This window comes from Embleya sp. NPDC059237, assembly GCF_042754105.1.
GTDB lineage: Bacteria > Actinomycetota > Actinomycetes > Streptomycetales > Streptomycetaceae > Embleya.
The window spans coordinates 115344-165116 of record NZ_JBHZAE010000016.1; the positions used below are offsets into that span (position 1 = coordinate 115344).

Sequence of the window (49773 nt, forward strand, 5' to 3'; positions counted from 1 at the left end):
CACCATCGTGCCCACGCGATGTCCGGACTCGCCCGCTCCGGCTTGGCGGACGCGCTGGTCGTGGTGCTCGACGGCATGGGCGAGGACTGTTCCGGAACGATCTTCGGTGCGGTGGACGGCCGACTGGAAACCCTGGCCGAGCTGCCGATGCACAACTCGCTGGGCCTGCTCTACCTGGGCGCCACCCGACACCTCGGATTCCGCTTCGGTGACGAGTACAAGGTGATGGGCCTGGCGCCGTACGGGGATCCCGCCGTGCACCGCGCGGTGTTCGAGTCGATGTACACGCTGAACGCGGACGGGGACTACGACTTCGACCGGCACGCACTGTCCCTCGACTACGTCGGCGGCGTATTCCTCGCCCACGGACTGCCGCCCCGGCGCTCGACGGACCCGGTGGAACAGCGGCACAAGGACTTCGCCGCCGGACTGCAGGAGATGTTGGAACGCATCGTGCTGCACCTGATGGGGCACTGGAGCCGGTCCACGCGGCACACCGCGTTGGTATTCGGCGGCGGCGTCGCGCACAACTGCACTCTCAACGGCGCCATTCTCCGCTCGGGGCTCTTCGACGAGATGTTCGTACACCCCGCCTCCCACGACGCGGGCACGGCGGAGGGCGCGGCGCTGCTGGCGCAGGAGGCGTTGGCCGGCCCGGTGCGGCTCAAGGAGCGGTTGCGCAGCGCGAGCGTGGGTCCCGCCCTCGGCGACACGCATACGATCGAACGGCAACTCGCCTCCTGGGGCGCTCTGATCGAGTACGAGCGGCCCGCCGACCTCGTCGACACGACGGCCCGACTGCTCGCCGACGGCGCCGTGCTCGGCTGGGCGCAGGGCCGATCCGAGTTCGGCCCGCGCGCGCTGGGCCACCGCAGCATCCTCGCCGATCCCCGACCGGCGGAGAACCGGACCCGGATCAACGCGATGATCAAAAAGCGGGAGAGTTTCCGGCCCTTCGCGCCGACGGTCGTGTCCGAGGCGGCCCACACCTACTTCGAACTGCCCGAGACGGCCGCCGACTACGACTTCATGTCGTTCGTGGTGCGGGTGCGCCCCGAGCATCGGCGAACGCTCGCCGCGGTCACCCACGTCGACGGCACGGCCCGGATCCAGGTCGTCGAGCCGGAGGTGAACGAGCGGGTCCACCGCCTCGTCACCCGCTTCGGCGAACTCACCGGCACTCCGGTCCTGCTGAACACGTCGATGAACAACAACGCGGAACCCATCGTGCAGAGCGTCGAGGACGCGTTGACCTGTCTGCTGACCACCGAACTCGACGGTCTGGTCGTCGACGAGTTCGTGGTCCGGCGCCGCCCCGGATTCCTGCCCGCCCTCGACGACCTCGTCCCGCGGCTTCGCCCGGTCACGAGACTGATCAGGACCACCAGGGCCACGGGCTCCGGGGGGAGCGTCGTCTCCCACGAGATCGTGCTCGACTACGCCACCGGTCCACGAGCCCCGGTGTCGCCGGAGATGTTCACGCTCCTGGAACGGGCCGACGGCACCCGGACGTTCGCCGCCCTCGCGGTCGGCGCCCCGACCGCGCCGATCAGGACCGAACTGCACGCCCTGTGGCAGCAGCGCTTCTTCTCGCTGACACCGGCGCCCGTGTCCGCGGCGGAGCATGGTCGGTCCCCCCGACGCGCGTCGGCCGAATAGTCCTCGGGTCGACCATCAGGTGAGAAGACGTGAGGTACGCATGCCCATTCCCGTCGCCTACCCCTTCAACGAGGCCGCCGGCCTGGAGTTGTCCGCCCGGTACGCCAAGGCGCAGCAGGCCGACGGACTGGAGCGGGTGCGGCTGCCCTATGGGGAACCCGCCTGGCTCGTCACACGCTACGCGGACGCCAGGCTGGTCCTGGGCGATTCGAGGTTCAGCCGCGCCGCGTGCACCGCGCACGACGAGCCGCGCGAGCAACCGGGCCGGGTCACCGCGGGCATCGGTGCCACGGACCCACCCGACCACACCCGGTTGCGCAAGCTGGTCGCCAAGGCGTTCACCGTGCAGCGGATCGAGCGGCTACGCCCGGGCATTCGTGCCCTGGCCGAGCGTTTGGCGCAGGACATGGCGGACTCGGGCCCGCCCGCCGACCTCGTGGAGTCCTTCGCGCTCCCGCTCCCCGTCGCCGTGATCTGCCGGGTGCTCGGGGTGCCCGAGGCGGACCGTCCGCTCTTCCGGAAATGGAGCGACGACGCGGTGTCCAGCAACGCCGCAGAGCAAGTCGCGGGCAGCATGCGAGAGTTGAGCGTCTACATGGTCGAGCTGATCGCCGAACACCGCATCCGACCCGCGGACGACCTGATCACCGAGCTGATCGAGGCCCGCGACGTCGGGGAGCGGCTCTCCGAGGCCGAGTTGGTCGAGCAGTGCATGGGGCTGCTGATCGCGGGCCACGAGGCCACCGCGATGCTGATTCCGAACTTCGTCCACCTGCTGCTCGGCCGGCACGACGGGCTCGGGTGGTTGCGCGACGAGCCCGATCGTATTCCGGCGGCGGTCGAGGAGTTGTTGCGCTTCGTACCGCTGCGCACCGGGGCGCTCGCGGCCCGCTGGGCCACCGAGGACGTCGAGGTCGGCGGGACGCTCGTGCGCGAGGGAGAGCCCGTCATGGTCTCGGTGGGCGCCGCCAACCACGATGCGCGGCGATTCACCGCCCCCGACGCGCTCGACCTGGGCCGCGAGGGAAATCGACACGTGGCGTTCGGCCACGGTGTGCATCACTGCGTCGGCGCGCCGCTGGCCCGCCTGGAGTTGCAGGAGGCGCTGCGCGCTCTGGCCCTGCGGATGCCGAGCCTGCGCCCGGCCGGTGACGTCGTCTGGAAGAGTCGTTCGCTCGTCCGCGGTCCGCACACCATGCCGGTGGGGTGGTGAGGCGGTGTCGGTCTGGCGGATGACGGTGGATCGCGACCGCTGCATGGGCTCGGGCGTGTGTGTGGCCCTGGCAGGCTCGCTGTTCGTCCTGGACGACGAACGCGCCCGGCCGCCGACCGAAGACGTCGCCCCGGACGAGACGGTGCTCGACGCGGCCGACTCCTGCCCGGCGCGGGCCATCACCGTGACGGAGAACGGACGGGTGATCGGCCCGCGCGACTGAGCAGTTCCCGTCGATCGTCATCCCCGTTGCCGAAAGGGGCATCGTATGCAGAACACCGAATATCTCGAGTTGGTGGAGACGGCCGGCGGCCGGGAGAACCATTACGCGCGCGTCGTCGATCGGTACTACGAACTCGTGACGCCGATGTGCCGTGACGTGTGGTCGGACTCCTTCCACCTCGCGTGGTTCGCCGAGGGGCAACAACTGCACGAGGCGCAGCGCACGATGCAGCGGTGGCTCGCGGATCGGGGCGGGTTCACGGCGGGCGACGAACTCCTCGATGTCGGCTGCGGCATCGGCGGCCCGGCCGCGAACGTGGCCGAGTACACCGGTGCCATGGTGACGGGCGTGAACATCTGCGGCCACCAGGTCCGGGTCGCTCGATCCCTGCACACCGGCGACGTGGGCACGCAGCTGACCTTCGTCGAAGCCGATGCGATGCAACTCCCGTTCAGGTCGGCAAGGTTCGATGGCGTCTACGCGATCGAGGCGCTGTGCTACACGCCCGACAAACCCCGCGCCTACGCGGAGGTGGCCCGGGTCGTCAAGCCGGGCGGCGCGTTCGTCGGCGCCGACTGGTTCTGTGCGGACGACCTCTCGGAGGCGGACTACGCGCGGTGGGTGGAGCCGATGTGCCGGGCGTTCGCCATCCCGCGGGTGATCCCGTTCGGCGCGATCCGGGAACACTTGGAGACCGCCGGGTTCGAGGTCGAGTCGGTGTCCCGGTACGACGACCACGGTGACGTCGCCCCGAACTGGCGGCTGTGCGCGGAGAACTCGGCGAACGCGGCCGGCGGCGCGGGTGCTGGGGTTGCGGCCGGCGCCGTCGACGTCTCGGACTCGCGGCCGGAGAGCTTCGAGTCCCTGCTTGAGGCGTCGGTGCCCGCGCTCCGCGACGCATGTCGGGCGGGCAAAGTGATCATGGGCTGCTGGGTCGCCCGCAGGCGCGGGTGACGACGCCGCGAACCGTCCTTCCGAACGAAAGAGCGAACATGACGGACCACGCGAAGTTCGGCTCGGTTCCGGGAGCACTGCCCCTGCTCGGTCACGCGGTGCAACTCGGCAGGCGACCGCTCGACTTCCTCGCCTCGCTGCCGGCGCACGGCGACCTGGTCGAGATCAGGCTCGGACCCGTGCCGTTCCATGTGCTCTGCGACCCGGATCTGGTGCACCGGGTCCTCCTGGACGACCGCACCTACGACAAGGGCGGGGCGATCTTCGACCTCGTGCGCACCATCGCCGGCAACGGCCTGGCGACCTGCCCACACCACGAGCACCGCCAACAACGTCGGCTCTTGCAACCGGCGTTCCATCGCAACCGGCTACCCGGCTACGCCAAGGTGATGTCCGCCGAGATCGCCACGATGCTCGACGGTTGGTCGGCCAACCGCGAACTCGACGTGCTGGTCGCCGTGAACGAATTCGCCGCGAGTCTGGCCACCCGCACCCTGTTCGCCGCCGAACTCGACGACGCCACGTTCGAGGAGTTGCGGCTGTGCATGCACACCGTGATGACCGGCATGATGCGCCGGATGCTCCTGCCCTGGTCCTTCCCGAACCGGCTGCCGACACCGGCCAATCGCCGCTTCGAGCAGGCCCGCGCCCGGCTCAGGCGCTACGTGGTCCGGCTCACCGCCGACTACCGGCGCGCGGGCGTGGACCACGGGGACCTGCTGTCGATCCTGCTGGCCGTCCGCGACGAGGACGGCCGGGGGCTGACCGACGCCGAAATCCACGACCAGGTCTTCACGTTCTACCTCGGCGGCAGTGAGACCACGGCCCCCTCGCTGGCGTGGTCGTTGTACCTGCTGGGCCGCAACCCCGACATCCGCGGGCGACTGCACGACGAGGTCGACGCCGTGCTCTCCGGGCGGGTCGCCGAGTTCGACGACATCCCGAAACTGGACCTGACCCGGAGGGTGATCATGGAGTCGCTGCGCCTGTACCCGCCGGGCTGGCTGTTCACCCGGGTAACCACGAGGGACACCGAACTGGCGGGCCGCCGGCTGCCGGCGGGTTCGGTCGTGCTGTACAGCCCGCACATCGTGCAGCACCGCGCCGACCTGTTCCCCGAGCCCGAACGTTTCGACCCGGACCGGTGGCTCGACGACGGCCCCCGTCCGCCCCGGGGAGTGTTCACCCCCTTCGGCGCCGGCGCCCGCAAGTGCATCGGGGAGGTCTTCGCCCTGACCGAGGCCACCCTCGCACTGGCCTCCATCGCGGCCCGTTGGGAACTCGACCCGCTGCCCGGCGCCCGCGAACGCCTCACGCCACGACTGTCGTCCACACCCCGCTCGCTCCCGATGTCCCTGCGCGAGCGCACGCCGGGCGCGAGCCGGACGGACCCGATGGTGTCCCGCGACACCATCCCGCACCCGCGTCACCGGGGCATCCGCCACCCCTGAGGAGGACCAACGATGGAAGAACGGATCGCGGCACCGGCCGCCCCCGTGGCCGAGGAGGTCGGGCAGCTGTACGACCGCATGACCGGCATCGCCGCCGACTTCCTCGGCGACGACGCACAGCTGGGCTACAACGCGCATCTGGGCTATTGGGACACCCCCGACAGCGAACTCACCTACGACGAGGCCACCGATCGGCTCACCGACGTCATGCTGGAACGCCTGCGGATCGGCGCCGGCGGCCGGCTGCTCGACGTCGGCTGCGGCGTCGGCGCGCCGGCGGTGCGGATCGCTCGCCTCACCGGAGCGAGTGTGACGGGCATTTCGGTCAGCGGGGAGCAGATCGCCCGCGCCGAGGCGCTGGCCCGGGAGACGCCGTTTCCGGACCGCCTCGACTTCCGCCTCGCCGACGCCATGGAACTGCCGTTTCCCGACGCCTCGTTCGATGCCGTGATGGCGCTCGAATCGATGTGCCACATGCCCGACCGGATGCAGGTCTACCGCGAGATGCGGCGGGTGCTCCGCCCCGGGGGCAGGATCGTGGCCACCGACTTCCACGGCCGCAGCGCGTCGCCCTGCCCCGACCGATTGGCCCTGCAGCAGACCATGGGCTCGACGACCGTGCGGATCGACGACTATCCGCAGCTGATCCGCACATCGGGCCTACGGTTTTTGGAACTGCGGGACATCACCGACGAGACCCTGCCCAGGTCGTTCGCCTTCCTGGCCGAGCGTGCGGAGCAGCTCCGCTTCGAGTTCGACGACACCGAAGCGGCCTGCTTCTACAACCCGCAGTCCGTGATCGACGTGCCCGCGCTCGGATATCTCCTCGTCGTCGCACAGCGGCCACTCGTCGGCGCACCGCGACCCCTCGACGACTGAACCGCTCCCGTGAATCGAACACCCGGAGGTGGCATGGAGGTCGCAGCGCAATTACCTTTCCGACAGGCGCCGTTGCGGACCGCTCCCCGGCTGCGCGAGTTGCGGTCCCGGGGCCCGGTGCACCGCGTACGCACCGCCATGGGCGACGAGGCGTGGCTGGTCACCGGTCACGCACAGGTTCGCCGGCTGCTGGACGACGACCGGCTCGGCCGTACCCATCCGACCCCGGAGACCGCGGCCCGCACCGGGGAGACGTTGTTCGACGCGGTGCTCGGCGACTTCGCCACGGAGGCGGCCGATCACGCTCGCACCCGGGCACTCCTGCGACCGCACTTCTCGCCCGGGCGCATGCGACCGCTGCGCCCGCGCGTGGAGGCCCTGACCACACGACTGTTGGACGCGTTGATCGCCCACGGGCCGCCGGCGGACCTGCATGCCATGGTCGCGGTGCCGCTGCCGATCCTGGTCATCTGTGCACTGCTCGGCGTTCCGTACCGGGACTGCGAGCGGTTCCGCGCCTGGACCGCCGATGCCGCCGACGTCGGTGATCCCGCGCGGTCGCAGCGCGGGCTGGCCGAACTGTACGGGTACGGCCATGAGTTGGTCGCGCGCAAGCGGGTCGAGCCGGGCGACGACGTGATCTCGCGGCTGTGCGCGGCCGAGGATGTCTCCGACGACGAGATCGCCGGGTTGTCGATGGCGCTGCTGTTCGCCGGGCAGGAGACCACCGTGGTCCAGATCGGGATGGGTGTGCTGCTGTTGCTGGGCAACCCGGACCAGTGGCGGGCGCTGGTGCACGACCCCGGACTGGTCGCCGGCGCGGTCGAGGAGATCCTGCGCGCCTCGAACACGGGCGGCGGCGGAATCCCCCGCTATGCGCGCCGGGACCTGGACATCGACGGTGTCGCCGTCCGGGCGGGCGATCTGGTGTTGCTGGACAACGGCTCCGCCAACCACGACCCCGCCGCCTTCCCGGACCCGGATCGCATGGACATCACCCGCGCGGCATCGGCGCACGTCACCTTCGGGCACGGCCTGCGCTACTGCCTCGGCGCGCCACTGGCCCGCATCGAACTGCACGCGGTGTTCGGCCAACTGGTCGCCCGTCTGCCGACGTTGCAATTGGCGGTGGACCCGGACGCGGTGCGGATGCGTCCGGACGCGGTCACCGGCGGGCCGGCCGAACTTCCGGTGCGGTGGTGACATCGAGCGCGGGCCGGCACGCCGCGCCCCGGGGCGCGGCGTCCGCCCGCACCGATACCCAAGAGAACGGAGTGGGTCATGTCCTGGAGGACTCCGGGCCGGCGCAGGTCCCTGCGGCTGTTCCGGGAGGGGGCGGGCGCCACGCCGGCACATGTGGCGTTCCCGTCGGCGGCGCTGCCCCACCCGGACGGGTGGTTCTGCGTCGGGTACGGCCACGAGGTCGCCGCGGGTGAGGTGATCACCAGGCGGTCCACGGGCGAGGACGTCGTCCTGGCCCGCGGGGCGAGCGGCCGACTCCGCGCGCTGCGCCCGCACTGTCCGCACCTCGGGGCGCACCTGGGCGTGCTGGGCACCGTCTCCGGCGACGACATCGTCTGCGGGTTCCACCGGTTCGTGTTCAGCCTGGACGGGCCCTGCCGGCGCACCGCCTACGGCGGGCCGGCGCCCAGGGCGACGCTCGACACGCTGCCCGTGCGCGAGACCGGCGGCCTGATCCTCGTCTGGCGGGCCCGCGACGGCTCGCCCCCGACGTGGGAGCCGCCGGCCATCTCGACCTCGGGCTGGCAAACCCCTCGCGGGACGATGTACGAGGTCGCCGGACACCCGCAGCAGATCACGGAGAACGTCGTCGACTTCGGGCACCTGGAACACCTGCACGGAGCAACACTCGCCGCCGCCCCCGATGTGTCCTTCGACGGCCGGGAGTGCGGCGGGCGATTCCGGGTCGTGCAAAGACTCTCGCGTATGGGACAGATCTCGGCGCAGTACACCTTCCGGGTGTACGGCCTCGGCCTGACCGTCATCGAATGCGCCCTGTCGGACCACGTCGCGACCAGGTTCTTCGCCCTCCCCAATCCCGTCGAACCCTGGCGGGTCCAGTTCCGGTTCGCGGCCACGGCGAAGGTCGCACCGAGCGGGCGACTGCCGAGGATGTGGTCGAAACCGGCAAGCACCGTGGCCGCGCGCCTGGTTCGAGACGCCTTCCATCTCATCCACGCCCACGGCGGTGCCATGGACCTGCCGGTGTGGCACTACCAGAAATATCGCGAGACCCCACGCCTGGCACCCGGCGACGGGCCCATCGGCCGCTATCGCAAGTGGGCCGAACAGTTCTACTCCACCCCACCCGCGACCACCACGGGAGATTGCCATGCCGTTTGCGACGTGCATCAGCGTCAAGGACACAGCGGCCAGCATTGAGTTCTACGAGACGCTCGGGTTCGACGTGGACTCGGCCGTCTCGCGCCCCGGCGACGACATCCACATGCTGCTCTACCAGGGTGATTTCTGCGGGCTGTTGTACAGCAACGCCGACCTGAAGAACTGGCTGCCCGAACTCGCGGACACCCCGATCGGCCTGGCCGGCATGCTGTACATGGGTGTCGAGGACTTCGACGGATTCCACGACCGCGTCGCCCGGAACACCACGGTGATCAAGGGCCCGCTCAGCGACGATGTCGGGCAACGCGTGTTCTACTTCCGCGACATCGACGGCTACGTCATCGGCATCCACGACAACGCGGCCCTGCGCGCGAGCGAGTTGGGGAAGTACACGACGGCGCAGCGCCAGGTCGGGGAACCGCGAGGATGACGGCCGGGCACGTGGCCTCGGGTCAGAGGAGGCAGGCCATCAGGCTGCGCGCCTCGACGTTGACGTAGTAGCCGAGGCGCATGAGTCGGTTGAGCAACCCCAGGGTCATCCAACGGTAGTTCGCCGGTGCCTCGATCACCTGGTCGTCCGGGACCCGGATCACCAGGTGCCTGGTGTCGGCGTGCCTGAAGCGTCCGCCGTCCTCGGACTGTACGGCGTCCACGACCACCCACGACCGGTCGCAGTGCACCACCGAGGCCAGCGGAGGCAGATCCCGCGAACCGCGGTAGTTGCCCGGGGTCAGCTGCACCGTCGCGGCGAGTTCGACCCGGTCGGTGGCGCCCGGTTGGGCCATCGCCTGGACGAGGAACATCAGGGTGCCCCGATGGCGCCGGCAGACGAAGCAGACGACGTTGCCCGGGTTGGGCCGCAACATCGGCTGTGTCCAGGTGCCCACTTCCCGGCTGGTGGCGCCGACCGACAGGCCGACGATGCGGAAGTGGCGTCCCTCGTGGTGCCGGATGCCCTGTTCGTCGCAGATCCATCCGGCCATCCGGGGCAGGTCGATGCGCTTGACGTCGAGGCTGAAGGTGGCCTTTTGGTCGATGAGCCAGGTCATCGCCGAGGCGAGCGCTTCGTCCGAGGCCCCGCTGCGGTGTGATCGCACGACCTCCCCCTGCAATCCGATGGGTTCGTGCTCGATGACCGCCGGCGGTTCCGGGGTCGCGTAGGAGATGGAGGACAACACGGTCCGGGCATTCATGTTCACCCGGTTGCCCTGGGCGAGCAGGGCGCGGAGCTGGCCCAGGGTGAGCCAGGTGAAGTCGGCGACGACCGGCACCTCTTCGTGTTCGGGCACCTCGACGATCATGTTGCGGTTTCGTTTGTAGAGGTACCACGAGGAGTGTTCGGAAAGGAGTTGGTCGAAGACGACGGTGCGCGCGCCGGGGTCGAGGAAGTAGTCGAGGTAGGGGGTCGACCGACCCCCGTGCACCCGCTGGTAGTTGCTGGGTGTGGCCTGCACGGTGGCGCAGTACTGGACCAGCGCACTGTTTCCCGGCTCCATTTTCGCCTGCATCAGGAAGTGGTGGACGCCGTTGATGCGCTTGACCACAATGCCCAGAACGCCGATCTCCGGCTGCACGATGATCGGCTGGTACCACTGGGGTGTCGGGCCGAAGTTCGTCCGGACGGAAAGCCCCTCGATGGCGAAGAAGCGGCCCGAGGAATGGCTGATCCGGTCGCCGAGATGCCAGTTCGTGAGCGAGCCGAGCGGGACCTCGTCCGTGCGGAACGTGGCCGCGGCCTCGCGCTCCTTGAGAAACGCCTCCGGGTCCGGGGTCAGCGATGACTCGAGGGTTTGCGCCGAGGAGAGGAAGTCCTCGGCGCCGCGGATCAGCATCGACATCCCACTCGCCCTTCGCGCGGCGTGCCCACCCGGATCGTGCTCACCACAACTCCTGACCGGCGTCGGCCCGTAGCCGGCGCGCCATCTTCTCGATGCCGGTGTCCGGGTCCAGCGGCACGAAATCGACGAGCGATCGCAGCAGGGAGGTGTCCACCACCAGGCTGCCGAGGTCGGTGGCGCAGCTCGGTCCCTGCGCGATCGTGATGTCCTTCTTCAGCACGGTGGCGACCCGGTCGAGGACCTGCACCACCGAATAGCTGACCCCGGAGCCGATGTTGACCGTCGCGGGCGGGCCCGTCGGCAACGAGAGCAGATCGAGGGTCGCGCGCACGAAGTCGTCCACGTGCACGAAGTCCCGCCGCTGTGCGCCGCTTCCGTGCAGCCAAAACGGCTCACCCGACAGCGCGCAGCGGAACGCCGCCGACACCACGCCCTGCCCGCGTGCGGCGGGCAGGAGTCGGCCGTAGACGTTGGAGCAGCGCAGGGCGGTACCGGCCAGTGCGTGCACCCTTCGGTAGAACTCCAGGTAGTGCTCACCCGTCAGTCGCGACATGCCGTACGGGGAGGTGGGCTCCGCGGGATGGGTCTCGGCGCGCAGTCCCGGCTCGGGTCCCGGCGCGTAGACGCCGCCGGCAGAGGAGAGGAACACGATCCGGGTGTCGGGGTTGTGGGTGCGCACCGCCTCGCAGACGTTGATCAGCAGCGACAGCGTGTCCACGGCGTCGGCGGCCGGCGCGTGCGCCGACGGCACCGGGAATCGGCCGCCGGCGGCGATCACGACGACGTCGGTGTCCGGGCCCAGCACGGACGGTAGTTCGCGGGCTCCGTCGCCGGGGACGAGGCGCAGCCTTCCGGTGGATGTGGCCTGCTCGCGCAGCGCGTACGGATCGGAGCGGCCGATGACGGTCACGTCCCAGCCGCGGCGTTCGGCGCCGATGGCGAGGGCGGTGCCCAGAAATCCGGCTCCGACGACGGCGGCTCTCGTCATGGATGTCCTCCGCATCTCGGGACAACTCCCCTGGGCGGTGAGCCCGTACGGTCTGTGGGCGGGGCAACTCGCAACGACGGGAGGGTCATAACCACTGTGCCGACCGCAACTCGGCTTACCGGCACCATCCTTGCCGGCCTTGAGGGGTGCCGGGGCCCGGACCGCGGCTGCATAACCCATACGGAGTAGTCGCGGCGTGGATTTGAACTCGTTCGGCCCAACGATGCGTGCAATCGCCGACGAACCCCGTGAGGCTGGACTCCGGTTCGGGGGACGGCTGCTCACAATACGGAGATCCGCATGCGCGTCGTGTTCGCGACTCTGCCCGTGAAAGCCCATCTGAATACGGTGATTCCGCTCGCGTGGGCCCTGCAGAGCGCCGGCCACGAGGTGGTGCTGACCGGCGACTGGGGCCCGGAGCGGGACTCGACGCGGTACATCGAGGCGGCCGGCCTGAACGCCGTGCCCCTGGGCGGCGAAGGCGACGTGTCCCCGGTCCGCCCGGGCGAGCACAACCAGTCCGATTTCCTGGCCATGGACCCGGACGAGCGGGACGAGGGTCGGTGGAACGGCTTCCGTGCGGCCGTGCGCTTCATGTACCGGCAGGTGTACGCGCCGGATTCCGAAGTGGGCGGACGGAGCGGCCTGCTGCGGCACCTGGTCGCGTTCACCGACTCCTGGCGGCCGGATCTCCTGCTCTGGGACGCGCTCGTGTTCCCCGCTCCGGTGGCCGCGCGGCTCTGCGGCGCCGCACATGCCCGGATCGTCTGGGGCATGGACACGATCGGCATGCTCCGGGACCGGATCCGCACTGACCTGGACGAGCGACGCGCCGCCTCGGCGCAGGACCTCGAGGATCCGTGCGCCGAGTGGTTGCGGCCGCTGCTCGATCCGTACGGCCTGGACTTCACCGAGGATTCCCTGCTGGGCCAGTGGTCCGTCGATCTGTGCCGCCCCCACCCGTACCGCGCCCGCGGCACGACCGTGCCGATGCGTCGGATCCCCTTCGGCGGAGCGGCCGAACTCTCCCCGTGGCTGCGGGAGAAGCCGTCGCGGCCCAGGGTGGTGCTCACGCTCGGGATGACCAGGGAGGAGATCCACCGGCGCACACTGGCCTTTCCGCTGCGGGACTTCCTCGACGCGGCGGCGGAACTGGACGCGGATCTGCTGACCACGATGACGGCCGACCGGATGTCCGCCCTCGGCCGGCTTCCGGAGAATGTGCGGCCCATCGGCTATGTGCCGTTCGGCCTGCTCCTGCCGAGTTGTTCGGCGATCGTGCACAACGGCGGCCGGGGGACCTTCTCCGCGGCCGCCGGTTTCCGGGTGCCGCAGGTGATCGTTCCACAGCCGATGTGGGACGAGATGGTCACCGCGCGCCAGGTGGCCGGCTACGGGGCGGGGCTCGCGCTGGACCCGGTGGAGCCGGCGGGGGCGACCGTGTGCAAGGCGCTGGTTCGGGTGCTCGACGATCCGGGCTTCCGAGCCGGTGCCCATCGGCTGTACGTCGACACGATGTCCGACCCCGCCCCGACGGACTGCGTTTCCCGACTGGAGCATCTGACCGCACTCCATCGCACCTGAGGAATCGGCCTTTTCATGCCTTTCACAAGCGACGACGAGCACCGCCCGTACTACCTCGTCTGCCCGGCGGGAATTCCCAACTACGGCGACGAACTCATCGCGAGCACCTGGCTGCGGCATCTGGCCCGGGTGGCCCCCGATGTCGACGTGGTCGTGGACTGCCTCTATCCCGAGGTGGCCGTCGGGCACCTGGGCGGCGTGCATCCGCGAGCACGTTTCACGAGCGTGCTGTGGCGGTTGTGCCTGCGCCACTGGCCCGGCGACGACCCGGCGGTGACCTGCGCGGGTGTGGCGGGTGCGGTGCGCCATCCGGCCTCCGTGCCCGAACTGGCCGACGAGATCGCGGTGTTACGCGGCGCGCTTGTGGTGCACCTGGTCGGCGGCGGCTTCCTCAACGGCATCTGGCCGGTGTTCGTCGGGCTGTTGGCGGGCATCACCGTCGCCGCCGAGACGGGCGGCGCGCGGACGGCGATGACCGGGCAGGGGTTGTGGCCGCCGGTCGACGCCGCCGGGCCGACCCGGTCGCTGATCGCACGGTTCGACATGGTCGACGTACGGGACGCGGCCTCCGCGGAGTTCGCCGGGCTCGCCGCGTCCGTCGACCACTGCGACGACATGTTCCTCGGATTCGGCCCGCACCTGCTGCGTGCGGACGAGGAGGTGCCGGAGGTCATGGTGAGCGTGCAGTCGCTGCCGGCCGAGAACGAGGGCGCGGCCGAGGCGACGGTCCGTTTCGTGGCCGAGGTCCTGCGCGCGTGGCGGGTGACGGACGTGGGCCTGCTGGAGTGCTCTCCCGACAAGGATCGGGACGTACTGGCCGTCGCCGAGACGCTGCTGCCCGGTGCCCGCCGATACTCGCTCGGCGACGTCCTGGCCCGCGGCCTGCCCGCGCGCGCCGGCCAGTGCTGGATCAGTACCCGCTTCCATCCGCACCTGGTGGCCGGCGCGGCCGGCGCACACGGCGTGGCCCTGGTGGTGCGGGACGACTATTACGACATCAAGCATCGTTCGCTGATCGACTCCGGCTCCGGCTGGCGGCTGCTCCGACCGTCGGAGATCCCCGAACGCCCCACCATCGGCGGGTACAGTGCCGAGCGGTTGTCCGAGCTGCGCACCGCCAAACTGGCCGTGGCCGAGCGCATCTACGGGCGTGGTTCCGGGTGAGGGCCACGGAACTGCTGTTGATCGGCCTGTCGAGGTTCGCCCGGCGTCGGGTGCTGCCCGCCGCCGCGTCGATGCCCGAGATCACCACGGTCGATATCGCCGGCCGGCACGCCACGCCGGACGACGTGGCCGGGATCGCGAAGCTGGGCCGGCTCCACGGCGACTGGCGCGGCGCGTTGGCCACGCGCGCACCGGGCCTGGCGTATGTGTCACTGGTCAACAGCGAACACGCCGTCGCGGTCCGGGAGGCGCTGGGGCTGGGGTGGCATGTGGTGGTCGACAAGCCGGCCCTGTCCGACGCGCGGGTGGCGGCCGAGATGGTGGAACTGGCGAGGTCGTCGTCCCTCGTGCTCGCCGAGGCGACGTGTTATTCGTTCCACCCGATGTTCTCCGTCGTCCGGAAGTCGGCCGCCGATGCCACCAAGGTGGTGGCCGTCTTCACCCCGCCGGTGCCGGCGGGGGACTTCCGCCATGATCGGGGGCGCGGCGGCGGTGCGCTCCTCGACACCGGGCCGTATCTCGCGTCGTTGGGCCGGGTGTTGTGGGATCTGGAGCCGGAGGAGGTCAGCGTGATGGTGGCCGACCGCACGGCGGACGGCCTCGACCTCTCATACAGCGCACTGGCCCGGTATGCCGAAGGAAGGACCGTCGTCGGCCACTTCGGCTTCACCAACACCTACCGCAATGCGCTGCAACTGCTGGGCAGACACGAAGTCGTCGACATCGAGCGTCCGTTCTCCATGCCACCGGAGAACGAGGCGAGGGTGACGATCCGCAAGGACAACGAGGAACGTATTCACCGAATCGCCCCCGCCGACAGCATGAGGCTCTTCCTGGACCGGGTGATCGATGCCACGTACACCGGCTCCCGGGAATTCGACGAGCCACTGCTCGGCGATGCTCGGACGCTCGACCGCCTGATCCGATCCGCGAACGACAACTGAGTCGCGGCGGCTCCGTGCCGCGCCCACGTCGGGTTTCGCCCGGTTCCGGCGCCGAACCGGAAGAGGCCCTGCGACTTGTCCCCGTCGGGAACCGTCCCTCGGGCGCCGACGTCACATCACCATGGCCGAGTCGAATGCACGACCACCCGCCACCATCCGGACGATCCTCATCATCGCCGCCGGACTGTTCGCCGTCGCCTGCATCGGAGTCGCCCTGTGGCTCATGTACGCGGATGACGGCGAGGAAAAGAACGCGATGGGAAAGCCGATCCGCTCCGTGTCCGACACACCGGTCGGCGCACCGGGCACCGCCCCCGTCACCTCGCCCGCCGCCTCCCCTGCCGTGTCCCCCGCCGAGACGGCGATCCCGCCGAACACGACGCCACCGCGGGCAACGCCCACGAGCACCCGAACCCCCGCCGTCCCCGCCGACGGACGCGTCGACACGCGCACCATCTCCTTCGCCGAGGCACGCGGCCTGCCCAAGGTGTTCGCCATCGCCGAATCGGCGGCACAGGACGCGGACATCCTGGCGGGCGTATTCGCCGGCAGCCCGAACAAGCGCCCGGCGGAACCCACCCCCGCAACGGACTTCGCCCGCAACGTCGTGGTCACCGTGACCGTCGACGCGGGCTGCCTCGACCCCGAGGGCGCCCGGCTGTTCGCGACCGGGAACCTGCTCCGGCTCGACGTACGCCTCCCCGATCGCAGCCCGCCGCCGGAATGCCTCGCCCCGTACATCCGGCTGGCCCGCTTCGAGGTGCCGCGCGCGTCGCTGCCGCAGCGTCCGGTCCTGGACGGCAAGTCGCCGGCGACACCGAACGCGGACTCCCGTCCCTGACCCTGATATCGCGCCCGGGCGCGGCGACGGCCGACGTGCCGCTCGTCGTGCCGTGCCCGGGTTACGAACGTGTCAGACCGCAGTTCCCGGCCACCCACTCGAGAACCGACTGGTAGGCCACGGCGAAGCCGCCGATGTCGTCCATCGTGCCGTGCTCGACCCGCTGGTGGAATTGGCGGTCGACGTTGTCGACGCTGCTCTTGATCGCCGCGGGTGCCTCGTTGTTCATGCGGTCCCACACCACGATCGTCTGCGCGTCGGGCAGGCCGTTGTGGAGCTTGTCGTCGGTCGCCATGGTCTTGACCGCGTCGGCGCAGAACGCCGCGTTGCCGCCCGAGCCGCCTCCTGCCGACGTCGAGGCGGAGGGCGGTCGCGCCGTCGGCACACCCGTACCCTCGCCGGAGCCGCCGGTGGTCGTGCCGCCCGAGGTGCCCGCGGACGTCGCGATGGGGACGGTGGCGCGCGGTTGCGGCGGTGTCGCCGTGGCGCCCGCGGTCTTGTGGTCCGAGGAGGACCCGCCGCACCCGGCGAGCGTCGCGACCATCAGCACACCGCTCGCCACCACGATCACCCTGGACATCCGACCGGTCGACACCGGCCCACCCCCTGTTCCGGTTCACGAACTCCCGCGCTGTCGGCGGGAATACGAAGTGCGTAGTTCACGCTAGCCGCGCGTGTTCCGCGCACACGCGCGCTTGGCGAAACCGTGGGAAAACCCGGGGCTTGCCTGCTCCCGGGCGCCGGGTCGCGGGTCGCGGGTCGCTCTCAGCGGGCCGGGTCGATCGCCCGCCGCAGGTCGCCGACGTACGTTTCGGGCTGTTCCCAGGCTGCGAAGTGGCCGCCGGCCGGGTGCGCCACGTATTCGCGGATGTTCAGGAACACCTCGGCATAGCTGCGGGGTTCCGGTTTGAGGTCGTGCGCGAACACGGACAGCACGGTCGGTGTGTCGATGCGGCCGGGCAGGGTGACCGGTTCGGCATAGGTGGCGAAAGAGGTGCCTATCGTGCCGGTGGCCCAGTAGGCGGTGACCCAGGTGAGCAATTCGTCCGGGGTGAACGCCCCCTCGTCGGAGCAGGATTCCAGTTTTTCGACGATCCACGCGGCGAGGCCGCCGGTCGAGCACTCGGTCGAGGGCGACCTCGCCACGCTCGGTTCGCGCCTCGCCGCGAGCATCGTGCAACGGTGGTTCGGTACATCCGGGGAGGATCCGCTGCTCGTCCTGCACCGCGCGTCCGGCGAACGCCCGGAGGCGGCGGAGGCGTTGGCCGCGTTCCTGGACAGGAACTTCCTGGAACCCCTGCACCGCTACCTGCGCGGCACCGGTCTGCCCGACGCGGAGGCCCACGGCCGGGCCGCGGCCATCGATGCCTTCGTCCTGGGCGTCTCCGCCCGCCGACGCATCCTGCGCTCCGAGCCGGGCGACCCGGCCGCCCTTCAGGCCTGGCCGGCCACCACCATCCAACGCCTCGCCGACGGGTGAGATCTTGTTGATATCTCAAGTCGCGGTTATTGTGATCTCAATTGGCTCATCACGGCCGCCGGATGGAGCGGCTCGACGGGAGATTGTCGTGACCACCGCACTGATCATCGGTGACCTCCAACAGGGCATCACCGGCAGTTATCCCTTCGCCAGACAAGTCCTGCCCCCGCTCACCGGGTTGCTGCCGCGGGCCCGTTCCGCCGGTGCTCTCGTGGTGTTCGTGCACTTCGCGTTCCGCGGCAACGGGGCCGATCTCCTTCCGGACAACGCGCTGTACCGGACGTTCTACGAGGCCGGGGACACCTTCCACGAGGGCACCGCCGGCACCGAGATCGCCCTGCCGATCGCCGACGAGGACGTCGTCGTGCTCAAGCGCCGCACGAGCGCGTTCGCCGGCACGGACCTCGACCTCGTCCTGCGGGCGCGCGGCGTCGACACGATCGCGATCGCCGGCGTGGCCACCGGCGCCATGGTCGCCGCCACCGCCTACGACGGGGCCGATCGCGGATACCGGGTGGCCGTGCTGCGCGACGGCTGCGCCGACGGTGATCCGGCCGTCCACGACTTCTTCATGGACACCGTCTTCCCCAGCCGCGGCTTCACGGTGACACCCTGCGCCAACTGGCATCCGGAACCGGCCTGAGCATTCGGCCACGCAGGCTGTGTCGTCGAGTCCTGGCTAGGCCGGCGGCAGTGGCGACGTGGGCATCTCGATGGGGGCCTTGTTGACGGAGGCGCTTCGGGCCAGGACCTGGAGCACGTCGCGGTGTACGCGCTCGCATCGGCTGCGCATCGCCTCGTGGGTGCCGGCCACGTCCCGCGCGCGCAGCCCTTCGAAGACGGCCGCCAGTTCTCCGGGCGGGCTCGCGGCGTCGGGGGCGATCAGCGCGGCCATCCGCAGGACCCGTTCCAGTTCGTCGAGTACGTCGACGATCGCCTTGGCCAGCCGGGTGTTGCCGCCGGAGTTGGCGATGATGGCCTCGAATTCGATCGAGGCCCGCAGTGCCTCCTCCTGTCCCAACTCGCCCGCCGCGAGCGCGAAATGCACCCGGGACAACACTTCGAGCCGCTCCAGTGCGGGCCCGTCGACACCTCGGCGTGCCGCCGCGGACGCGGCTTCGCCGGACAGCAGCGTGCGCAATCCGCAGAGGTCGTCGGTGTCCTGAAGCGTGATGGGCCTGACGACATAACCCGCGCGCGGCAGGGCCGCCACGAGCCCGTCGCGCCGCAATCGGGCCAGCGCCTCGCGCACCGGCGTCTTGCTGATGTCCCACTGCCGCGCGAGCGAGGTCTCGGTGAAGCTGCTACCGGGCGACAGCGTCAGATCGATGAGCTGGCGTCTGATCGCCCGGTAGGCCTGGTTCGTGCGATCGAGGCCGGCATCCTCCGCGCCGACCAACAGCAATGCGGGGATATGCGGCATTCCCGTGATCACCGAATCGTCTTCACGAGCATCTTTACGCACCTCGCCAGCATACCACCGGACCGAATTGATACAGCAATTTGTTCCGCTGCGTGATCTCCCGCATATGGATAAAGGAATCCCGTCCGTATTCCGACAGGGTAATGGGCCGGCGGATTCGTCAGGTATCCATCGCGGCTCGTTCGGCCGCGCTGCGCAGCACACAGAATTCGTTGCCCTCGGGATCGACGAGGATCACCCAGCCCGAGCCGTCCGGATTCCGGTGGTCGGCGAACAAGCCGGCCCCCAGGCCGAGCAGTCGCTCCACCTCTTCGTCGCGCGAGGTCTCGGGGCGCAGACACAGATGCACCCGGTTCTTGACCGTCTTGGCCTCGGGTACCTGGTTGAAGTACAACACCGGCCCTTCCGCGAGTTGCACCTCGGTTTCCCGCGCGCCCGGTTTGTCCTCCGGATGCAGCGGACGGCCGGTCACCCCACTCCAGAACCGGGCCAACTCGTAGGCATCCGCACAGTCGATCGCCACATTCTGCAATACCGAGACCATGGGCGTGATTCTTCCCGATCCTCGCGCCGAACACCCGGGTAGGCAGTAGTCGATCAGTGGTGTTTCGGCTCACCCTCGGAGGATCGTGTGTCGGACGGGACGCAGCTCTACCGCAGCACCGGGGTCGCGCTGCTGCGGGCGGCGGTGACGCCGCTGGGCGAGATCCCCACGCGGTGGCCCGACCTGGACGAAGTACCCGACTGTGTGGCGTGGTTGCGGCGGACGTGGTCGCGGCCCGGGCTCGCCGCCGGCATCACCGCGGCCGGCCCGACTCTCGCGCGCCGGGTCGAGGCGCTGATCGCCGGCACCGACGACGGTGACCCCAAGCGAGTGCGCCGGGCGACCGCCGCCGTGGTCCGCTATGTGCTGCGCAGCGCCGGACGCCCCACGCCCTTCGGCCTGTTCGCCGGTGTCGCACCGTTGACCGTGGGCTCGCACACGTGGGTCGACTGGGGGACCGAGCATCGGCCGATGGCCCGGGTCGACACCGAATGGCTATGCGACATCGTCGACCGGCTGGAGGCGTGCCCGGAGCTGTTGGCCCGCGTGGACGTGGTCTTCAGCCGGCCGGTCATCGAGCGGGGCGACCGGTTGGAACTGGCGAACGGCCCGTTCCGGGTGAGCGTGCGCCGTACCCGGGCCGTGCTCGCGGCGCGGGAGGCGGCGGCTTCACCGGTGCGCTTCGGTGCGCTCGTCGATGCCGTGGCCGAGGTGTTCTCCCGGGTCGACCGCGCCCGGATCGAGGCCCTGTCGGCCGATCTCCTGCGGCGCGGCTTCCTGATCAGCGCGTTGCGCGCGCCGATGACCGTCACCGATCCGCTCGCGCGACTCGTGGACGAACTCCGGCGGGTGCACGCGGACGCGGTGCCCGCGGTCGCCCCGCTGGTGGTCGGGTTGCGGCTGGTGGCCGAGCGGGTGCGCCGACACAACGAGGCGTCGCTCGCCGACCGTGCCGCGCTGCGGGCCGATCTGGGTGTGCGGATGCGGACGTTGTCCGATGCGGGCCGTACCGCGCTCGGCGTGGATACGCGGCTCGACTGCCGGGTCGCCGTTCCCCATGCGGTGGCGTGGGAGATGGAGCGGGCCGCGAGCGCGTTGTTGCGTACGACGCGTCGGCCGGCGGGCGAGTCCGCGTGGCGGGCCTACCATGCCGCGTTCGTCGACCGGTACGGCGTCGGGGCGGCGGTGCCCCTGGACGACGTCGTCGACCCGGACACCGGGCTCGGTTATCCCGCCGGCTACCCCACCGCCGCCACGGAGGTCGCGCCGGCCGAGACGGCGACGCCGCGCGACGACCGTCTGCTCGCGATGGCGTGGGAGGCCATGGCGGACGGGGTCGGCGTCGGCGAGGTCGTGTTGACCGACGCGGACATTCGTACCCTGGCCGACGGCACGGGCTTCGACGAGTGGCGCATACCTCCGCACCTCGAACTGTCCGCGCGCGTACACGCGCACAGCGTCCGGGCGTTGGATCGTGGAGAGTTCACCCTCGTGGTCGCGCCGGCGGGCATGGCCGGGACGATCACCTCGCGGTTCACCCCGACGGCGAGCGGTTCGGGCCTGGAAGACGTGTACCGCACGCTGCCGCCCGCGACCGAGGGCGCGTTGCGGGTGCAGTTGGCCACCCCACCGGTGTACGCCCATGCGCAGAACGTCGGCCGTGTCCCCGGCTATCTGCCCCATGTGCTCTCCCTGGGCGAACACCGTGGCCTCGACGACCCGCACATCGCGGTGGATGTGCGGGACTTCGCCGTGCTGGCCACCTCGACCGGCCTGCACCTGGTCGACCGCTCACGGCATGTCGTCGTGGAGCCACAGGTGTTCCATGCCCTCGCCCTGCACCGACAGGTGTCCCCGCTCGCCCGATTCGTCGCCCGGCTGCCGCGTGCGTTGGGGGCCCAGTGGTACGAGTTCGACTGGGGGCCGCGGGCGCAACTCCTGCCCTGGCTACCGAGGGTGCGGTACGGACGCTCGGTGCTCTCCCCCGGGCGATGGCGGCTGACCGGGGACGACCTGCCGGCCGCGAGCGCCGACGGGAACTCGTGGCGACTCGCCCTGAAGGTCTGGCGCACCCGTTGGAAGTGCCCGGACACCGTCGAGTTGCGCGACGCCACCGACCGCACCCTGCGCCTGTCCCTGGACGAGCCCGCGCACGCCGAACTGTTGCGCGGCCACCTGGCAAAGCGCGGGCACGCGATCGTGCACGAGGCCGCGTCGGCCGCCGAGTTCGGGTGGATCGGCGGTCATGTCCACGAGATCGCCCTCCCCCTGGTCGCCCGCCGACCGCCCGCGCCCTCGCCGTTGATCGGCCTGCCGGGGCTCGCGACCGACCCGGTGTGTGGCGCGGCGCCCGGATCGGCGAGCGAGGAGTGGGTGTACGCGAAGATCCACGCGCACCCCGAGCGCTTCGACGAGATCATCGCCCACCGCCTGCCCGAACTCGCGGCCACCCTGGACCGGGACCGCGCCCGGTGGTTCGTACGCCACCGCGGCACCCACGAGCGGGACCATCTCCGGCTGTACATCCACACCCCGGACCCGCACGACCGGGCCGCGGTGATGGCAGCAATCGAGCAATGGACGCGGGACTTGCGCGCCGGGCGGGCCGCGTCGCATCTCGTGCTGGACACCTACCGGCCCGAAGTCGGCCGCTACGGCGCCGGAGCGGCCATGGCGGCGGCCGAGCGGGTCTTCGCCGCCGACTCGCGCACGGTGGCCACGTGGCTCGCGCACGCGCCCACGATCGACCTCGCGCCCGTCGCGTGGGCCGCGTTGTCGATGGTGGGCATCGCCTGCGCCTTCCACGGCGACCCCGGCGAGGGCATGCGGCGCCTGGCCGCGCAAGCGATCGGCGCGGCGCCGCAGGTGGAGCGGGCGATCGCGGACACCGTCCCGGCCCGGATCACCGCCGACGGCGTCGATCTTGCCTGCCTGCCACCGGAGTTGACCGCAGCCTGGGCAGCCCGCGCACACGCCCTGGCCGCCTACCGCGAGCTGCTGCCCATCGATACCGACACCGACGCCATCCTGGACGCGCTCCTGTGCCTGCACCACAACCGCGCCTTGGGCATCGATCCGACCGGGGAACGAACCTGCCGACGCCTCGCCCGCCAGGCCGCCTTGGCCTTCCGGGCTCGCCCGGCCGGCCCCTGAGCCGACCGGCGCGTGCGCATCCGGACGCCGAAGCGGCCGGTGCCCGGTCGCCGACCGACGAAGTCCCGTGCCCGCCGCGCCCGGACGTGGTCCGGACGCGCGACGGCCCGGGTCGGTGGATCCGACCCGGACCGCCTCGTTCGTGCCACGTCACCCGACTACTTGGGGACGTTCCAGAGTTGCCCCTTGCCCGTGTTGGCGGAATGGAGTTGCACCACGGTGCTGTTCGCGGTGCTTCCGCCCTTCACGTCCAGGACCTTGCCGCTCGCCACGTGCACGATGCGGCCCTTGGCGTCGAGCCGCCACTTCTGCGCGGCACTGCCGTTGCAGTCGTACAGCGAGATCTTGGTGCCGTCGGCGAACGCGTTGCGCGCGTCGTCCAGGCACTTGCCCATCGAGCGCAGCGTGCCGTCCGGGTACAGGATCCAGGACTGGCCCGGGCCGGTGTTGCAGGTGTAGATCTGGATCTGGGTGCTGTTGGCCGGCTTGCCGCCCTTGACGTCCAGGCACTTCCCGGCGATTCCGGTGATCCTGCCCTGCGGGGGCACCGGAGCACCGGCCGCGGCGGCCAGCGTGCGGAGCCCCTGGACGTCGAACTGCTGCACGTACTGGCCGGCTCGGGAGTCCGGGTAGGCGTTCAGAAGCGTGCACATGACCGGGTTCTCACCCGAGTCGGTGCCCTTGGCGCACTTCCCGGGCGCGTCGTCGGCGTGCGCCAGACCCAGGGTGTGGCCCAGTTCGTGGCTGACGTGGTTCCGCATGCCGACCTCGCCGAAGCGCGCGGTGGGCTTGCCGTCGGCGGTGAAGAAGGACGTGTTGATGTACGCGTGCCCGCTGGTGACCGTGTCCGGAGTGCTGCGCGAGTGGAACCCGCAACTCCACCCCGGCGTCCCGGATCCGTCCATGACGACCTTCCACGGACTGCCGTCGGTGGTCGTCACACACGGGTTCAGGAACGCGCCGATCACGATCTCGCCCTTGGGACGGACGTAGTCGTGACCGACCGGCTTGGTGTCGACCGTGATCGGCAGCGCCGTCTCGTGCTGGATCTCGGCGGCGGAGCGTTTGACATACGGCGCCAGCCAGTCGACCGACTTCTGATCGTAGAACTTGATCGTGTAGCCGGTCGACAGCAGCTTCGCCGCGCCGGCCGACTTCCACCCGAGCCCGGACGGCGCGGCCGCGGCGGCGGCGACGGCCGTACGCTGCCGAGCGGGAGCGAGCGGCGGAATCGTCATCCGGCCATTGACGAACGTGGTGCCGTCGACATCCGACCAGCCGGAGTCGGGCGCCTCGACCCCGTCCAGCGCCTGCTGAACCGGCACCGGATCCGGTTGGGCATCGCCGTCCTGGTCGCCGAACGCCGCGCCCGAAAGTTGCAATCCACCGACGATCGCAGCGGTCGCCGCGAATGCGGCGACCAACGATATTCGGCGCTTCCCCGTGACTTTCAAATCCCGTAACCCTTCGTTCAAGGCCGTGAACGCACCTTTCGGCACCGGCCGAAAAACACCGTACAGGTCACCGGTCGAAACAATTTTCGCCCCCGCTCCCCCCGCGCAACCCGACCCCTCTTCGCGCAATCGGGACAGGGTTCGGAGCGCGAGAACGGGTCGGGTGGAGAAGTCCGCGTACATGTCCTCGCCTTCCGAGCCATGGACGAACTCGGCGGCAAAAAAGGGTTTCCGGTTCATCCGGGGCCCGACAGCGCCCGCGCCGGAGTTGCTCGGGGTGGCCGGCTACCGGGTGCGGATGGCTGCGTGGGCGGCTTCGATCAGGGTTTGGGGGGCGATGTCGAGGGTGCGCAGCGCGCGGGCGGCCGTGCCGTGTTCGAGTTCGGCCACCGCGATCAGGACGTGGGCCGTGCGCAGGTTTTTGGGGCGGTCGGCCTTGGCCAGGGCCGTCGCGCGTTGGAATACCTCGTTCGCGGTGCCGGAGGCTCGGTACGGTCCGCGTGGGGCGGGGGCGGGCGTGGGGGCGGGGATCGTGTCGGTGGCGATGCCCACCGAGCGCAGCGCGGCGGCGTGGGATTCGGCCAGGGCGCGGCGGACGTCCTCGACGGTGGCGCCGGATGCGGCCAACGCGGTACGGGCGGAGTCGTCGGGGAGCGTGAGGGCGGCCAGGAGCAGGTGCTCGGGGCCGGGTGTTTCCTCGCCCAGCGCGCGAGCCTGCTCCTCGGCGCCGGTGAGGAGACGCTTCATCATGCCCATGTCGTGTATCGCGGTGCGGATGCCCACGGTGGATCTCCTTGCCGGGCCGGTGGATCACCGGTCCTGGGGTGGTGGCGTTCGCCGGGAGGGTGACAGTCGTTTGTGGGCGGCCTGGGCGCTCATGCCCAGGGCCTGGCCGATGTGGTTCCAGGTCCAGCCCTGGGCGAGGGCGTGGTCCACCGCCGCCCGCTCCAGCGCCGCGGCGAGGCCGCGCAGTGCGACCACGGCCGCGAACGCGTCCTCGGGTTGCTCGGGCGAGGGAACGTCCTTGGCGTCGATCACACATCAACTTTAGTTGATGGATCGTCGAGCCGTCAACAAAAGTTGATGGGGTTCGGAGGTCAGAGCACGAACGGGTACGCCGGCGCCGACCCGTCCCCCGCATCCCCGTACGGTGCCGGCCGGCCGAGGGCCGGTCCGAGTGTCGTGGTGCCCGGGGTCGCCCGGTTGCGCAGGCCCGTGCGGTAGGCGTCCATCGCGGCTTCGGTGCGGCCCATGCGGCGCAGCAGGTCGCCCAGGAGCATGCACAGGTCGGCCAAGTCCCCCGCCGCGCCGCTGCGTTCGAGGAAGCCGAGCGCGCCGACGTAGTGCTCCTCGGCGCGTTCCGGCTCGCCCCGCTCCTCGGCCATCAACCCGAGCAGTCGATGGGCGCCCGCCGCGTGCACCGCACCGCGAGTGTCGTCGAGATCGAGCACGCCCGACAACAGCTCCCGCGCCTCCTCGTGCCTGCCGAGGCGGCGCAGTACGTCGGCCAGTTCCACCTCGACCTGGGCGGTGAACAGTCGGGCGTGCCGGGCCACCAGCATCTCGCGCGCGGTGCGCAGTTCGGCCTCGGCGGCGTCGAGCGCGTCGTGCTGGGCGTGGACGTAGCCGCGCATCCAGTGGCAGTGGGCGAGTTCGGTCCGCAGCTGCAGTTGCCGGTACAGCTCCTGCGCCTTGGCCAGCGAGGCGTCCGCGTCGGCGATGCGGCCCTCCGCGAGCAGCGTGCGGGCGACGCTGCGGTGCATCCCGGCCACCAGGGCGGGATCGGAGACCCGGGGCGCCAGCGCGAGGGCGACCTCGGCGGCGTGCGCGGCGCGGACGTACGCCCCCATGTCCATGTAGGGCGCGATGGATGCGGCGTGCAGCAGGACGAGCGCGTCGGGGTCGTGCAGGTCATCGGCGGCGAGTTCGGCCAAGGCGGTCTCCAACACGTAGCACGCGTAGCGGAGTTCTCCGGCCAGGAAGTGGGCCACGGCCCGGCCGCGGATCGCGCGGGCCCGGCGCGGCGCGGGTTCGCCGGCGAGTTGCCGCTCGGCCGCCTCGAAGTGGGCGCGCGCCCGCGCCGGTTCCCCGGTCACCAGCGCGCACTCACCGAGTCCGATCCGGGCGGTGGCCTGCTCGGCCGGCAGCGCCAGCCGCTCGGCCTCGGCGAGCAGTTCCCCGTAGCGCAGGGCGGCCTGCTCGGGGGTGCCGGTGGCGAGCAGGCGCTGCGCGTCGGTGAGCGCGAGGCGCAGTTCCGTGGCGAGATGGGCGGGGTGACCCGTGGTCAGCTCCTCGTACGTGGTGCCGAGTTGCCCCGCGAGGAAGCGCAGGGCGGCCTCCGAAGGACGAGCCTTGCCCGATTCCAGGGTGGAGATGTGGGCCGCGGTGTACCTCGGCTCGGCGAGCTGACGTTGTGTCAACCCCAGTTGGTTGCGCATGCGTTGGATGCGTCTTCCGATCGCGGCCGGCTCGTCCATCGAGTACCCCCTGCGGTTGTTCCTCGCCCCGAGGCATTGTGCGGCAACGCCCCGACGTTTAGCTTAAGTTCGGACTTGGATTCACTGAAGTCCGGATCTATCTCCCCTCGCGTGCCAAGGAGAATCCCTTGCGCAGATCGAGTACATCCCTTCGCACATCCATGCCGGCGGCCGCCGCGGCCGTCGCTTTCGTGTGCGCCGTCGTCACCGCCCCGGGTGCGGCCGCCGGTGCCGCCGCGGGCACACCGACCGCCGACCGGGTCCAAGTCGAGATCCCCGGCCCCGAAACCGCGGGACCCACCGCGCTCGCGCAACCACACACCGAGGCGGGCTCCGGGTACACCTGGGTCTCCCGGCGGGGCAGGGACGGATCGCCACCGGGCGCCCTCTCCTCCGAAACCGCGCCGGGCGACGGCACGGTCACCAAGGTCGTCGACAACGGCCCCACCGCGAACCGCCTCGACATCGTCTTCGTCGGCGACGGCTACACCGCGGGCGAACTCGCGCAATTCCACACGGACGTCAGGGAGCGCTGGGCGGAGATCGTGGCCGTCGAGCCGTACACCACGTACGCCGACCTCTTCAACGTCTGGGCGGTGGACGCGGTCTCCCGCCAGTCCGGAGTGTCCGGCGATCCGTCCCGGGACGTGGTCCGGGACACGGCACTCGGATCCTACTTCTGGTGCGAGAACACCGAACGGCTGCTGTGCGTCGACGAGGCCAAGGTCGACGCGTACGTCGACAACGCCCCCGCCGTCGACCTGGTGATGGTGCTCGCCAACAGCGCCAAGTACGGCGGCGCCGGCTACAACACGCCCAGTCCGACGCTCGGTTACGAGGGCATCGCCACCTCCTCCGCGCACAACGCCCAGTCTGGCCAGGTCGCCATCCACGAGACGGGGCACTCGCTCGGCAAGCTCGCCGACGAGTACTTCTATCCCGGCGTCCCCGGCTACGAGCACTACACCGGGCCCGAACCGGGCGAGTCCAACATCACCGAACTGTCCGCCGCGCGAATGCGGAGCACCCACGCCAAGTGGTACCGCTGGCTGGGCCAGGCCTCACCGGACGGCGGCACGGTCGGCGCGTACACGGGCGGCGGCTACTACGTGACCGGCCTGAACCGGCCGACGGACGGCTCCCTGATGCGCTTCACCGGCAAGCCCTTCAATCTGCCCGGTGTCGAGGCGATGATCGCCGGTTTCCACCGACACGCGTCCGCGGCATACGCCCTCACCCCGACGGCGCGGACGTTGCGAGCCGGGGACAGCGCGCGCATCGCCCTGGCCCGGCCCACCGGCCCGGCCGCGCGGCCGCTTCGGGTGCGGTGGTACCTCGACGACAAGCCGCTGAAGCCACCGGCGCGGGAGGATACGATGCAGGTCTCGGAACTGCGCCTCGACCCGCGTCGCCCGGGGCCGCACCGGTTGACCGTGGTGGTCGTCGACCCGACCGACTCGGTCCGTGACCCCGCCATCGCCGAGATCCTGCGCACGAGTCTGACCTGGACCATCCGGGCCTGACCATCCCGGCCCGACCATCGGGCTCCGACCCGGACCGTCCGAATCCGGCCCGGATCATCCGGACCGACCGCACGAACCACCGGCAGCACGGCGACCCCGGCGCGCCCCTCGCGCCGGGGTCGCGCCGTCTCGTCCGGCCCCTCGGGAGCCGATCGCCCCATCGTGACCGCTCCGCCACGACTGTGGGAGCCGGGTTGTATCCGCTTTCGCGTACTCCGCCTCGGATAATGTTTGCCGTACCGAGGTCGGAACCTGTCGGACGATCCTCGTGCCCGTCCGGGAGGGAAACCGCGATGCCGACCACTCGCCACGAGGAACTGCGGGCTGCGATCGTGCAGGCCCGCGAGGCGCTCACCGCGCACCCGGACGCCGCGACCTCCCCGGCCCTGGCGGCCCTGATCGCCGCCGCGGAACCGTTCGCCAACTTCACCCAGGCGGTACCGCCGCCGACGACGCGGCAGTTCAAGGCACGCCTACAGCGGGAACCGTGACCGTCGACGCGGGATCCCGGCTCAGGCCGCGTGGCGGTTGTGGTGCCTTCGGGTGTCTCTTCTGCGCTGCGCGCGGCGTTCGTCCTCGCTGAGGCCGCCCCACACACCGCTCTCCTGTTTGGTCGCCATCGCCCAGGAGAGGCAACGATCGATTACGGGGCACCGTCGACAGACGGATTTCGCCTGGTCGATCTGCTCTCTGGCCGGGCCGGAGTTGCCGACCGGGAAGAACAGTTCGGGGTCTTCGTGCGTACAGGCAGCGGCGGATCGCCAGTCCATGTCTTCCTTTCCGGCCGCGCCCAGGGGGCGCGGCCCCGCGGTTCGGGTTCTCGGCCCTGCTGCCCGGGATACCTCCACCCAACCGGCCGAGTCGGCGAAACCCGGAGCAAGTTCGCCGATCCTCACGCCCGCACCTCGTCGACGGCCGGCAGGGCGAGCCGCAACGTGTCCTCCGCCGCGCCCGGATCTGCCAGCAGGGCCGGGAGGAGCAGCCGCCACAGGTCGGCGAGGTCGTTCTCGATGTCGGCCCGGCCGGAGAGCGCGTCGGAGACCGTATGCAGGCCGAAGAACGCATGGATGATCGATTTCGCCGCCCCGGCGGTCTCGATCCGCTCCGCGAGTTCGCCCTCCTCCCGCGCCCGCTCCAGCAGGGCTCGCACGGCGGCGATCCAGCCCACGAACGGCGCGGGCAGCGTCGCGTCGATCCCGTACCGCTCGCTCCACAACCGCGCACCACCGCGCACGAGCGGATCGTCCCGAAACGCCCGGGCCACGTCGAAGCTCAACCGCACCAGGCCCACCACCGCCGGCACGCCGGTCCCGGTGTGTCGTTCGATCAACACCGGCCACGTGGCGAAGTGTGCCTCGACGACCGCGCGGGCCAGGGCGTCCTTGTTCGAGAAGTGGAAATAGATGGCCCCGCTGGTGAGTCCCGACGCGTTGCCGATGTCGCTGATGCTGGTACCCGCGAAACCTCGCTCGTGGAACAGACATGCCGCGGTCTCCAGAAGAGACCGGCGAGTCGCCCCTGCCCGTGCCTGCACGTGCCACCTACCTCCAACTCGAACGCCCGGGTGGGAATCGTCTGCCCTCGGGCCGCGCCGGCGGGCCGGATCGCCGGGCCACGCGCGCCGTCACCCGACGGGTGGAGCGGAGACGACATGCACCTTCCCGGCACCTGGGTTCTGCTTGTATTCATGGTTGCTTTTGGCGGCGACACGGCGTCCTCGCGCTCGTCGGCGAGGCTCCTGAGCTGGTCGCGCACGGTGGAACGGGAATCGGTCCATCGAGTGTCGGTGGCCGAGGTGCTGCTCACCGACGTGGTCCGGGTCGCGGGCACGACCTTCCTGGCCGCCGCCCAGTGGCCCTGCTCGCATCCCACGTTTCGCCCCGCCGACGACGGTGGCCATAGTCGGCTGATGGTCCTGGAAACCCTCCGTCAGCTCGGAATCTTCATTCCGGCGCAGTTCTATGCGGTGCCTCCGGAGGCACACTTCCTGATCAAGGACCTTTTCTACGGTGTCGACGCCTCGGCGGAGCCACGTTCGACGAGTGGCGCAAGCGATATCACCTGTTTGGCGCAGGTCGACGACTTCCGCTCCACGCGCGACGGCCGCGGATTGTGGGGGGCACGGCTGCGAGTACGGCTGTCGGTCGGCGACACGACCTTCGCCCGCGCGGGGGGCAACGCACGTTTTCTGAACCCCGACACGTACGCGGCGCTGCGCCGGGGCGCTGCGGGGGCACGCCCGGCGGCTTCGCGTGTACGGCCGACGCCGGAGGCGGTGGACGCGACGCTGCCCCGGGACGTGTTGGTCGCCGAATCCGACGGCGGTGTCCTGGAGGTGGATCCGGCCGATCGGCTGCATCCGTTCTTCTTCGATCACCCCTGCGACCACGTGCCCGGGATGGTGCTCGTCGAGGCCGCCCGGCAGGCGATCGCGCTGGTGAGCGACGGCGAACTGCTTCGGCCGACGGCATTTCGCCTGCGTACCCCCCTGTTCACCGAGTTCGACCCGCCCGCGCGGATCGAGTGCACGCTGCACCACGGTCGACAGGCCTCGTTCCGCTTCCGGCAGGGCGGGGCGTACACGGCCCTGGGGGCGGCGCGCTACCGCTGACCCCGACGTCGACACGCAGACAATCCGCTGTTGTTTGAATACGGACCGTATTCGACCTAGCGTAATGATCGTTATGTTTCGGGGCAAATCCCGTCCGCCGACGCCTCGGGCGGGATGTCGCCCCGGATCCACATCTCTCGATCGGATGGCTCACCGATGGCAGGAAACTCCCTTCTCTCCTGGACTCCCGCGGCAATCGTCTTCGATTGCGACGGCACGCTGATGGACAGCGAGTGTCACTGGGAAGAGGCACGCGAACTCGTGCTGCGCGGATACGGCATGGACACCCCGGACGACTTCGGCGAACGCACGAAGGGCCTGCATTTCACCGAATGTGGACGGGTCATGACCGAGGTGATCGGGCTGTCCGCCGGCCAGGCCGACCAGGTGACGGCGCAACTTCTGGACCACTTCCGGAAGTTGGTCGCCGCCGCCCCCGTGACCATTCCGGGCGCGGGTGAACTGGTACGTCTGGCGGCCGGCTTCGCGCCGTTGGCGGTGGCGAGCAATTGCCCGCGCGACGTCGTGGAGTCGGGGCTGGCGCAGGCCGGGTTGCTTCCGTACTTCACCGACATCGTGGTCCCGGACGCGACGTTGCGTCCCAAGCCCGACCCGGACGTCTATCTCGCGGCGGCGCGGGCCTGCGGCGCGCCGCCGTCCGTGTGCCTTGCGGTCGAGGACTCCTACTGCGGCATCCTGTCCGCCTCGCGCGCGGGCCTGCGAGTCCTGGGCGTGGGGGCCGCCCCGCGCGACGAGGAGCTGGCCCTCGTCGACATGTGGGTGCCCACGTTGGCCGACGCGGCCCTTGTCGCCTGGGCCGAGTCGCGCGAGCCGGTGGGCGCCTGCGTACGCATCTGAGCACGGCCCGATCGTCTCCCTCCGCGACCGCTCGCACGGTGGTCGCGGAGGGCCGGCGGTGGTTCATCCGTCGTGCGCAGAGGTGCCAGGTGGGTGAAAGCAGGCCGTGATGGCCTTGCCGTGCGGGGTGGGGTGGGTGTGCCATTCGTCGGCGATCGCGTCGACGATGGCCAGGCCCCGACCCGAGGTGGCGAGACTCTCGGGGCCGCGCGGGGCCGGCAGTCCGGGGCCCGTGTCGGCGACGTAGACGTTCAGGCAGCGGCTGTCCCAGGCCAGGACCAGTCGGGCCGTGCTGTGCGCGTGGACGTGGGCGTTGGTGATCAATTCCGAGACCGTGAGGAGGATGTCGTCCACCGTCTCCGGGGCGTCCGCCGTCCATGGCAGGCAGGCCAGCCGCTCCCGGGCCCAGCGCCGACCCGCCTCCACACCGCCGCCGATCGGAAAGGAGTGTGCCCACCCGACCGCTCGCAGGTCCGCCATGTCATGCTCCTCTCGCCGGGTCGCCGTCGACCGGACGTCTGCCCCATGCGGCCGCACTCACGCCGCCTCGGGAATCACTGTCGCGCACGCCGGTGTTCGCGGCGTACACGCTCTCTCGTGGGACGCGCAAGGGCGTGGAAGAAGTGATCGAAGGCATGGCGGCGTTCTCCCGGCCGCCCGCGCGCCCACGATGCCTTCGTGCGCCCTGTGCCGGACACCCGCGGTGATGTTGTGCTTGCGGGGCGAGCAACTCCCGGTCGGTCTCGCCGTGCGGCCTTGCGCGGTGACGGGTGATGCGAGGTGGAAGATGCGAGGTGGACGATGACCAGTGGCGCGATTCCCACCCATCCGGGCGACGAGGTGCGGGTGGCTCTGACGGGTGGGATCCCCGAGATGCCGGCGGTCTTGGTGGTAAACGGACCGGGCATACCCGAAAAGGTGTCCGTGGCCTTCCGCAACGGGCGGGAACATTACGAATACACCGGTGGCGCGGTGGAGTTGGACGGCGCGCACCTACCGCTCTACCGCTGGAGCTATTCCACACGCATCGCCGAATAGCCGCCGGGCGCATGGCACGACGGGCAAACGCCCAACGTCTGCCCGTCGCACGGCACTACGCTGTCGTCCCGTGCAAGGGACGCGGCTCGACACGGCTCGGATCCGGGCGGCTCGGCGGGTGATCGACCCGGTTTTTCTCGACACTCCGCTGTACCGCTGCGATGCGCTCGAACCCGGCCTCGGGTGTGCGGTGAGCATCAAGCTCGAAACGGCGAACCCGATCCGCAGCTTCGAGGGCCGAGGCGCCGAACCGGTCACGAGCCGCCTCGCCGACGCGGGCGCACGTGCGGCGGTATGCGCGAGCGCGGGCAACCTCGGCCAGGCCCTCGCCTGGTCCGCGCGCCGCCGAGGGCTCGACGTCACCGTCGTGGCCTCCCGCTCCGCGCCCTCGGCACCGAGTTGGAACCGGTGGACGGCGACTTCGACGCGGCACGCGAGCGGACAACGGCCGTAGCGCGGCACCCCGGCATCCGCCTGGTCGAGGACATTTCTCCGGCGGGCCTCGATCCGCGGGGCTGCGTGCGGGTCAGCGTCCCTGGTGCCGACGTGCGTCGAAGTGGACCAGTACCCGTACCACGCGCCATAGCCCGGCCGCGCCGCCCGTGACGGCTCCCATGGCGGTCAGGACGTTTCTCGCGGGCCCGGAGACACCGGCGATCAGCGTCGGCAGCAACACGGCGCCGAATACGATCGCAGCCACCACGACGGCCGTCACCACGGCGAACACGATCTCCACCGTCATCGCGTCCTTCTCCCAGCGCGATTCCCGCCCCATGTCCACGCCCGAAGTCTGACACGGGCACGGGTACGGGTGCCCTGGGCGTCAGGACAGGAAGCCCGTGATACCGCGGCTCGGGTGGGTGCGGGATTCGTGGAGCCAGGTGCCTATTTCTTCGACTGCCTCGCGGAGGTCGCCGTCCAGGGTGGCGAGTTGTTCCTCGGTGACGGCCTCGTACTGGGACAGGGCGGTGGCGCAGGCATCCGGCGTCCAGACGCCGTGGCCGGGGAGGTCGGCGTTCGGGAGCGGCTCGGGCAGGCCGTAGCCGAATTCGGACACCGTGACGGCCTCGATGCCGAGGGACTTCAGGGCCTCGTCCACGTGCCCCAGCCACGCGAACTTGAAGGGCGAGAAGCTGTTGCCCCACAACCGGCGCCCGTGGAAGGCACAGATCATCCGGTACGCGTACCCGTACTGGAAGGCGTGCCGCTCCTCGAACGGACCGCCTTCCACAACCGCCGTCAGCGCCTCGTATCGCGTCGGCGCACCGTTTTCGATCTCGTGCGCGAAGTATTCGTCGTCCTGCGACATCTCCTGCTTGAACCGCCCACCGATCGCGCGACGAACCCGCACATCACCGGATCCCACCACGGCACGCGGGAGTTCGGGGTCGACCAGGAACAACGACAGCGAAAGACTCATACGGCCAACCTATCCGCACCGGCCGACACGCCCCGTCGAGGGCTGCACAAACCCCGAGACGGCCCGAGGCGGCCCGACGCGGCTGATCCGAAAGTATGAATTCCCGACCGGGGCAACCTCGCATCCCCACAGGCCCTACCGCCGAAACGTAACGTGGTTCGGACCCGCTTCGGTGCCATCGGGGGCCAGGAGAGTGAGCATGTCGGATCAAGCCCTCCCATCGGCCGCGGCCCCCGTGGCCATGACACTGGCCGCCATCGCGGCGAGCGCGGCCCCCTCCCGTCCATCGGGGGAGACACTGTCGCAGCACGCGAATCGCGTCTTCCTGGGCATCCAGCAACAACTGGCCGACGCCTCCCTCGCCACCGCGAACAGCTGGAGTCTGCAGTGGATTGCGCTGAGCCCGGACAACGCCAACATGGCGTACCTCGTCAAGAACAAGAACGTCAGCGTCAACGAGTTCGCCGTCGTCATCCGTGGCACGGTCGCCAGTGAGACGGACATGCTCGAAGATCTCGGCGTCGGCACGGTGGTTCCGTTCACCGCCGTCGGTTCGCCGCCGAAGCCGGTGTGGGTCGCCGAGGGCGCGATGGAGGCGTTCACTCAGATCGTGACCATGGACTCGGTGGGCGTCACACTGGTCCAGGCACTCGCCTACCAATTCACCAAGGCACCCCCGAACCCCACGGTGCGCGTGATCGGCCACAGCCTCGGCGGCTGCATCGCGACCATGATCGCGCCGTACCTCCTGGCGCAGCCCTGGTCGGACACGACCCCGCGATTCGCGCTGCACACGTTCGCCGCCCCCACCGCCGGCGGCGCGGACTTCGCCGCCTACGTCGATTCCCTGCCCTTCGTCGCCAACGAGCGCTACTACAACACCTTCGACCTGGTACCGCAGGCCTGGAACGCCCTTGCCGCCGCCAAGGATTGGTACCCCGATCCCCCCGGCCCGGCGGCGACCAACGACGTCAAGGCGATCATCGGGACGCTCGCGGGCCTGCCCGGCCCCCACGTCTATGTACAACCGGGCACGCCCTGCGCGCTCAACCCCCGATACGGAATCATCGGCTCCTTCGACCCGTACTCGACCAGGAAGTCCCTCCAGGACTTCATGGCCCAGGTCGCCTACCAGCACGCCAACTCCACCTATCTGTACTGGCTCGGCGCGCCCAACGTGCTGCCCGGTCCGGTGGTGACCTCCATCAGCCCGAACGTCGGCCCGCCGGGCACCACGGTCGTCATCACCGGCACCGGCCTGGGCATCGGCAGCGCCAACACCAAAGTGGACTTCGGGACGCTGCCGTGCCCCCGGTTCGGCGTCTCCGACGACGGCACGCAGATCACCGTGTACCTGCCCCTGAACATGGGCACCGGCGTCGTCCCCGTCCGCGTCACCACCAACCTGGGCACGTCCCCGGCCGTCGCCGCCGCCCGTTTCGCCTACGACGGCCCCGCCCCCGTGGCGGTCACCGGCATCAACCCGCGCGCCGGCGCGAAGAAGACCCGGGTCACCATCACCGGCGAGAACTTCGGCTCCGACGCCGAGGTCTACTTCGGCGACAACATCGCCGAAGTCCTCCCCGGCACCCAGCCCACCCAAATCGTCGCCCTCGCCCCGGCACCCACCCTCGGCCCGACCGATCCCGGCACCGTGAACGTGACCGTGGTCTCGAACGGCTACTCCTCCCCCGCCGGCCCGGGCGCCGAGTACACCTATCCCGAGTAGACGTCGCGATCGGCACCGGCTCTTCGTTGTCGGACGGGAATCCGGCTGAGATGTTGACCGAAATGGAAAACTCGGCCTTCGTGCGGGGTGTTGGCCGCCGGAATCCGGGATGCCTAGGCTGAATCCACCGCACGCCACAAGCATCCACGGGAGCCTCCAGTGAGAAGCACACGAATCGTGCTGTGCGCCCTGCTCGTCACCTGGGCCGTCGGCCTCTCGCCCGTCACCGCGTCGGCATCCTCGGCATCGTCGGCGCCGGCGTCCCCGGCGGATCGCAACGCCTTCGCCCTGTCCAGCGCCGCGTTCGCGGACGGCGGCCTCATCCCCAAGGTGCACGAGTGCACCAGCGGTGGCGGCCACGACCCGGCCAAGAGGAACGAGTCCCCACCCCTGGCCTGGTCGGGCGCGCCGGCCGCCGCCAAGAGCTACGCGATCGTCATGCGCGATCTCGACAACGCCAACCTCATCCACTGGGTCATCTACGACATCCCGGTCGGCACCACCTCGCTGCCCCAGAACGTCGACCACGCCTACCGGCCATCGGTGCCGGCGGGAGCACGGCAGGTCTACTACCGGGGCAGCGCGAGCCTGTACGGCTACCAGGGGCCCTGCTCGCCGTCGACCGTCAACACCTACGAGTTCGTCGTCCACGCGCTCGACCGGACGTCGCTGACCGAGCTGAACTCCGGCTCCTCGACGCAGACCGCCGCCAGGACGATCGCCGCGGCCTCGATCGGCTCGGCCAGGATCAGCGGCGAGTCGTAGCCTCCGGTGCCGAGACGCACGGCGCGCCGCGGCACCGTCTGCGGCGCGCCGGCATCCGCGCGCGGATCAGGATCGGCGGCGCAGCCGGAACCACTGGGGTTTGGTCCGGTTCATCGGCCAGCCCAGGCCCGCCGTGGGGGCCGGCTCGACGGTCGACAACTCCCAGTCGGGGAACGCGGCTTCGATCTCGTCCCGACTCGTGCCGCCCACGAAGGAGCGGTACCGGCTCGGGCCGAACGCGAGGATCAGCAGCGTGGCATCCGGCGCGGCCAGTGCCGTGACCCCGCGGCCGACGGCCTGCCGCGCGCCTGCGTCGAAGCCCTGGAAGCAGCCGATGTCGACGAAGAGGTCGAAGGTTCCCAGATCGGCCGACCCGAGGTCGGTCACGTCGCCCACGACGTAGGTGACACCTTCGTCGCCCCGCTGTCGGGCCGCCTCGATCGCGGCCGGCACGTAGTCGACGCCCACGGCCTGCCAGCCCCGCCGGGCGAGTTCCGGCGTGAACCGGCCGCGCCCGCACCCCAGATCCAGCGCGCGGCCGAGCGGTCGCGGTCGGTCGACGTCCTCACGGGCGAGTACCGCCGCGATGCTCTCCCCCGAGGCTTTCCCGTACGACTCCCAGGGCGTCACTCCGAAGCGGTACATACGAGCGTAGTTCGCCATGTCCATCGACCTCCCGAGTCGATCAACAGATTAGGCGGCGGCACATTGCCGGACGGAGCCGGGGCCCCGATGATCCACGTGCCGAACTCCCGTCATAGGTCGGCGAGATGCCCGGCCGCCCCCACGAAAAAGGGAGCACGGCAACAGACTTCGCCGATGCACGCCACATCCGCCGCTATCGCGCACGGCGCAGCTCGAGGATGTACGTCGCGGTCGACGCAACGACGCGGTCCGCGTCCCGGGACAGCTTCGCCAGCGCCCGTGACGACGTGCTCCCCGGAATGTCCGCCAGGGCCTGGGTCAACCGGCGACGCGCCGACGACCCCGCCGCGGCATGCGCGAGGCGGTCGACCAGGCCGCCGGCGATACGCTCCGCCACCGCCGGGTCGCCGGCCGGCACGCTCAGCGCGTCGGCCGCGTCGGCGTCGTTCCGCCCCGCCACGATCATGTCCAGGAGCGTCGGAACCGCGTCCGCCACGCCGCGTGCGCCCAGCGCCAACGCCGCCTGCTCGCGGACCACCTCGTCGCAGTGGGTGAGCGCGTCCCGGAGCAGCGCGGTCGCCTCGGCGTTCGCGATCTCGGCGATGGAGCGGACGGCACGCTCCCGTACCTCCGCCTCCGGCGTGTCGAGCCCCGCCGCCAGCAGTGCCGGCGCGTCCTCGCCCGCCTGCGCCAGGGCCCAGCGCAGGGCGCCGGCCACATTCGGGTCCGACTCGCCCAGCACGGCCTCGACCAGCGCTTCCACCGGCACGGGCCCCTCGTCGATCGCGGACAGCGCCGCCCGCTGCCGCGCGCCCGCGCTCTGCGATCCCAACGCCTGTAGCAGCGCGACGATCTGGAGCACGTCCTCCCAGCCGGCCGGTTCGGCGGCGCCGATCCGCCGCAGTCGCGTCAACAATCGGGTCTCGGCGGCGATGCGCTCGCGCGTGCGCTCGATGAGGTCGTCGACCAGCTCGGCGGGCGCGAAGGCGGGATCGTCGAGCGCCCGCCCGACGTCGCGCAGCGACAGTCCCAACGACCGCAGGCTCTCGATGTGGAAGATCCGCCGGATGTCCTCGCCGGAATACTCCCGATAGCCCGAACCGGTGCGACCCGTCGGCCGCACCAGTCCGAGTGATTCGTAATGCCTGAGCATGCGGGCGCTGACCCCGGACCGTCGCGCGACGTCACCGATCAACACTGCCTACCGCCCTTCCGCACCGGCCCCGTCGAGGGCCGCGACACGCTTCGCCTCCTCGATCGCGAACTCGAATCCGGCATCGGGATCGCGCCACAACCGCTCCGTCGCGATCGCGTGCGCTCGCACGCGGGGGTCGAGGTCCGTCGTCGCGGCGCCGAGTGTCGGCAACATCGCCTCCCCGAGCGCGATCAGCGCCCGGCTGAGGCTCAGCCGCGTCTCGCGTTCGCCGCGCCCGAGCTGCGTCGCCAACACTACGGCCAGCTCGTGCCGGGCCTCCTCGGGCACCAGTGCCACCGCGGCCCGCCAGGCGCTGCGCGCGACCTCGTCGTCGGCGTCCGACAGCAGCGCCGGTGTGATCGCCGGCCACGCCCGCCGATCCCCGATCTTGGACAGCGTGTGCAACGCCTGGCTACGTGCCCGCGTACGCTCCGAACGCAGCTCCTCGACCAGCAGCGGGACCGTCAGCGACGCCGGGTGGCGGGTGAGCGCCCACGTCAACGTCTCGCGCACCTGGAAGTCGGGGTCGATCCCGCACCGCTCCACGAGCGTGCGGACGAATCCCGGGTCCGGGTTCGTGCCGGCCGCCAGCGCCACCCGCACCCGGACCGACGGATCGCCGTCCGCCAGTCCCCGCAGACCTCGCATCGTGCCCGCGCCCTGTTTCGCCATGGCCATCGCGACCACCTCCTCGGCCACAAGTCAAAACGTTGTCACCGTGTCAAGGTCAACCCGAGGGCCGGCGGAGCGTCATCCTTCGTCGAAGACGAGGTCCTCGGGTGGGTGGGTCATGCGGACGTATTGTGCGTCCGTGACCTCGACGACGAAGTCCAGGCCGGTGGTGGAGTGGCCCGTCGACAGGATGAAGTACCGGTCCGGGTGCTGGGCCAGGAACGCGGGGAAGCCCTCCAGGGACGGGTCGCCGAGACGCAGGTAGTCGTCGAGTCTGCGGAACAGCTTCGGGAGGATCACGACATCGTCGGTGATCGAGGGGATGCCGGTGATCTCGGCACCGGAGGTGGTCGCGTCCCGGGGCCAGAGCCCACTGCCGGCGGCCCTCGCCCGGAGCGTCGCGGCGGTGAACTCGCCGCGCAGGTCCGGAAACAGGTTGCGGTAGTACGTCGGGTAGACCAGGCCGGTCGCGAGCAGGTGGTGGTTGACGGTGGTCCGCAGCAGCGGAACGTCCACCATGACGTTGGTACCGCTCGCGCCCGGCGGGGTTCCCTTGCCGACCAGGGCGATGCATCGGCCGTGCAGGTCGGCATCGCGGGTGAGGATGTACCCGGGCACCCGCTCCGGGACGGCCCCACTGACCGTCTCGTCGGGTTCGCGTCGGACATCGGTGAAGCCGAGCCAGGCGAGCAGCTCGGCGGCGGCGGCGTGCGCGAACTCCAGGGGCTGGTGGTCGCGTTGCGGGCCGTAGTGGGTCTCCAGGGCGTCGATCGCGTCCAGCCGCAGCTGGTTGGTGCCGGCGCTGTTGTGTCGGACCCGATGTCTGCCCTGGACGAGGTCCCACTCGGTGGGGTCGTCGGGGGTGAAGTGGAGGGAGTCCCCGTCCGGTTGGGCTCCGATGATGTGGAACGAGCCCTGAATCAACAGCATGGGCATGGCGACCCCCATGGGGTGCGAGGAACGGGCGCCACATGTGCCGCCGACGAGCACCCGAACACGCGGAGACGCGAACACGCGGCCCACGCGATCTCGCGCCGGGTGACACGGCCGTCACACGAAGCTCACGGCGGGGCCACGCTATGCCCACCCGGCCCCGCGGCACGGGTTTCCGCCCACTTCGGCGTGTCGCCGCGGTCCGGTTGCGGCACGCCCGTTCGGGTCAGTCGGCATGCGGCAGGCCGGGGCTGATGGTGCACTCGGCTGGTCGGACTCTTCCACGTCCACGACCACGTCCACCTCCCGAACAGGAGCCCAGCATGCCGATCGTCGCCGTCTTCGACGTCCCGGGGATGACCCGCAGCCAGTACGAGCAGAGCGCGGAGAAGGTCTCCGGCCGCGCCGGCCCGGTGAAGAACCCCTCGGACTGGCCCGTGTCCGGCCTCATCTCGCACACCTCCGCCGCCACCCAGGACGGCTGGCTCGTCGTCGACGTCTGGGAATCGGAGGAGGCCTTCCGGGAGTTCGGCAAGACCATCATCCCCATCCTCGAGGAACTGGGCGTGCCGAACCCGAAGCCCAGGATCTACCAGGCCCACACCGTGGTCACCCCCTGACGACCCCACCCCTCCGCCCGGGCGGCCCGGTCCGGGACCGCACCGCCCGGGCCGCCGCGCGTCGGGGGTGGTATGCAGCGACCCCGGCGAGGAGCTGGTGATCGACGATCGCGTCGCCTCCGCCCTCGCCGTCCCTCGCCGTCACCGACGCGGCGGGCATACGTCGGATCGACGTGGAGTGGACGGTGTTCCACTGACGCGCGCCGGCCCGGTCCGTGTCACACCCGCGGGCCGAAGCGACCTCACCGCGGGGTCAGTTCGGCCACCAGCCGGGTCGCGACGGGTACAGAGACGCCGTGTCGCGCGCCCGCGCGCAGCAACGCGCCGCCGATCGCGTCGAGTTCGGTGGGTCGACCGGCCTCGACGTCGCGCTGCATGGACGACTTGGTCTGTTCCGGGAACGCGTCGTAGAGCGCCAGGGAGTGCGCCGGATCGACGGGGACGCCACAGGCCCGGCTCACCGCAGCGGCCTCCTCGACGAGCGCGAGCAGTTCCGCGCGCCGCCCGGTCCGCACCTCGCCGATGGTGAGCCCGTAGCGGCTGGTGAGCAGCGCGAAGGGCGCGAGGAAGGCCAGCTTCGCCCACAACGCGGCTGCCTCGCCGCCCACCGCCCGGGTGTGCACACCGGCGTCGGTGAACATCGCCGTGGGCGGCTCGACGCGCTCTCGCGGGCCGGCCAGGTCGATCTCCGTGAACGGGCTGCCGTGTTCGATGACGCCCGGCGCGAGACGGGTGGACTCGACGCGGATCACGCCCGGGACGACGGCCTGTTCGCCGTAGTATTCGCGCAACAGGGCCGGGTGTTCGACGCCGTTGAGCAGCGGCAGGATCACCCCGTCCCCGATCGTTTCCGCCGGGATCCGCTCCAGCGCGTCGTGTAGTCCCGTGTGCTTGACCGTGATCAGGCACAGATCGACGGGTTCGCGCAGGCGCGTGTCCGCCTCGACGCGGGCGGTGAACTCGCCGTACTGCCCGCTGCGTACCCGAATTCCGTCCCGGCGCAGGGCTTTTGCGGTTTCCTCGCCCGCGACGCAGGTCACGCGGTGGCCGGCGCGGGACAGCAGGGCGGCGAGCAGCCCGCCCACCCCTCCCGGCCCGAGGACCGCCACGGCTTTGGGAGGCACGGCGGCGGGCTCGTGGGACGACGTCGAAGCGGGCACGGACGGTTCCTTTCGATGGCGACGAGGGTCGGCACCCGTCCCGCCGAGCTGTCTCCCGTCCGGACGGGGACGTGTGGTCGGGTCGGGTTGCCGCCCGGTTCCGATGATCGAACCGGGCGGCAATCCAAGTCAATCCTCGGGTTTGCTGCCAACTTCCCAAGCCTTACCTTGGGGTCATGACCCTCGATGACCTCCGTATCTTCGTTGCGGTGTGCCGGGCCGGGAGCCTGAGCGCCGTCGCCCGGGACCTCTCGTGCACCCAGTCGGCGGTGAGCCAGCACGTGAAGCGGTTGGAACGCGAGACGAAGGTGCAACTCCTGGAGCGGCACCCGCGCGGCGTGGCCCCCACGGCGGCGGGTCGACTGCTGCACGCGGCGGCGGCCGACGGCATCGCCGGACTGGATGTGGCCCTTCGCCGGCTCGACGAACTGGCCTGCGGCGAAACGGGATCGGTCCGGGTCACCACGGGCGCGACGACCGTGCGGCACTTCATGTCGGCGGCAGTCGTCGCCTTCCGCAGCCGATACCCCGGGGCCAGTCTGGAGTTTCGCACCGAGACCTCCAGTCGAAGCTGCTTCGACGCGCTCGCCTCCAACACCCTCGACCTCGCCTGGATCACCGTCGGCGGCCCGATTTCCGGCATCCAACAGCGCTGCGTGGCCGAACTGCCCTGGGTATTGGCGGTCCGGGCGGACGACCCGCTGGCCGAACGCACCCGCGTCGACGGGGCCGACCTGGCCGGTATCCGCTACATCCGGCCTCCGGAGGACTCCTCCTCGCGGGCCCACCTCGACGCGGCCTTCACGAAACTGGACATCCGCATCCCGCCCGAATCGGGCGTCGCCGACTGGGACACCGCCATCCTGCTGGTCGAACTGGGCCTGGGACACGCCATCGTGCCCGCCCTGCCCGACCGGCGGGCTCCCGCCGACACCGATCCCGTACGCTTCCTGCCCATCCCGGCCCTGCCCCGCCTGCCGGTCGGCTGGGCCGTACGCCGCTGGGACGACCTGACCCCCCTGGCCCGCGCCTTCGCCGACAGCGTCACCCTCACCGGAACCGACCCGCGTGATCGGACGTCCACCGACCGAACGTACGGGCGGGCCGACCGGTGACCCGTTCGACGGTGTCCACCACCGTGGTGGCATCGGCGGGCGGGTCGGCGTACCAGCCGATCACATAGTCGGCGTCCTCCCGGGACACACCACCGGCCATCAGTCTGGCCACGGCCTGTTCGTGCGTGATCGCGACGAAGTCGATGTCGCGGTGGATTGCCCGCGCCAGGATCGCGATCCGCTCGCGTGTGGTCAGCGCTTCGGGCCCGGTGAGGTTGTACACGCGACCCGCGTGGCCGTCGTCGAGCAGGGCGGTCGCGGCCACCGCGCCGATGTCGGCCTCGTGCACGAGCGCGCTGGGGAAGTCGTACGGCTCGCGCACCACTGCCTCGGCCCGGATCGAGTCGATCCAGGTCAACGTGTTGGACATGAACTCCTGCGGCTCCAGGCGCGTCCACTCCACCCCCGAGTCCGCCACGGCCTGCTCGACCGGACCGACCCAACCGCCCCACACCACCGTGATGCGCCGTACGCCCGCCTCGACCGCTCGCCGCACCAACTCCGGCCCGGCCTCGGCCGCTCCCGCCGTCACAGTGATGTGCAGCCGATCCACACCGTCGAGGGCGGCACCCAATCCCTCCGGCGACGTATGCGTCCCGACCACCGTCTCGACCCCCGCCGGCAGCCTCCCCGCGGCCGCGACCGGATCACGCGTCAACGCCCGAACCTTCTCCCCGCGCCGAACCAACTCCGCCACCACATGCCGACCGGTGTTCCCGGTGGCACCCGTAACAAGCGTCGTCACAGCCGAACCCCTTTCGTTTCCGACGACGCTAGAAGTTCAACTCCACTTGAGGTCAAGTCCCCTCCACGAATCCCTTTTCGGGACCACCCGACGATTCCGGCCCAGCCCGCACGGAGCACCGGCACGAGCACTCGGCGGAGCCGGGCGGCGGCGGGGCGGGCGTTCGTGTGGGTCGACGACGAGATCGGTGAGGGTGATCGGGCCTGGGTGGCCGCTCACCATCCTGCGTCGGCGCTGCTGCACTGCGTGGATGCCGTGCATGGGCTCACCGCGGCCGATTACGCGGCCCTTGGGGCTTGGGTGGCGGGCTTGTGAGTGCCGACGGCGGGGCCGTGCCGCAGAATTCGGCGAGGAGTAGGTAGCCGGCGGCGTCGGTGTTGCCTGCCCAGTCGGTGTCGAAGTTGACCACCAGGGTGTGTCCGCCGTCCCGGGTGGTGTACGCCATGCTCTGCGAACCCGGCAGGAAGCCGGTGTGTCCCCACACCTGTGTGCCGCACGGCAGTGTGGCGCGGAAGACGCCCAGGCCGTCGTCCTGGCCGTCGCCGAAGTCGGGTGAGGGCACGGTGGTGGTCAGCTCGGCCATCTGCGCCTCGGGCAGCAGGCGACCGCGCATCAGGGCGGCGAGGAAACGGTCCAGGTCGGTGGCGTCGGACACCAGTTCGCCGGCCGCCCATCCCCAGGACGGGTCGAACTCGGTGATGTCGTACACCCTTTGGTCCGGGTCGTCCGGGAACTTCGTGTACATCCGCCCGCTCGGCGCCGGGATGCGGGGGTACGTGCCGGGCAGGAGCGTGGAGCGCAGCCCGAGCGGGACGAAGATGCGCCGGTCGGCCTCGGCCGCATAGGTGTGGCCGGTGACCCGTTCGACGACCATCGCGGCGAGCACGTACGCGGTGGTGGTGTAGTTCCAGCCGGCGCCGGGCGGGAACGTCGGGGCGTGCTTCAGGCCGATCGCGACCAGTCGTTCCGGTGTCCAGGTGTCGTAGCGGTGGTCCAGGAAGGTCTTGCCCAGGAGGTGCAGGTCGGGGTCGTCCGTGTAGTCGGCAATGCCGCCGGTGTGGTTGAGGAGTTGCCGCAGGGTGATGGCGCGGCCGTCGTTACCGTTTCCGCGGACCAGGCCCGGCAGCCATTTCTCCACGCTGTCCGCGAGGCTCAGCCGGCCCTCGGCCTCCAGTTGCAGCAGGACCGTGGCGATGAACGGCTTGGAGATGCTGCCCACCCGGAATCGGTCGACCGGGCGGGGCGGGCGGCCCGTACGCAAGTCGGCGACCCCGGCCGTGGCACGCCAGGCGCCATGCGCGTCCCGGGCTCGGACGATGACGCCCGGCACGCCCGAGCGGATCGCGAAGTCCATGGCGGCCCGGGTCTGTTCGTGGCCGGCCCCCGACGCGGCGGACCCGCCCGTAGCGGCGGCCGTATCGCTCGCCGTCGAGGGCACGCCGGCCCCGACGGCGGTCATCGCGACGGCCGCGAGCGCGGCGACCAGGGCCCTTCGTACCGTCCGCATCGCCACCGCAGCCTCCCTCTCGTCAGCCTCGCCCATCCTCCCCGCCGACGGCCTCCGGATCACCCGATGTCCCCGAAATCAACCCATTCGGGTCGCAACCGCACTCCGGGCACACATGGGCACCGTGCTGGTCTAGACCTCTAGGCGCCGATGCCGCACGCTGGTGGATGCACCGGCCCGACTCGCCCGCACGCGTCCCGTCACCGTCTCGACGGAAGGTTGCCCGATGCGCATCCGTACCCTGTCGCTCGCCCTGGTGAGCACCCTCGCCACCATGCTCGCCGCCGCACCGCCCGGCCACGCCGCCGCGTCCACTTCCGCGACCGACCCGGTCGTGCTCGTGTCGACGTCGGCGCAGCTCAAGTCGGCGTTGGCCGCGGCCGCCCCGGGCGCCACCATCCGCCTCGCCGACGGCACGTACACCGGTAACTTCCGTACCACCAGGGCCGGTCGCGCCGACGCCCGGATCACCCTCGTCGGCTCCACCAACGCCGTACTGCGCACCGGCACCGGCGGCGGCTACGCCCTGCACCTCGACGGCGCCGCCTACTGGACCGTACGCGGCATCACCCTCACCCACGCCCAGAAGGGCATCATGATCGATGCCGCCCCGGGCGTGCTGGTGGACTCCGTCACCGTGCACGAACTCACCATGGAGGGCGTGCACTTCCGTAATTCCAGCAGCGACGGCGCGATCGTCGACTCCCGGATCTACGACACCGGCCGGGACAACCGCGGCATGGGCGAAGGCGTGTACGTCGGTACCGCCAACACGCTTGCCGACCGCAGCGATCGGGTGCAGATCCTGCGCAACGTGATCGGCCCCGACGTGGGCGGCGAGGCGGTGGACCTGAAGGAGGGCACCACCGGCGGCCGGGTCGCGGGCAACACCTTCGACGGCACGGGCCTGACCGGGAACAACTACGACGACTCGTGGGTCGACGTGAAGGGGAACGGCTACCTGATCGAGGACAACACGGGCCGCGACTCCACGAACGACGGCTTCCAGGTGCACGCGCAGTTCCCGGGTTGGGGCTGCGGCACCGTCTTTCACGCCAACCGCGCCGACCTGACCGGCGCGACGGGCCCGGACCGCCTCGCCATCCACGCCTTTTCGTACACCGCCGCCTGCCCCACCACGGTCACCGCCGACAACACCGTCGTCGGCGGCAACGGCCTGGTCAACCCGGGCGTCCCGGTCATCCCCTGACCGCGCCGCAGGCGACCGAACCCGGTCCCTCCGCGGACCGCCTACGGACGGGGCCGTCGCGCCTTGGCGGCCCGATCCGCCGGCGGGATGCGGCGGTGGATGTCCGCGAGCATCGTGTACATCGCGATGCGGAAGATCTCCGCCTGGTGCGTGTCGACGAACGAGGTGTGGCCGAACACCTCCAGAGAGACCAGGCCGTGCATGTGGCCCCAGGCGCTCAGGATGATGGCGACGGCGGGTGGCGGCAGTGAGCCCAGCCCGTCGGGTGGCAGCCGCTCCAACTCCTCGCGCAGCGCCGGCGACAGCGGCGGGATGTCCGCGGCGGCCAGCTGCTCCGTGGTCGACCCGCCGAACAGCTCGCGCTCGAAGATCGCGCTCATCCGGCGCACGGCCTGGGTGGTCGGGCCGTCGGTGGGCGCCGCGTAGTGGCGTAGCGGCGCCCCGTAGATCAGCTGGAACCGTTCCGGGTTGGCGACGGCCCACCGGCGGTAACCCTCGGCGGCGGCCACCATGCGCGACAGGCCCGGGTCGGCGACGGCGTCGACCGCGACCTGTACGGCGTCCGCCAGGTCGTCGTACGCCTTGGTGATGAGCGCGGTGACGAGGTCGTCCCGGCTCGGGAAGTAGTGGTAGAGCGCCTGCACGGTCATCCCCAGGCTGCGGGCGACCGCACGCAGCGACAACGAGTGTGGCCCCTCCCGGCCGATGTGTTCCTCGGCGGCGCTCAGGATCTCCTGCACGGCGGCGGCCCGGCGCCGCTCACGCAGCGTGAGCGGCGCGGAAGGCGCCGGCGGCGCAGGCGCCACGGACGACGCGGACGACGCGGGCGGTGTGGGCGCGGTCGATCCGGCTTCGGCAGGAGACATGCGACGACCTTACGACGAAGGTTCCGGCGCGCCACGACCCCGGCGCACCCTGTGAAGAAAATCTAACACTGCCAAAGTTTCTTGTACGTCACTAGGGTCGTCAACCGTGGCAGGGAGCGCCGCGAACGGCGCATTCCAGGTCTTTTCTTTTGTTATGGCAAGAGTTCAAGGAGACAACCCGTGTTTGAACGCATAGCCGAACTCACGGTTCGCCGGCCGAAATTGGTACTCGTCGTCGCGGGTCTGCTCGTGGTTTTGATGGGCGTCCTGGGCGCCGGCGCGTTCGGCAAACTGCTGAGCGGTGGCGGGTTCGACGACTCGACCTCCGAGTCCACCCGCGCCAAACAGGTCATCGACAAGAAGTTCGGCGGGGAGACCAACCTGGTCCTGCTGGTCCGCGCCCCCGACGGCGGCGTCGACGGCCCCGCGGCCAAGCAGGGCGGACAGAACCTGGTCGCCGATCTCAAAAAGGAGAAACACCTCGACAACGTGATCTCCTACTGGGACGCGGGCACCCCGGAACTGCGCTCCAAGAACGGCCGACAGGCCATGGTGCTCGCCCACGTCAAGGGCGACGACAGCGAGCGCGCGGAGCACGTCAAGGGCATCCTGGAGCACTACACCGGACGGTACGGGCCCGGGCTCACCGTCCAGGCCGGCGGCGCCACCGCCGTGGGCGACGAGTTGTCCGAGCAGGTGGTGAAGGACCTCGTCCTGGCCGAGGCGATCGCCGTACCGCTGACCCTGCTCCTGCTCCTGGTCGTCTTCGGCAGCGTGGTCGCGGCGCTGCTGCCGCTGGTCATCGGTACCGTCGCGGTCGTCGGCACGTTCGCCGAACTCGCCGTCCTCGGCGGCCTCACCGACATCTCGGTCTTCGCGATCAACCTGACCACGGCCCTCGGGCTCGGCCTCGGCATCGACTACGCCCTGTTGATGATCAGCCGATTCCGCGAACACCTCGCGGCCGGGGCGGAGGTGGACGACGCCGTCCGGCGCACCGTGCGCACCGCGGGCCGTACGGTCGCGTTCTCCGCCGCCACCGTCGCCGCCGCGCTCGCCTCACTCCTGGTGTTCCCGCAGTTCTTCCTGCGCTCGTTCGCCTACGCCGGGGTCGGCGTGATCATCGTCGCCGCGGTCGCCACCCTGTTCGTGATGCCCGCGCTGCTCGCCCTCCTGGGGCACCGGGTCAACAGCGGTCGCATGCCGTGGGCGAAGTTCGACCGCCCCGCCTCCGCCCGCACGCCCCTGTGGGGACGGATCGCCGGCACCGTCATGCGCCGTCCCGCGCTCACCGCGATTCCGGTGCTCGGCGTACTGCTGCTTGCCGCGAGCCCGCTGCTCGGGATCACCTTCGGCACGGCCGACGAACGGGTGCTGCCCGAGGACGCGCAGAGCCGGGAGGTCTCGACCGCGTTGCGGGCGAACTTCGACGGCAACGACGCCGCGGCCGTGCACATCGTGATCAACGGTCCGGTGACCGAGGGCCCGTTGGCGGCGTACGCGAGCGAACTGTCCCGGCACAAGGACGTGGTCCGCGTCGCGACCTCCACCGGCACGTACATCGGCGGCCGGCCCGCCGCGCCCGGCGCCGGCAACCCGGCGATGGGCCGCCCGGACGCCCAGCGCATCGACGTGGTCAGCGCCCTGGCCCCCAAGTCGGACGCCGCCCAGGACCTGGTCGCCGACGTACGGGCGGTCACGCCGCCCCCGGGGACCCACCCGCTGGTCAGCGGCACCGACGCCGAGCTGGTCGACTCCAAGGACTCGATCGGCGGCCGGCTCCCCGCCGCGATCGCCCTGGTCGCCGTCACCACCTTCCTCCTGCTCTTCCTGTTCACCGGCAGCGTCGTCCAGCCACTGCGCGCACTGCTCCTGAACATGATCAGCCTGGGCGCGGCCCTGGGCGTGATGACCTGGATGTTCCAGGACGGTCATCTCGCCTCCCTGTTCGGCTTCACCCCGCAGCCGATGGACACGTCGATGACCGTGCTGATGTTCTGCATCGCCTTCGGCCTGTCGATGGACTACGAGGTGTTCGTGCTCAGCCGGATCAAGGAATTGCACGACGAGGGCGAGGGCACCGAGTCCGCCGTGGTCAACGGCCTCGGCCACACGGGACGCATCGTCAGCGCCGCGGCCGCGCTGCTCGCGGTCAGCTTCTTCGCCTTCGGGACGGCCGCGATCAGCTTCATGCAGATGTTCGGCATGGGTACGGGGCTGGCGATCCTGATCGACGCGATCGCCGTGCGGGGCGTGCTGGTCCCCGTCGCGATGCGGCTCCTTGGCCGTGCGGCCTGGTACGCGCCCGGCCCGCTGCGCAGGTTCCACGACCGCTTCGGCCTGAGCGAAGGCGGCCCGGCCCCGGCGGTCGCGCCGAAGCCTCTGGTCGAGGCGAGCGAGAAGGACCCGGCGGGCGTCTGAGCACACCGGTGCGGGTGGCGGGGGGGGGGGGGACCAAGGCCCCCCCCCCCCCCCCCCCTGTGGGGGTGGGCGAGGGGACCCCCAAAAGCCCTCAACCAGGGCCAACC

Annotated in this window: 50 protein-coding genes and 1 pseudogene (1 of these 51 cut by a window edge); 28 read left to right on the forward strand and 23 right to left on the reverse strand. The window is 70.7% G+C overall.

Annotated elements, in window-relative coordinates:
• The 9 genes from ACFXKZ_RS38060 to ACFXKZ_RS38100 all read left to right on the forward strand — a co-directional run.
• Positions 1–1659 carry the 3' portion of a carbamoyltransferase gene (locus tag ACFXKZ_RS38060; protein ID WP_380007697.1) on the forward strand. Its footprint begins 396 nt before the window's first position, so the window shows 1659 of its 2055 coding nt (coding positions 397–2055); its start codon lies off the left edge, out of view; its stop codon occupies positions 1657–1659.
• A gap of 40 nt (positions 1660–1699) precedes the next feature.
• On the forward strand, positions 1700–2872 hold the full coding sequence (locus tag ACFXKZ_RS38065; protein WP_380007700.1) for a cytochrome P450: 1173 nt from the start codon (positions 1700–1702) through the stop codon (positions 2870–2872).
• Between the two features lie 19 nt (positions 2873–2891).
• Positions 2892–3095 carry a ferredoxin gene (locus ACFXKZ_RS38070; RefSeq protein ID WP_380007703.1) on the forward strand — a complete coding sequence of 68 codons (204 nt, stop codon included), beginning with the start codon at positions 2892–2894 and terminating at the stop codon, positions 3093–3095.
• Between the two features lie 45 nt (positions 3096–3140).
• Positions 3141–4049: a methyltransferase domain-containing protein gene (locus tag ACFXKZ_RS38075; protein WP_380007706.1), complete on the forward strand. Its 909-nt coding sequence runs from the start codon at positions 3141–3143 to the stop codon at positions 4047–4049.
• A 38-nt stretch (positions 4050–4087) separates the two neighbouring features.
• Positions 4088–5500 (forward strand): cytochrome P450, encoded by a 1413-nt coding sequence (locus tag ACFXKZ_RS38080; RefSeq protein ID WP_380007709.1) that lies wholly within the window; start codon positions 4088–4090, stop codon positions 5498–5500.
• Between the two features lie 12 nt (positions 5501–5512).
• Positions 5513–6379, forward strand: coding sequence for a methyltransferase domain-containing protein (locus tag ACFXKZ_RS38085; RefSeq protein WP_380007712.1), 867 nt, complete (start codon positions 5513–5515; stop codon positions 6377–6379).
• A 72-nt stretch (positions 6380–6451) separates the two neighbouring features.
• Complete coding sequence (locus ACFXKZ_RS38090) at positions 6452–7582, forward strand: cytochrome P450 (RefSeq protein ID WP_380007715.1); 1131 nt, start codon at positions 6452–6454, stop codon at positions 7580–7582.
• A 78-nt stretch (positions 7583–7660) separates the two neighbouring features.
• On the forward strand, positions 7661–8782 hold the full coding sequence (locus tag ACFXKZ_RS38095; RefSeq protein WP_380007718.1) for a Rieske 2Fe-2S domain-containing protein: 1122 nt from the start codon (positions 7661–7663) through the stop codon (positions 8780–8782).
• Positions 8733–9173: a VOC family protein gene (locus ACFXKZ_RS38100; protein WP_380007721.1), complete on the forward strand. Its 441-nt coding sequence runs from the start codon at positions 8733–8735 to the stop codon at positions 9171–9173. Before ACFXKZ_RS38095 ends, ACFXKZ_RS38100 begins: the two co-directional genes overlap by 50 nt.
• A 22-nt stretch (positions 9174–9195) precedes the next feature.
• Here ACFXKZ_RS38100 and ACFXKZ_RS38105 read toward each other — a convergent pair whose 3' ends face one another.
• Together ACFXKZ_RS38105 and ACFXKZ_RS38110 are read right to left on the reverse strand one after the other, a co-directional pair.
• The gene (locus ACFXKZ_RS38105) at positions 9196–10581 is read right to left on the reverse strand and encodes an NDP-hexose 2,3-dehydratase family protein (protein ID WP_380007724.1); all 1386 of its coding nucleotides are present in this window, start codon (positions 10579–10581) and stop codon (positions 9196–9198) included.
• A 40-nt stretch (positions 10582–10621) separates the two neighbouring features.
• Complete coding sequence (locus ACFXKZ_RS38110) at positions 10622–11569, reverse strand: NAD-dependent epimerase/dehydratase family protein (RefSeq protein WP_380007727.1); 948 nt, start codon at positions 11567–11569, stop codon at positions 10622–10624.
• A 300-nt stretch (positions 11570–11869) separates the two neighbouring features.
• Between ACFXKZ_RS38110 and ACFXKZ_RS38115 the strand changes: the two genes are divergently transcribed.
• From ACFXKZ_RS38115 to ACFXKZ_RS38130, 4 genes are all read left to right on the forward strand, one after another.
• Positions 11870–13153: a nucleotide disphospho-sugar-binding domain-containing protein gene (locus ACFXKZ_RS38115; RefSeq protein ID WP_380007730.1), complete on the forward strand. Its 1284-nt coding sequence runs from the start codon at positions 11870–11872 to the stop codon at positions 13151–13153.
• A 15-nt stretch (positions 13154–13168) separates the two neighbouring features.
• A complete protein-coding gene (locus tag ACFXKZ_RS38120; RefSeq protein ID WP_380007733.1) occupies positions 13169–14317 on the forward strand; it encodes a polysaccharide pyruvyl transferase family protein in 1149 nt (382 codons plus the stop codon).
• Entirely contained in the window at positions 14314–15261 is a 948-nt protein-coding gene (locus ACFXKZ_RS38125; protein WP_380007736.1) for a Gfo/Idh/MocA family protein, read from the forward strand. Before ACFXKZ_RS38120 ends, ACFXKZ_RS38125 begins: the two co-directional genes overlap by 4 nt.
• Positions 15262–15382: 121 nt before the next feature.
• The gene (locus tag ACFXKZ_RS38130) at positions 15383–16102 is read left to right on the forward strand and encodes a hypothetical protein (protein WP_380007739.1); all 720 of its coding nucleotides are present in this window, start codon (positions 15383–15385) and stop codon (positions 16100–16102) included.
• 61 nt (positions 16103–16163) lie between these two features.
• Here ACFXKZ_RS38130 and ACFXKZ_RS38135 read toward each other — a convergent pair whose 3' ends face one another.
• Together ACFXKZ_RS38135 and ACFXKZ_RS38140 are read right to left on the reverse strand one after the other, a co-directional pair.
• Positions 16164–16697, reverse strand: a complete 534-nt coding sequence (locus ACFXKZ_RS38135; protein ID WP_380007742.1) for a hypothetical protein — start codon at positions 16695–16697, stop codon at positions 16164–16166.
• Between the two features lie 170 nt (positions 16698–16867).
• Entirely contained in the window at positions 16868–17275 is a 408-nt protein-coding gene (locus ACFXKZ_RS38140) for a hypothetical protein (RefSeq protein ID WP_380007745.1), read from the reverse strand.
• A gap of 1 nt (position 17276) precedes the next feature.
• Here ACFXKZ_RS38140 and ACFXKZ_RS38145 point away from each other — a divergent pair, with 1 nt between their 5' ends.
• Both ACFXKZ_RS38145 and ACFXKZ_RS38150 read left to right on the forward strand, forming a co-directional pair.
• Positions 17277–17582, forward strand: a complete 306-nt coding sequence (locus ACFXKZ_RS38145; protein ID WP_380007748.1) for a hypothetical protein — start codon at positions 17277–17279, stop codon at positions 17580–17582.
• A gap of 88 nt (positions 17583–17670) precedes the next feature.
• Positions 17671–18225 carry a cysteine hydrolase family protein gene (locus tag ACFXKZ_RS38150; RefSeq protein WP_380007751.1) on the forward strand — a complete coding sequence of 185 codons (555 nt, stop codon included), beginning with the start codon at positions 17671–17673 and terminating at the stop codon, positions 18223–18225.
• Between the two features lie 36 nt (positions 18226–18261).
• Here ACFXKZ_RS38150 and ACFXKZ_RS38155 read toward each other — a convergent pair whose 3' ends face one another.
• Both ACFXKZ_RS38155 and ACFXKZ_RS38160 read right to left on the reverse strand, forming a co-directional pair.
• Positions 18262–19047, reverse strand: coding sequence for a GntR family transcriptional regulator (locus tag ACFXKZ_RS38155; RefSeq protein WP_380007754.1), 786 nt, complete (start codon positions 19045–19047; stop codon positions 18262–18264).
• A gap of 118 nt (positions 19048–19165) precedes the next feature.
• Entirely contained in the window at positions 19166–19549 is a 384-nt protein-coding gene (locus ACFXKZ_RS38160) for a VOC family protein (protein WP_380007757.1), read from the reverse strand.
• An 87-nt stretch (positions 19550–19636) separates the two neighbouring features.
• On the opposite strand from ACFXKZ_RS38160, the gene ACFXKZ_RS38165 reads away from it, so the two are divergent.
• On the forward strand, positions 19637–22702 hold the full coding sequence (locus ACFXKZ_RS38165) for a lantibiotic dehydratase (RefSeq protein WP_380007760.1): 3066 nt from the start codon (positions 19637–19639) through the stop codon (positions 22700–22702).
• 158 nt (positions 22703–22860) lie between these two features.
• On the opposite strand, the gene ACFXKZ_RS38170 is transcribed toward ACFXKZ_RS38165, so the two are convergent.
• The 4 genes from ACFXKZ_RS38170 to ACFXKZ_RS38185 form a co-directional block, all read right to left on the reverse strand.
• Entirely contained in the window at positions 22861–24084 is a 1224-nt protein-coding gene (locus ACFXKZ_RS38170; RefSeq protein ID WP_380007763.1) for a ricin-type beta-trefoil lectin domain protein, read from the reverse strand.
• 357 nt (positions 24085–24441) lie between these two features.
• On the reverse strand, positions 24442–24939 hold the full coding sequence (locus ACFXKZ_RS38175) for a Clp protease N-terminal domain-containing protein (protein ID WP_380007766.1): 498 nt from the start codon (positions 24937–24939) through the stop codon (positions 24442–24444).
• 27 nt (positions 24940–24966) lie between these two features.
• The gene (locus tag ACFXKZ_RS38180; RefSeq protein ID WP_078982148.1) at positions 24967–25194 is read right to left on the reverse strand and encodes a hypothetical protein; all 228 of its coding nucleotides are present in this window, start codon (positions 25192–25194) and stop codon (positions 24967–24969) included.
• 59 nt (positions 25195–25253) lie between these two features.
• Positions 25254–26633: a tetratricopeptide repeat protein gene (locus tag ACFXKZ_RS38185; protein ID WP_380007769.1), complete on the reverse strand. Its 1380-nt coding sequence runs from the start codon at positions 26631–26633 to the stop codon at positions 25254–25256.
• A 128-nt stretch (positions 26634–26761) separates the two neighbouring features.
• On the opposite strand from ACFXKZ_RS38185, the gene ACFXKZ_RS38190 reads away from it, so the two are divergent.
• Positions 26762–28156, forward strand: coding sequence for a M64 family metallopeptidase (locus ACFXKZ_RS38190; RefSeq protein ID WP_380007773.1), 1395 nt, complete (start codon positions 26762–26764; stop codon positions 28154–28156).
• A 293-nt stretch (positions 28157–28449) separates the two neighbouring features.
• On the forward strand, positions 28450–28647 hold the full coding sequence (locus ACFXKZ_RS38195; protein WP_380007776.1) for a hypothetical protein: 198 nt from the start codon (positions 28450–28452) through the stop codon (positions 28645–28647).
• Positions 28648–28668: 21 nt separating this feature from the next.
• Here ACFXKZ_RS38195 and ACFXKZ_RS38200 read toward each other — a convergent pair whose 3' ends face one another.
• Both ACFXKZ_RS38200 and ACFXKZ_RS38205 read right to left on the reverse strand, forming a co-directional pair.
• Entirely contained in the window at positions 28669–28926 is a 258-nt protein-coding gene (locus tag ACFXKZ_RS38200; RefSeq protein ID WP_380007778.1) for a WhiB family transcriptional regulator, read from the reverse strand.
• Positions 28927–29048: 122 nt separating this feature from the next.
• A complete protein-coding gene (locus ACFXKZ_RS38205) occupies positions 29049–29690 on the reverse strand; it encodes a ScbR family autoregulator-binding transcription factor (RefSeq protein ID WP_380007781.1) in 642 nt (213 codons plus the stop codon).
• Positions 29691–29843: 153 nt separating this feature from the next.
• Here ACFXKZ_RS38205 and ACFXKZ_RS38210 point away from each other — a divergent pair, with 153 nt between their 5' ends.
• Both ACFXKZ_RS38210 and ACFXKZ_RS38215 read left to right on the forward strand, forming a co-directional pair.
• Complete coding sequence (locus tag ACFXKZ_RS38210) at positions 29844–30767, forward strand: ScbA/BarX family gamma-butyrolactone biosynthesis protein (protein ID WP_380007784.1); 924 nt, start codon at positions 29844–29846, stop codon at positions 30765–30767.
• 156 nt (positions 30768–30923) lie between these two features.
• Positions 30924–31625, forward strand: coding sequence for an HAD family hydrolase (locus ACFXKZ_RS38215; RefSeq protein ID WP_380007787.1), 702 nt, complete (start codon positions 30924–30926; stop codon positions 31623–31625).
• 63 nt (positions 31626–31688) lie between these two features.
• Here ACFXKZ_RS38215 and ACFXKZ_RS38220 read toward each other — a convergent pair whose 3' ends face one another.
• Positions 31689–32105, reverse strand: coding sequence for an ATP-binding protein (locus tag ACFXKZ_RS38220; protein WP_380007790.1), 417 nt, complete (start codon positions 32103–32105; stop codon positions 31689–31691).
• A 321-nt stretch (positions 32106–32426) separates the two neighbouring features.
• Between ACFXKZ_RS38220 and ACFXKZ_RS38225 the strand changes: the two genes are divergently transcribed.
• A complete protein-coding gene (locus ACFXKZ_RS38225) occupies positions 32427–32663 on the forward strand; it encodes a DUF5988 family protein (protein WP_380007793.1) in 237 nt (78 codons plus the stop codon).
• Between the two features lie 70 nt (positions 32664–32733).
• Positions 32734–33149: pseudogene (locus ACFXKZ_RS38230) on the forward strand (pyridoxal-phosphate dependent enzyme); the annotation flags it as partial.
• 40 nt (positions 33150–33189) lie between these two features.
• Here the strand turns inward: ACFXKZ_RS38230 and ACFXKZ_RS38235 are convergent.
• On the reverse strand, positions 33190–33444 hold the full coding sequence (locus tag ACFXKZ_RS38235) for a DUF6332 family protein (protein WP_380007796.1): 255 nt from the start codon (positions 33442–33444) through the stop codon (positions 33190–33192).
• Positions 33445–33486: 42 nt separating this feature from the next.
• Positions 33487–34083 (reverse strand): hypothetical protein, encoded by a 597-nt coding sequence (locus ACFXKZ_RS38240; RefSeq protein WP_380007799.1) that lies wholly within the window; start codon positions 34081–34083, stop codon positions 33487–33489.
• Between the two features lie 199 nt (positions 34084–34282).
• On the opposite strand from ACFXKZ_RS38240, the gene ACFXKZ_RS38245 reads away from it, so the two are divergent.
• Both ACFXKZ_RS38245 and ACFXKZ_RS38250 read left to right on the forward strand, forming a co-directional pair.
• Positions 34283–35812, forward strand: a complete 1530-nt coding sequence (locus ACFXKZ_RS38245; protein ID WP_380007802.1) for an IPT/TIG domain-containing protein — start codon at positions 34283–34285, stop codon at positions 35810–35812.
• Between the two features lie 159 nt (positions 35813–35971).
• Complete coding sequence (locus ACFXKZ_RS38250; RefSeq protein ID WP_380007805.1) at positions 35972–36577, forward strand: YbhB/YbcL family Raf kinase inhibitor-like protein; 606 nt, start codon at positions 35972–35974, stop codon at positions 36575–36577.
• A gap of 66 nt (positions 36578–36643) precedes the next feature.
• On the opposite strand, the gene ACFXKZ_RS38255 is transcribed toward ACFXKZ_RS38250, so the two are convergent.
• From ACFXKZ_RS38255 to ACFXKZ_RS38270, 4 genes are all read right to left on the reverse strand, one after another.
• Positions 36644–37240 carry a class I SAM-dependent methyltransferase gene (locus ACFXKZ_RS38255; RefSeq protein WP_380007808.1) on the reverse strand — a complete coding sequence of 199 codons (597 nt, stop codon included), beginning with the start codon at positions 37238–37240 and terminating at the stop codon, positions 36644–36646.
• Positions 37241–37415: 175 nt separating this feature from the next.
• On the reverse strand, positions 37416–38420 hold the full coding sequence (locus tag ACFXKZ_RS38260) for a MerR family transcriptional regulator (protein WP_380007811.1): 1005 nt from the start codon (positions 38418–38420) through the stop codon (positions 37416–37418).
• A gap of 3 nt (positions 38421–38423) precedes the next feature.
• Entirely contained in the window at positions 38424–39095 is a 672-nt protein-coding gene (locus ACFXKZ_RS38265) for a HEAT repeat domain-containing protein (RefSeq protein ID WP_380007814.1), read from the reverse strand.
• 72 nt (positions 39096–39167) lie between these two features.
• Positions 39168–40025 (reverse strand): nuclease, encoded by an 858-nt coding sequence (locus ACFXKZ_RS38270; RefSeq protein ID WP_380007817.1) that lies wholly within the window; start codon positions 40023–40025, stop codon positions 39168–39170.
• A gap of 320 nt (positions 40026–40345) precedes the next feature.
• On the opposite strand from ACFXKZ_RS38270, the gene ACFXKZ_RS38275 reads away from it, so the two are divergent.
• On the forward strand, positions 40346–40642 hold the full coding sequence (locus ACFXKZ_RS38275; RefSeq protein ID WP_380007820.1) for a hypothetical protein: 297 nt from the start codon (positions 40346–40348) through the stop codon (positions 40640–40642).
• Positions 40643–40884: 242 nt separating this feature from the next.
• Here ACFXKZ_RS38275 and ACFXKZ_RS38280 read toward each other — a convergent pair whose 3' ends face one another.
• Positions 40885–41802, reverse strand: a complete 918-nt coding sequence (locus ACFXKZ_RS38280; RefSeq protein ID WP_380007823.1) for a ketopantoate reductase family protein — start codon at positions 41800–41802, stop codon at positions 40885–40887.
• A gap of 176 nt (positions 41803–41978) precedes the next feature.
• Here ACFXKZ_RS38280 and ACFXKZ_RS38285 point away from each other — a divergent pair, with 176 nt between their 5' ends.
• Positions 41979–42917: a LysR family transcriptional regulator gene (locus tag ACFXKZ_RS38285; RefSeq protein WP_380007826.1), complete on the forward strand. Its 939-nt coding sequence runs from the start codon at positions 41979–41981 to the stop codon at positions 42915–42917.
• On the opposite strand, the gene ACFXKZ_RS38290 is transcribed toward ACFXKZ_RS38285, so the two are convergent.
• Together ACFXKZ_RS38290 and ACFXKZ_RS38295 are read right to left on the reverse strand one after the other, a co-directional pair.
• Positions 42853–43662, reverse strand: coding sequence for an NmrA family NAD(P)-binding protein (locus ACFXKZ_RS38290; RefSeq protein ID WP_380007829.1), 810 nt, complete (start codon positions 43660–43662; stop codon positions 42853–42855). The two genes, ACFXKZ_RS38285 and ACFXKZ_RS38290, sit on opposite strands and share 65 nt — an antisense overlap.
• Before the next feature lie 265 nt (positions 43663–43927).
• Positions 43928–45169, reverse strand: coding sequence for a serine hydrolase domain-containing protein (locus ACFXKZ_RS38295; protein WP_380008066.1), 1242 nt, complete (start codon positions 45167–45169; stop codon positions 43928–43930).
• A gap of 226 nt (positions 45170–45395) precedes the next feature.
• Here ACFXKZ_RS38295 and ACFXKZ_RS38300 point away from each other — a divergent pair, with 226 nt between their 5' ends.
• Positions 45396–46379, forward strand: a complete 984-nt coding sequence (locus ACFXKZ_RS38300; protein ID WP_380007831.1) for a sheath polysaccharide-degrading enzyme — start codon at positions 45396–45398, stop codon at positions 46377–46379.
• A gap of 41 nt (positions 46380–46420) precedes the next feature.
• Here ACFXKZ_RS38300 and ACFXKZ_RS38305 read toward each other — a convergent pair whose 3' ends face one another.
• Positions 46421–47245 (reverse strand): TetR/AcrR family transcriptional regulator, encoded by an 825-nt coding sequence (locus tag ACFXKZ_RS38305; RefSeq protein ID WP_380007834.1) that lies wholly within the window; start codon positions 47243–47245, stop codon positions 46421–46423.
• 180 nt (positions 47246–47425) lie between these two features.
• Here ACFXKZ_RS38305 and ACFXKZ_RS38310 point away from each other — a divergent pair, with 180 nt between their 5' ends.
• Complete coding sequence (locus ACFXKZ_RS38310) at positions 47426–49666, forward strand: MMPL family transporter (protein WP_380007837.1); 2241 nt, start codon at positions 47426–47428, stop codon at positions 49664–49666.
• The last annotated feature ends 107 nt before the right edge of the window (positions 49667–49773 follow it).

Coding starts and splice junctions, on each gene's coding strand:
- ACFXKZ_RS38200 (WP_380007778.1), bottom strand. CDS start 28,926: ATGGACTGGCGATCCGCCGCTGCCTGTACGCACGAAGACCCCGAACTG.
- ACFXKZ_RS38075 (WP_380007706.1), top strand. CDS start 3,141: ATGCAGAACACCGAATATCTCGAGTTGGTGGAGACGGCCGGCGGCCGG.
- ACFXKZ_RS38130 (WP_380007739.1), top strand. CDS start 15,383: ATGGCCGAGTCGAATGCACGACCACCCGCCACCATCCGGACGATCCTC.
- ACFXKZ_RS38110 (WP_380007727.1), bottom strand. CDS start 11,569: ATGACGAGAGCCGCCGTCGTCGGAGCCGGATTTCTGGGCACCGCCCTC.
- ACFXKZ_RS38140 (WP_380007745.1), bottom strand. CDS start 17,275: ATGCTCGCGGCGAGGCGCGAACCGAGCGTGGCGAGGTCGCCCTCGACC.
- ACFXKZ_RS38275 (WP_380007820.1), top strand. CDS start 40,346: ATGCCGATCGTCGCCGTCTTCGACGTCCCGGGGATGACCCGCAGCCAG.
- ACFXKZ_RS38215 (WP_380007787.1), top strand. CDS start 30,924: ATGGCAGGAAACTCCCTTCTCTCCTGGACTCCCGCGGCAATCGTCTTC.
- ACFXKZ_RS38115 (WP_380007730.1), top strand. CDS start 11,870: ATGCGCGTCGTGTTCGCGACTCTGCCCGTGAAAGCCCATCTGAATACG.
- ACFXKZ_RS38160 (WP_380007757.1), bottom strand. CDS start 19,549: ATGGTCTCGGTATTGCAGAATGTGGCGATCGACTGTGCGGATGCCTAC.
- ACFXKZ_RS38245 (WP_380007802.1), top strand. CDS start 34,283: ATGTCGGATCAAGCCCTCCCATCGGCCGCGGCCCCCGTGGCCATGACA.
- ACFXKZ_RS38100 (WP_380007721.1), top strand. CDS start 8,733: ATGCCGTTTGCGACGTGCATCAGCGTCAAGGACACAGCGGCCAGCATT.
- ACFXKZ_RS38195 (WP_380007776.1), top strand. CDS start 28,450: ATGCCGACCACTCGCCACGAGGAACTGCGGGCTGCGATCGTGCAGGCC.
- ACFXKZ_RS38095 (WP_380007718.1), top strand. CDS start 7,661: ATGTCCTGGAGGACTCCGGGCCGGCGCAGGTCCCTGCGGCTGTTCCGG.
- ACFXKZ_RS38255 (WP_380007808.1), bottom strand. CDS start 37,240: ATGGCGAACTACGCTCGTATGTACCGCTTCGGAGTGACGCCCTGGGAG.
- ACFXKZ_RS38270 (WP_380007817.1), bottom strand. CDS start 40,025: ATGCCCATGCTGTTGATTCAGGGCTCGTTCCACATCATCGGAGCCCAA.
- ACFXKZ_RS38305 (WP_380007834.1), bottom strand. CDS start 47,245: ATGTCTCCTGCCGAAGCCGGATCGACCGCGCCCACACCGCCCGCGTCG.
- ACFXKZ_RS38105 (WP_380007724.1), bottom strand. CDS start 10,581: ATGTCGATGCTGATCCGCGGCGCCGAGGACTTCCTCTCCTCGGCGCAA.
- ACFXKZ_RS38210 (WP_380007784.1), top strand. CDS start 29,844: ATGGTTGCTTTTGGCGGCGACACGGCGTCCTCGCGCTCGTCGGCGAGG.
- ACFXKZ_RS38065 (WP_380007700.1), top strand. CDS start 1,700: ATGCCCATTCCCGTCGCCTACCCCTTCAACGAGGCCGCCGGCCTGGAG.
- ACFXKZ_RS38225 (WP_380007793.1), top strand. CDS start 32,427: ATGACCAGTGGCGCGATTCCCACCCATCCGGGCGACGAGGTGCGGGTG.
- ACFXKZ_RS38085 (WP_380007712.1), top strand. CDS start 5,513: ATGGAAGAACGGATCGCGGCACCGGCCGCCCCCGTGGCCGAGGAGGTC.
- ACFXKZ_RS38265 (WP_380007814.1), bottom strand. CDS start 39,095: ATGGCCATGGCGAAACAGGGCGCGGGCACGATGCGAGGTCTGCGGGGA.
- ACFXKZ_RS38300 (WP_380007831.1), top strand. CDS start 45,396: ATGCGCATCCGTACCCTGTCGCTCGCCCTGGTGAGCACCCTCGCCACC.
- ACFXKZ_RS38070 (WP_380007703.1), top strand. CDS start 2,892: ATGACGGTGGATCGCGACCGCTGCATGGGCTCGGGCGTGTGTGTGGCC.
- ACFXKZ_RS38295 (WP_380008066.1), bottom strand. CDS start 45,169: ATGCGGACGGTACGAAGGGCCCTGGTCGCCGCGCTCGCGGCCGTCGCG.
- ACFXKZ_RS38285 (WP_380007826.1), top strand. CDS start 41,979: ATGACCCTCGATGACCTCCGTATCTTCGTTGCGGTGTGCCGGGCCGGG.
- ACFXKZ_RS38240 (WP_380007799.1), bottom strand. CDS start 34,083: ATGAGTCTTTCGCTGTCGTTGTTCCTGGTCGACCCCGAACTCCCGCGT.
- ACFXKZ_RS38185 (WP_380007769.1), bottom strand. CDS start 26,633: ATGGACGAGCCGGCCGCGATCGGAAGACGCATCCAACGCATGCGCAAC.
- ACFXKZ_RS38080 (WP_380007709.1), top strand. CDS start 4,088: ATGACGGACCACGCGAAGTTCGGCTCGGTTCCGGGAGCACTGCCCCTG.
- ACFXKZ_RS38220 (WP_380007790.1), bottom strand. CDS start 32,105: ATGGCGGACCTGCGAGCGGTCGGGTGGGCACACTCCTTTCCGATCGGC.
- ACFXKZ_RS38120 (WP_380007733.1), top strand. CDS start 13,169: ATGCCTTTCACAAGCGACGACGAGCACCGCCCGTACTACCTCGTCTGC.